This window comes from Acinetobacter sp. V91_7, assembly GCF_031799075.1.
Lineage (GTDB): Bacteria > Pseudomonadota > Gammaproteobacteria > Pseudomonadales > Moraxellaceae > Acinetobacter > Acinetobacter calcoaceticus.
Genome location: NZ_JAVQNT010000034.1, coordinates 1 through 57,671 on the forward strand (window position 1 = coordinate 1; position 57,671 = coordinate 57,671).

Annotated in this window: 54 protein-coding genes and 1 pseudogene (1 of these 55 running past the window's edge); 29 read left to right on the forward strand and 26 right to left on the reverse strand. The window is 37.9% G+C overall.

Annotated elements, in window-relative coordinates:
* Positions 1 to 197: 197 nt before the first annotated feature.
* Complete coding sequence (locus tag RMB03_RS09950) at positions 198 to 509, forward strand: ankyrin repeat domain-containing protein (RefSeq protein WP_309953604.1); 312 nt, start codon at positions 198 to 200, stop codon at positions 507 to 509.
* A 46-nt stretch (positions 510 to 555) separates the two neighbouring features.
* Here the strand turns inward: RMB03_RS09950 and RMB03_RS09955 are convergent, their stop codons facing one another.
* The 5 genes from RMB03_RS09955 to ribF form a co-directional block, all read right to left on the reverse strand.
* Positions 556 to 1,098, reverse strand: coding sequence for an NAD(P)H-dependent oxidoreductase (locus RMB03_RS09955; protein ID WP_311075764.1), 543 nt, complete (start codon positions 1,096 to 1,098; stop codon positions 556 to 558).
* 138 nt (positions 1,099 to 1,236) lie between these two features.
* Positions 1,237 to 1,719, reverse strand: coding sequence for a peptidylprolyl isomerase (locus RMB03_RS09960; RefSeq protein WP_004640310.1), 483 nt, complete (start codon positions 1,717 to 1,719; stop codon positions 1,237 to 1,239).
* A gap of 1 nt (position 1,720) precedes the next feature.
* On the reverse strand, positions 1,721 to 2,251 hold the full coding sequence (gene lspA, locus RMB03_RS09965) for a signal peptidase II (RefSeq protein ID WP_311075767.1): 531 nt from the start codon (positions 2,249 to 2,251) through the stop codon (positions 1,721 to 1,723).
* Positions 2,244 to 5,081 carry an isoleucine--tRNA ligase gene (gene ileS, locus RMB03_RS09970; protein ID WP_311075769.1) on the reverse strand — a complete coding sequence of 946 codons (2,838 nt, stop codon included), beginning with the start codon at positions 5,079 to 5,081 and terminating at the stop codon, positions 2,244 to 2,246. The genes lspA and ileS overlap by 8 nt, the downstream gene beginning before the upstream one ends.
* 61 nt (positions 5,082 to 5,142) lie before the next feature.
* Entirely contained in the window at positions 5,143 to 6,144 is a 1,002-nt protein-coding gene (ribF, locus tag RMB03_RS09975) for a bifunctional riboflavin kinase/FAD synthetase (RefSeq protein WP_311075771.1), read from the reverse strand.
* Positions 6,145 to 6,352: 208 nt separating this feature from the next.
* On the opposite strand from ribF, the gene RMB03_RS09980 reads away from it, so the two are divergent.
* Positions 6,353 to 7,486, forward strand: a complete 1,134-nt coding sequence (locus RMB03_RS09980) for a TDT family transporter (RefSeq protein ID WP_311075773.1) — start codon at positions 6,353 to 6,355, stop codon at positions 7,484 to 7,486.
* 81 nt (positions 7,487 to 7,567) lie between these two features.
* Entirely contained in the window at positions 7,568 to 8,134 is a 567-nt protein-coding gene (locus RMB03_RS09985; protein ID WP_004640319.1) for a hypothetical protein, read from the forward strand.
* Between the two features lie 36 nt (positions 8,135 to 8,170).
* On the opposite strand, the gene RMB03_RS09990 is transcribed toward RMB03_RS09985, so the two are convergent.
* The 12 genes from RMB03_RS09990 to ubiG all read right to left on the reverse strand — a co-directional run bounded on the left by RMB03_RS09990 (position 8,171) and on the right by ubiG (position 19,125).
* Positions 8,171 to 8,791 (reverse strand): TetR family transcriptional regulator C-terminal domain-containing protein, encoded by a 621-nt coding sequence (locus RMB03_RS09990; protein ID WP_003655809.1) that lies wholly within the window; start codon positions 8,789 to 8,791, stop codon positions 8,171 to 8,173.
* 259 nt (positions 8,792 to 9,050) lie between these two features.
* The gene (locus RMB03_RS09995; protein WP_003655806.1) at positions 9,051 to 9,851 is read right to left on the reverse strand and encodes an ABC transporter ATP-binding protein; all 801 of its coding nucleotides are present in this window, start codon (positions 9,849 to 9,851) and stop codon (positions 9,051 to 9,053) included.
* Positions 9,852 to 9,864: 13 nt separating this feature from the next.
* Positions 9,865 to 10,662, reverse strand: a complete 798-nt coding sequence (ssuC, locus tag RMB03_RS10000) for an aliphatic sulfonate ABC transporter permease SsuC (protein WP_003655804.1) — start codon at positions 10,660 to 10,662, stop codon at positions 9,865 to 9,867.
* Positions 10,659 to 11,834, reverse strand: a complete 1,176-nt coding sequence (gene ssuD / locus RMB03_RS10005) for an FMNH2-dependent alkanesulfonate monooxygenase (RefSeq protein ID WP_198078007.1) — start codon at positions 11,832 to 11,834, stop codon at positions 10,659 to 10,661. Before ssuD ends, ssuC begins: the two co-directional genes overlap by 4 nt.
* A gap of 26 nt (positions 11,835 to 11,860) precedes the next feature.
* A complete protein-coding gene (locus tag RMB03_RS10010) occupies positions 11,861 to 12,844 on the reverse strand; it encodes a sulfonate ABC transporter substrate-binding protein (protein WP_056484185.1) in 984 nt (327 codons plus the stop codon).
* Between the two features lie 72 nt (positions 12,845 to 12,916).
* Positions 12,917 to 13,885, reverse strand: a complete 969-nt coding sequence (locus RMB03_RS10015; RefSeq protein WP_311075779.1) for a sulfonate ABC transporter substrate-binding protein — start codon at positions 13,883 to 13,885, stop codon at positions 12,917 to 12,919.
* Between the two features lie 333 nt (positions 13,886 to 14,218).
* The gene (gene argA / locus RMB03_RS10020) at positions 14,219 to 15,574 is read right to left on the reverse strand and encodes an amino-acid N-acetyltransferase (protein WP_311075781.1); all 1,356 of its coding nucleotides are present in this window, start codon (positions 15,572 to 15,574) and stop codon (positions 14,219 to 14,221) included.
* A gap of 121 nt (positions 15,575 to 15,695) precedes the next feature.
* Positions 15,696 to 16,025: an RcnB family protein gene (locus RMB03_RS10025; protein WP_004640333.1), complete on the reverse strand. Its 330-nt coding sequence runs from the start codon at positions 16,023 to 16,025 to the stop codon at positions 15,696 to 15,698.
* Positions 16,026 to 16,267: 242 nt separating this feature from the next.
* Positions 16,268 to 16,681, reverse strand: coding sequence for an RcnB family protein (locus RMB03_RS10030; protein ID WP_005037684.1), 414 nt, complete (start codon positions 16,679 to 16,681; stop codon positions 16,268 to 16,270).
* A gap of 217 nt (positions 16,682 to 16,898) precedes the next feature.
* The gene (locus RMB03_RS10035; protein ID WP_005037682.1) at positions 16,899 to 17,645 is read right to left on the reverse strand and encodes a YciK family oxidoreductase; all 747 of its coding nucleotides are present in this window, start codon (positions 17,643 to 17,645) and stop codon (positions 16,899 to 16,901) included.
* A gap of 68 nt (positions 17,646 to 17,713) precedes the next feature.
* A complete protein-coding gene (locus RMB03_RS10040; RefSeq protein WP_080758634.1) occupies positions 17,714 to 18,415 on the reverse strand; it encodes an HAD family hydrolase in 702 nt (233 codons plus the stop codon).
* Entirely contained in the window at positions 18,412 to 19,125 is a 714-nt protein-coding gene (gene ubiG, locus RMB03_RS10045; protein WP_003655787.1) for a bifunctional 2-polyprenyl-6-hydroxyphenol methylase/3-demethylubiquinol 3-O-methyltransferase UbiG, read from the reverse strand. Before ubiG ends, RMB03_RS10040 begins: the two co-directional genes overlap by 4 nt.
* 180 nt (positions 19,126 to 19,305) lie before the next feature.
* On the opposite strand from ubiG, the gene RMB03_RS10050 reads away from it, so the two are divergent.
* Positions 19,306 to 19,923: a thiol:disulfide interchange protein DsbA/DsbL gene (locus RMB03_RS10050; RefSeq protein ID WP_002120747.1), complete on the forward strand. Its 618-nt coding sequence runs from the start codon at positions 19,306 to 19,308 to the stop codon at positions 19,921 to 19,923.
* Between the two features lie 108 nt (positions 19,924 to 20,031).
* On the opposite strand, the gene RMB03_RS10055 is transcribed toward RMB03_RS10050, so the two are convergent.
* Both RMB03_RS10055 and RMB03_RS10060 read right to left on the reverse strand, forming a co-directional pair.
* Positions 20,032 to 20,679, reverse strand: a complete 648-nt coding sequence (locus RMB03_RS10055) for a TetR/AcrR family transcriptional regulator (protein ID WP_005037677.1) — start codon at positions 20,677 to 20,679, stop codon at positions 20,032 to 20,034.
* A 137-nt stretch (positions 20,680 to 20,816) separates the two neighbouring features.
* Positions 20,817 to 21,455 (reverse strand): TetR family transcriptional regulator, encoded by a 639-nt coding sequence (locus tag RMB03_RS10060; RefSeq protein WP_003655781.1) that lies wholly within the window; start codon positions 21,453 to 21,455, stop codon positions 20,817 to 20,819.
* Positions 21,456 to 21,628: 173 nt separating this feature from the next.
* Here RMB03_RS10060 and RMB03_RS10065 point away from each other — a divergent pair, with 173 nt between their 5' ends.
* The 5 genes and pseudogenes from RMB03_RS10065 (at position 21,629) to RMB03_RS10085 (ending at position 27,833) form a co-directional block, all read left to right on the forward strand.
* Positions 21,629 to 22,654 carry a ferredoxin reductase gene (locus tag RMB03_RS10065; protein WP_311075789.1) on the forward strand — a complete coding sequence of 342 codons (1,026 nt, stop codon included), beginning with the start codon at positions 21,629 to 21,631 and terminating at the stop codon, positions 22,652 to 22,654.
* A 33-nt stretch (positions 22,655 to 22,687) separates the two neighbouring features.
* Complete coding sequence (locus tag RMB03_RS10070) at positions 22,688 to 23,851, forward strand: acyl-CoA desaturase (RefSeq protein ID WP_209832052.1); 1,164 nt, start codon at positions 22,688 to 22,690, stop codon at positions 23,849 to 23,851.
* Positions 23,852 to 24,025: 174 nt separating this feature from the next.
* Positions 24,026 to 24,742, forward strand: coding sequence for a ribonuclease PH (gene rph / locus RMB03_RS10075; RefSeq protein WP_005037670.1), 717 nt, complete (start codon positions 24,026 to 24,028; stop codon positions 24,740 to 24,742).
* Between the two features lie 290 nt (positions 24,743 to 25,032).
* Positions 25,033 to 27,201 carry a phosphocholine-specific phospholipase C gene (locus RMB03_RS10080; protein WP_311075792.1) on the forward strand — a complete coding sequence of 723 codons (2,169 nt, stop codon included), beginning with the start codon at positions 25,033 to 25,035 and terminating at the stop codon, positions 27,199 to 27,201.
* A gap of 465 nt (positions 27,202 to 27,666) precedes the next feature.
* A pseudogene (locus RMB03_RS10085) lies at positions 27,667 to 27,833 on the forward strand (hypothetical protein).
* Here RMB03_RS10085 and nadC read toward each other — a convergent pair.
* Entirely contained in the window at positions 27,830 to 28,675 is an 846-nt protein-coding gene (gene nadC / locus RMB03_RS10090) for a carboxylating nicotinate-nucleotide diphosphorylase (RefSeq protein ID WP_311075794.1), read from the reverse strand. The pseudogene RMB03_RS10085 and the gene nadC sit on opposite strands and share 4 nt — an antisense overlap.
* A gap of 171 nt (positions 28,676 to 28,846) precedes the next feature.
* On the opposite strand from nadC, the gene ampD reads away from it, so the two are divergent.
* Together ampD and murJ are read left to right on the forward strand one after the other, a co-directional pair.
* Positions 28,847 to 29,416 carry a 1,6-anhydro-N-acetylmuramyl-L-alanine amidase AmpD gene (gene ampD / locus RMB03_RS10095; protein ID WP_005037662.1) on the forward strand — a complete coding sequence of 190 codons (570 nt, stop codon included), beginning with the start codon at positions 28,847 to 28,849 and terminating at the stop codon, positions 29,414 to 29,416.
* A 72-nt stretch (positions 29,417 to 29,488) separates the two neighbouring features.
* On the forward strand, positions 29,489 to 31,039 hold the full coding sequence (gene murJ / locus RMB03_RS10100; RefSeq protein WP_281834233.1) for a murein biosynthesis integral membrane protein MurJ: 1,551 nt from the start codon (positions 29,489 to 29,491) through the stop codon (positions 31,037 to 31,039).
* A gap of 47 nt (positions 31,040 to 31,086) precedes the next feature.
* Here the strand turns inward: murJ and RMB03_RS10105 are convergent, their stop codons facing one another.
* The 5 genes from RMB03_RS10105 to RMB03_RS10125 form a co-directional block, all read right to left on the reverse strand.
* Positions 31,087 to 31,782 carry an FKBP-type peptidyl-prolyl cis-trans isomerase gene (locus RMB03_RS10105; RefSeq protein ID WP_311075797.1) on the reverse strand — a complete coding sequence of 232 codons (696 nt, stop codon included), beginning with the start codon at positions 31,780 to 31,782 and terminating at the stop codon, positions 31,087 to 31,089.
* Between the two features lie 49 nt (positions 31,783 to 31,831).
* Complete coding sequence (locus tag RMB03_RS10110; protein ID WP_311075799.1) at positions 31,832 to 32,557, reverse strand: FKBP-type peptidyl-prolyl cis-trans isomerase; 726 nt, start codon at positions 32,555 to 32,557, stop codon at positions 31,832 to 31,834.
* A 189-nt stretch (positions 32,558 to 32,746) separates the two neighbouring features.
* Positions 32,747 to 34,930 (reverse strand): polysaccharide biosynthesis tyrosine autokinase, encoded by a 2,184-nt coding sequence (locus tag RMB03_RS10115; protein WP_311075801.1) that lies wholly within the window; start codon positions 34,928 to 34,930, stop codon positions 32,747 to 32,749.
* An 18-nt stretch (positions 34,931 to 34,948) separates the two neighbouring features.
* A complete protein-coding gene (locus tag RMB03_RS10120; RefSeq protein ID WP_311075803.1) occupies positions 34,949 to 35,377 on the reverse strand; it encodes a low molecular weight protein-tyrosine-phosphatase in 429 nt (142 codons plus the stop codon).
* A gap of 4 nt (positions 35,378 to 35,381) precedes the next feature.
* On the reverse strand, positions 35,382 to 36,482 hold the full coding sequence (locus RMB03_RS10125; protein ID WP_311075805.1) for a polysaccharide biosynthesis/export family protein: 1,101 nt from the start codon (positions 36,480 to 36,482) through the stop codon (positions 35,382 to 35,384).
* A 369-nt stretch (positions 36,483 to 36,851) separates the two neighbouring features.
* On the opposite strand from RMB03_RS10125, the gene tviB reads away from it, so the two are divergent.
* From tviB to RMB03_RS10210, 17 genes are all read left to right on the forward strand, one after another.
* Complete coding sequence (gene tviB / locus RMB03_RS10130) at positions 36,852 to 38,147, forward strand: Vi polysaccharide biosynthesis UDP-N-acetylglucosamine C-6 dehydrogenase TviB (RefSeq protein ID WP_311075807.1); 1,296 nt, start codon at positions 36,852 to 36,854, stop codon at positions 38,145 to 38,147.
* A gap of 29 nt (positions 38,148 to 38,176) precedes the next feature.
* Positions 38,177 to 39,127: a Gfo/Idh/MocA family protein gene (locus RMB03_RS10135; RefSeq protein WP_017389257.1), complete on the forward strand. Its 951-nt coding sequence runs from the start codon at positions 38,177 to 38,179 to the stop codon at positions 39,125 to 39,127.
* Entirely contained in the window at positions 39,124 to 39,702 is a 579-nt protein-coding gene (gene wbpD, locus RMB03_RS10140) for a UDP-2-acetamido-3-amino-2,3-dideoxy-D-glucuronate N-acetyltransferase (RefSeq protein ID WP_311075809.1), read from the forward strand. Before RMB03_RS10135 ends, wbpD begins: the two co-directional genes overlap by 4 nt.
* A 1-nt stretch (position 39,703) precedes the next feature.
* Complete coding sequence (locus RMB03_RS10145; RefSeq protein WP_311075811.1) at positions 39,704 to 40,783, forward strand: DegT/DnrJ/EryC1/StrS family aminotransferase; 1,080 nt, start codon at positions 39,704 to 39,706, stop codon at positions 40,781 to 40,783.
* 7 nt (positions 40,784 to 40,790) lie between these two features.
* Positions 40,791 to 42,170 (forward strand): oligosaccharide flippase family protein, encoded by a 1,380-nt coding sequence (locus RMB03_RS10150; protein WP_311075813.1) that lies wholly within the window; start codon positions 40,791 to 40,793, stop codon positions 42,168 to 42,170.
* Positions 42,167 to 42,733: an acyltransferase gene (locus tag RMB03_RS10155; RefSeq protein WP_311075815.1), complete on the forward strand. Its 567-nt coding sequence runs from the start codon at positions 42,167 to 42,169 to the stop codon at positions 42,731 to 42,733. The genes RMB03_RS10150 and RMB03_RS10155 overlap by 4 nt, the downstream gene beginning before the upstream one ends.
* Positions 42,733 to 43,794, forward strand: a complete 1,062-nt coding sequence (gene wecB / locus RMB03_RS10160; protein WP_311075817.1) for a non-hydrolyzing UDP-N-acetylglucosamine 2-epimerase — start codon at positions 42,733 to 42,735, stop codon at positions 43,792 to 43,794. The genes RMB03_RS10155 and wecB overlap by 1 nt, the downstream gene beginning before the upstream one ends.
* The gene (locus RMB03_RS10165; protein WP_311075819.1) at positions 43,791 to 44,960 is read left to right on the forward strand and encodes a glycosyltransferase; all 1,170 of its coding nucleotides are present in this window, start codon (positions 43,791 to 43,793) and stop codon (positions 44,958 to 44,960) included. The genes wecB and RMB03_RS10165 overlap by 4 nt, the downstream gene beginning before the upstream one ends.
* Before the next feature lie 13 nt (positions 44,961 to 44,973).
* Entirely contained in the window at positions 44,974 to 46,113 is a 1,140-nt protein-coding gene (locus RMB03_RS10170) for an O-antigen polymerase (protein WP_311075821.1), read from the forward strand.
* 4 nt (positions 46,114 to 46,117) lie between these two features.
* Complete coding sequence (locus RMB03_RS10175; RefSeq protein ID WP_311075823.1) at positions 46,118 to 47,158, forward strand: glycosyltransferase family 4 protein; 1,041 nt, start codon at positions 46,118 to 46,120, stop codon at positions 47,156 to 47,158.
* Between the two features lie 4 nt (positions 47,159 to 47,162).
* Entirely contained in the window at positions 47,163 to 47,990 is an 828-nt protein-coding gene (locus tag RMB03_RS10180; RefSeq protein WP_311075826.1) for a glycosyltransferase, read from the forward strand.
* Positions 47,991 to 48,002: 12 nt separating this feature from the next.
* On the forward strand, positions 48,003 to 48,623 hold the full coding sequence (locus RMB03_RS10185; RefSeq protein WP_311075829.1) for a sugar transferase: 621 nt from the start codon (positions 48,003 to 48,005) through the stop codon (positions 48,621 to 48,623).
* 24 nt (positions 48,624 to 48,647) lie between these two features.
* Positions 48,648 to 49,523 carry a UTP--glucose-1-phosphate uridylyltransferase GalU gene (galU, locus tag RMB03_RS10190; RefSeq protein ID WP_311075831.1) on the forward strand — a complete coding sequence of 292 codons (876 nt, stop codon included), beginning with the start codon at positions 48,648 to 48,650 and terminating at the stop codon, positions 49,521 to 49,523.
* Positions 49,524 to 49,640: 117 nt separating this feature from the next.
* The gene (locus tag RMB03_RS10195; RefSeq protein ID WP_311075832.1) at positions 49,641 to 50,903 is read left to right on the forward strand and encodes a nucleotide sugar dehydrogenase; all 1,263 of its coding nucleotides are present in this window, start codon (positions 49,641 to 49,643) and stop codon (positions 50,901 to 50,903) included.
* A complete protein-coding gene (gene pgi, locus RMB03_RS10200; RefSeq protein ID WP_311075834.1) occupies positions 50,900 to 52,570 on the forward strand; it encodes a glucose-6-phosphate isomerase in 1,671 nt (556 codons plus the stop codon). The genes RMB03_RS10195 and pgi overlap by 4 nt, the downstream gene beginning before the upstream one ends.
* Complete coding sequence (gene galE, locus RMB03_RS10205; RefSeq protein ID WP_311075836.1) at positions 52,563 to 53,588, forward strand: UDP-glucose 4-epimerase GalE; 1,026 nt, start codon at positions 52,563 to 52,565, stop codon at positions 53,586 to 53,588. The genes pgi and galE overlap by 8 nt, the downstream gene beginning before the upstream one ends.
* A gap of 174 nt (positions 53,589 to 53,762) precedes the next feature.
* Entirely contained in the window at positions 53,763 to 54,806 is a 1,044-nt protein-coding gene (locus tag RMB03_RS10210) for an acyltransferase (RefSeq protein WP_311075839.1), read from the forward strand.
* A 131-nt stretch (positions 54,807 to 54,937) separates the two neighbouring features.
* On the opposite strand, the gene RMB03_RS10215 is transcribed toward RMB03_RS10210, so the two are convergent.
* A complete protein-coding gene (locus tag RMB03_RS10215; protein WP_311075841.1) occupies positions 54,938 to 56,308 on the reverse strand; it encodes a phosphomannomutase CpsG in 1,371 nt (456 codons plus the stop codon).
* A gap of 375 nt (positions 56,309 to 56,683) precedes the next feature.
* On the opposite strand from RMB03_RS10215, the gene lldP reads away from it, so the two are divergent.
* Positions 56,684 to 57,671, forward strand: the 5' portion of a protein-coding gene (lldP, locus tag RMB03_RS10220) for an L-lactate permease (RefSeq protein ID WP_171066162.1). Its footprint extends 680 nt past the window's final position; the window shows 988 of its 1,668 coding nt (coding positions 1-988); it begins with the start codon at positions 56,684 to 56,686; the stop codon falls past the right edge of the window.

A 57,671-nucleotide genomic window follows, 5' to 3' on the forward strand; every position in this document is an offset into this window, starting at 1 on the left:
ATCGCCAGCTCATTATTCTAAACACCCTCAACTTTACAGTTGAGGGTGTTTTTTTATGTCTGAATTAAATGACGAAAATAAAGCTTTAGGAATTAAAGGAAAAGTAGAATAAAAATACTGATTCAAAATCAGATTTGTATACTAGCTGTGTTCTATGAATATAATAACGATGAAGTTTCTTATATTTAGGTGTTTACGTGAAAATTAATTCCTTCTCTTCAATACCTGAAGACGATGAAGAACTCTCTCTCCCCGAATTGGTCTATTGGGCTTCTTTAGGCGATCTAGATGAAGTAGAGCAATTACTTTTAGAAGGACAAGATCCTAATCAGACAGATGATGACGGCTATAGTGCTCTACAAGCAGCTGCCGAGAATGATCATCTAGAGGTGGTTAAACTATTAGTCGAAAAGGGAGCTCTTGTCGATTATAAGAGTGAATACACAGCACTACAGCTTGCAGAAATGGCTAGTAATATAGATATAGTGAATTACTTAAAGAGTTTATGAAACTATAAATAAAGGCCTCTTTTATTTAATTAGAGGCCTTTTGTTTTTAAGCTAAATGATATTTCTGTAGTTTTTCAACAATTGATTGAAGTCCTTTTACTTCAAATTCATTAGCTTCGAATTTTTCATCTTTATTACGTTTAAATATATCTCGTATCTCTATCACAGCATTCGGGTCAACAATACTTAAACTTGAGGTGACTTGACGTATTTGGCTAATAGAGCGAGAGCCATTAGTTGAACCATAACCAATAAATGCAGCAGGTTTATCGCTCCATTCTTTACCAACATAGTCGAGAGCATTTTTTAAGGCTGGACTGTAACCATGGTTGTATTCTGGGCTAATAAAGATAAAAGCATCTGCTTGAGCAATTTTGTTTGCCCATTCTTGTTGTTTAGGTTGATCATAAATTCCAGTGGCGGGTGGGTGAGAGCCTGAAAAAAGAGGTAAATCCCATTCTTTTAAATCGACGACTTCAGTTTGGAAATCGTTTAGATCCAATGTTGGAATTGTGGTTTCTAGCCAATCGGCAACTTTAATTGCTGTACGTCCTTCACGAACACTTCCTACGATAATATAGACCAGCATGTATGTTTCCCAAGGATTTTTATACTTATAACTTAATTCATTATATAGGTGGGAGAGAATATAGAATTTGTAAGGATTCTTATGTCATCAATAAAAAATTGAATAATAAAAAAGCCCTCATTTAGAGGGCTTTTTTATTTACATGAGTTTAATACCTTGTTGGCCTTCGGGCGTTACCTTGAATATTTCTACTTCAAAGGTAATGTTTTTCCCTGCTAACGGGTGATTAAAATCAATTTCTGTAATGTCGTCATTAACCGACTTCACTACACCGAATAAGGTTGTTTTTGCCTTATCTTCAAACTCAATCATATGGCCAGGAATAGGGCGTTGTTCAAACTTAACCGTATCGAAAGTTTGAATGTTTTCTGGATTCCATGGGCCAAATGCATCTTCTGGCGGAAGATGTACCGTACGACGATCACCTGCACGTAAACCAAATAATGCTTTTTCAAAACCTGGTAAAAGATTTCCGTCACCAATAGTAAGAGTAACTGGTTCTTCACGGTTACGTGTATTATCGATTTCTACACCATTTTCAATAGCAACAGAAAAGTGTAGATCGACTTTAGAGCCGTCTGTAATACGAATTTCTTCGTTAGGTTGGATAATTTCGGTCATATTATGCATCCGAATTTTGGTTACGTTGCTTCTCAAGGAAGAATGTATCGATGAGTAGCAAGATGGTACCTAGGGTAATGGCACTGTCCGCAATATTAAAAGCTGGAAAGTGATGATTTTGGTAATAGACATGAATGAAATCGACCACATAGCCCAAAGTAATACGATCAATTAAATTGCCTAATGCTCCACCTAAAATTAAAGCGATGGCTACAGGGAGCACCACCATTTTTTTAGGCATACGAAGCAACCAAAATACAAAAAGAACTGAAACTAAGCCTGCTAAAGATGTGAAGAAATAGCGTTGCCATCCTCCTGCATCAGATAAAAAGCTAAAAGCTGCACCATAGTTATGTAATAGTGTCCAGTTTAAAAATGGAAGCACAGGTAATGGATCCGCGTAGTTCAGATGTGTACTTGCAATCCATTTTGTCCATTGATCCAACACAATGGCAAGGACAGAAAGTCCAAGCCAAATTAGGTTGTGTGGATAAAACAGGAATAAGCCTTTTTTAGCTTGTGAATTAGGCATATTTTCTCACTTCGCCACGACCAGTGACGTTCACAATACAACGACCACATAAACCAGGATGATCGGCATGTGTATTTACATCTGGAAGGACATGCCAGCAACGTGCGCATTTTTCACCTTCAGCTGCAGATATTTGTACACGTAAGCCTTCCATTTCAGTTGCTTCACCTTGTTCAGCAAATGGATGTACTACTACTTCCGAAGTAATAAGAACAAAACGGAGTTCATCAGCCAGTTGGTTTAAAACTGTTTGTAATGATTCATTTGCCCAAAGTTCAACTTTGGCTGAAAGATTACTGCCGACAAGTTTAGCGTTACGCGCTGCTTCAATCTGTTTATTTACTGCAGATTTTACGCTAATCAATGTTTGCCAATCTTCTTCAGAAAGCAAGTTTGCTTTTGATGGAACCGGCAAGTCGTACCATTCTGAAGTAAATACATACTTTTCAGTTTGTTCTGGAATGAGTGGCCAAGCTTCTTGAGCGGTGAAGCTTAAGATTGGGCTCATCCAACGGATAAATGCTTGGACAATATGGTAAAGCGCTGTTTGTGCAGAACGACGTGCCTGAGAATCTGCTTTAGTGGTGTACTGACGATCTTTGATAATGTCTAGGTAGAAACCACCTAAGTCATTAATACAGAAGCTTGTTAACGCACTACACACCACATGGAAGTTCATTTCTTCATAGGCAGTGATAATCGTTTGTTGTACTTCATTCGCACGCTGCAAGATGTATTGGTCGAGAGCGATGAGGTCATCTACTGCCAAAGCATCTGTGCTTGGTTTGAAACCATTTAAGTTAGCAAGCAAGAAACGTAATGTATTACGAATACGACGGTAGCTATCACTTACACGGCTAAAGATTTCTTTAGATGCCGCGATTTCATAGCGATAGTCACTAGAAGCTACATATAAGCGTAAACCATCAGCACCAAGCTGTTTGATGATTTCTTCAAGCGGAATATAGTTGCCTAAAGATTTCGATAACTTACGACCATTTTCATCAACCGTAAAGCCATGTGTTAACAATGCTTTGTATGGTGCACGATTGTGAATTGCCATAGAAGTTAATAAAGAAGACTGGAACCAACCACGGTGTTGGTCTGAACCTTCTAAATATAAATCGGCAGGACTTTCTAGATCTTCACGTTGTTCAAGTACAGCGTAATGCGTTGTACCAGAATCGAACCATACATCGAGGGTATCGCGAATAGCATTATATTGTTCAGCATCTTCACCAATGAAGTCTTTCGCATCACGTTTGAACCATGCTTCGATACCTTCTTGTTCGATAAGTTTAGCAACTTCTTCGATTAATTCAGGTGTACGAGGGTGTAATTCGTTCGTATCTTTATGCACGAAGAATGGAATTGGCACACCCCAAGTACGTTGACGTGAGATACACCAATCTGGACGTCCTTCAATCATTGATTCGATACGGTTTTTACCCCAGTTCGGTACAAACTCGATATCGTTTTCAATTGCATTAATGGCACCTTCACGTAAACCCTTTTGATCCATGCTAATAAACCATTGAGGGGTTGCACGGAAAATAATAGGGGTTTTATGACGCCAGCAGTGCGGGTAACTGTGTTTGATTGGTTGATGTGCCCATAAACGGCCTACAGCACCCAAAGCTTCGATAATCTTTGGATTGGCTTTATAGATGTGCTCACCAGCATAGATTGGAGCAGTTGGTAAATAAACACCATTACCACCCACTGGATTATCTACTGTAAGGTTATATTGAAGACCTACTTTATAGTCGTCTGCACCATGGCCAGGAGCGGTATGTACTGCACCTGTACCACTTGTTGCAATAACGTGTTCACCTAAAATCACCGGAACTTGACGATCGGTAAGTAAAGGATGTTGTAATGTAAGGTTTTCAAGTTTGCTACCAGTAAAGTCTGCTAAAACTACTGGATTTTCAAGTTTATAGCGTTCAATTGCTGAAGCAACAAGGTCTTTAGCAAGAATGAAGTTTTGCTTACCACGCTCAGTAGTCACTTGTACCAATTGATATTCAATTTCGGCGTGCAAAGCAACGGCTTGGTTCGCAGGCAATGTCCATGGTGTAGTGGTCCAGATCACAATATCAGTTGGATCTTGAACGTCTACATTTAAACGAGTACTTAAGTCTTTTAGATCGACAACACCAAAACCAACATCAATTGCGTCAGATTTTTTATCTTCGTATTCAACTTCAGCTTCAGCAAGCGCCGAACCACAGTCCATACACCAGTTCACTGGCTTTAAGCCCGGCTGGATATGACCATTTTTTTGAATTAAACCTAAAGCACGAACGATATCGGCTTCTTGTTTATAGTTCATGGTGAGATAAGGATTATCCCAGTCACCTAAAATACCTAGACGTTTAAAGTCATTACGCTGTAAATCAATTTGTTTTAGTGCGTATTCACGGCAAAGTTTACGAAAAGTAGCCGCGTCAACTTTTTCGCCAACTTTACCTACTTTTTCTTCAACTTTTAGTTCGATTGGCAAACCATGACAGTCCCAGCCCGGTACATAAGGCGCATCGAAACCTGACAGAGTACGGCTTTTTACAATAACGTCTTTGAGTACTTTGTTGACCGCATGGCCTAAGTGAATTGTACCGTTCGCATATGGAGGGCCATCATGCAAAATATATTTTTTCTTGCCAATACGCGATGCACGAATCTGCTGATAAATGTTGTCGGTATACCACTCTTCTAACCATTTCACTTCACGTACTGCCAAATTTGCTTTCATTGCAAATTGAGTATCTGGCAGGTTTAGCGTGGCTTTGTAGTCCACTGCATTCTCAGGAGTTTGCTTATCGCTCATGCAAGTTTTCATCCAGTTTAATCAGCTTGGGAGCCGACATGTTTTACAATCAAAATTCGAATTAAAAAGGAAATTGTGTCGTGTCGTTACGATATTGTCGTAACTGATGCACGTCATTATCAATTCCTGCCTTAAGTGCTTCAAGCGAAGGGTAGTTCAATTCACCATGAAGATAGTGAAGAAAAGTCACCCGCATAAATAAGCCATACAGATTAGCAGAAACATCAGGGAAATGTACCTCTAATCTCCACTCTGGATGTTCTTGCTGAATAGCTGGACGTGTACCAACATGACCCGCGCCATATAGGCTGTTTTCATGATATCCGGCAATTCCTGGTTTTTCAGGTGCGTCCTGAAGTACTTTTTGAGTTAACGAAGTTGTTTCGCAAATGACTTCAACCCCATAAATGCCATTTAAACAAGGTTTATGGCGGTTGAGGCGAACGTTAATGGTTGGAAAATCGAGAGTTCGTCCAATCTGGTCACCATATTGAACACGTCCAGTAATACTGTATGGACGGCCTAATAATTTAGCGGCTAAGGCAAGATTTCCTACCTGAAGTACCTGACGAATACGAGTTGAACTTACACGTTCACCTTCGAGTTCAATGGTATGTAAGTTGGTGACCCCAAATCCGTAATCTTTTAAAAATTCGCTATTGCCTTGACGGTCTTTGCCGAAATGGAAATCATCACCTAAAACCAAAGCTTGTGCGTTTAATTTGTCTTTTAATAAATCGGCAAATTCAGTAGCACTCATGCTTCGAAAGTGTTGATCAAATTTAGCAACCGCAATGTAATCTACTCCAAGTTCGGCTAGATATTCGACTTTTTCCCGTAATGAATTAATACGAGGAGGAGCATCGTAGCCTTGAAAGAACTCAAGAGGTTGTGGCTCAAAAATCATGACCAATGTTTTTAAGCCTTGTGCTGCAGCAATTTTTTTGAGTTGAGCAATCATCGCTTGGTGACCTAAATGGACACCATCAAAATTACCAATAGTTACCGCTGTTGGTGGTAACTGAAAATTGGGCGATAACGCATTAAGACGAAGCAGTTTCATGAACTTAAAATATGGCTATTTTTGCAAGGGCTATATATTGCCATAATCTCACAGATTCGTCTTGTTGTTGTGTTTTTACTCAGTTATTTTTCAATATGAATATTCTTTATATTTAAAATATTGATGAATTAAATAAAAATAAATCAGTTTTTCTTATTGATTATTTGCTCTACTATATTTTCATCCACTCTTTGATTAGAGAATTAAGATGAAAAAACCCTTTTACCAATTAAATCAAAGCAAAGATGTTATACGACATTTTACCCCAAATTGGTTTACAGCGACTATGGGTACTGGTGTGGTAAGTATGATTTTAATTCAGCTTCCTTTTGCTCAATCATTTTTATTCATGCTAGCAACCTGGTTATGGCAATTTAATATTGTCCTATTTAGTGTTTTTTCAGGTCTCTATTTATTACGGTGGTTGCTTTTCCCTCATGAAGCGAAGCAAATATTTAAGCATCCAAATATGAGCTTGTTTTTAGGTGCTATTCCGATGGGGTTAGCTACTATACTAAATGGTTTCTTAAGCTTTGGTATTGGGCTTTACGGTGAAGTGGCAATCCATATTGCCCAAGCTTTATGGTACATCGATGTATTTTTAGCTCTAGCAATTGCGTGGATTGTGCCGTTTTGCATGTTTAGCCGTCAGAACCATCAGTTACATACTATGACTGCAATCTGGCTTTTACCTGTGGTTGCCTGTGAGGTGGCTGCAAGCTCTGCGGGAATGTTAGTAGCTCATTTACCAGCAGATTTGCATAGCTTTCATTTATTACTGGCTGGTTATGTACTCTGGGGAATTTCTGTTTTACCGGCATTCGCTATTTTGACAATTTTAATGTTGCGTATGGCTTTACATCAGTTACCTGAAAAAGAAGTCGCTATTTCTAGCTGGCTCTCTTTAGGTCCGATTGGTACAGGTGCTTTAGGATTATTGTTGCTAGGGCAACAGGCACAAAGAGTGGCGCCAAATGTAGGATTTGACCAATTCGCGAATGTCTTTCAAGCTTTAGGAATCGTGGGCAGTCTGGTGCTTTTAGGTTTCGGGTTATGGTGGCTTGGTCTAGCAATCTTAACAACGCTTCGTCATGCAAAGACAGGTATTCCATTCAACTTAGGTTGGTGGGGCTTAACCTTTCCATTAGGTGTATTTATTCTGGCGCTATTTAATTTAGGACATCAGGTTGAAATTGTATTTTTACAATACGTTGCTGTGGCATTGAGTATTCTATTATTGACGATGTGGGGCGTTGTAATGAAGAAAACGCTAGCAGGAGCATATAGTGGTCAACTGTTCTTTTCTCCATGCTTAATCGCTTTACAACAAAAAATGCAGTGATTATGAAAAGGTGCAAAAAGCTTTTGCACCTGATTTATACTTATTTTCTAATTTTATTTAATTTTGATTTGAGCTTTTTGAATGAACACTGATATTGCTTTAATTATGGCACTTCCTAATGAATCTAAAGGTTTATTTGAACAGGCAGGTGTTGAAGTCCATTACAGTGGTATTGGCAAGATTAATGCTGCTTTTAAAGCATTTGAGGTTATTCAAAAAACAGGGTGTAAAACTTTAATTAATTTGGGTACAGCAGGAAGCTCTGCTTTTAATCGACATGATTTGGTCGAGGTGAAGACTTTTGTACAACGTGATATGGATGTTTCACCGTTAGGGTTTGAAGTAGGTGTAACGCCGTTAGATGATCACTTGCCAGCTGAAATTCACCTTCAACCACATTTTGCTGATTTGCCAAAGGGGATTTGTGGTACTGGCGATTCATTTGAAACAGGCCAGCCAAAAGTAGCTTGTGATGTGGTGGATATGGAAGGGTATGCCTTAGCCAAAGTCTGCCATAAGCTAGGAGTTCGCTTGATTTCGGTGAAGTATATTACTGATGGAGCAGATGACACTGCACATCTAGATTGGGAAGAAAATTTATTATTAGGTGCCCAAAAACTTTTGGCCCTTTATCAAAATCATTTCTAAAAAAAGATCGGCAAGTTTGCCGATCTTTTTTGGGTTTTAACGAGGCAATACGCCGTAGAGCATCAGGTGTACTGTGTGCTCAATTGAGCGTTGGAACATGCTTCGGTTACGAAGAGTTTTTCCGGTCACCATTTCCATTTGGGTTGCAAAATCTGCATAGTTTTGCGTAAGGCCCCAAATGTTTAAAATTAATAATTCTGGATCGATATCTGGTGAAATCTTTCCTTCTTCTTGCCAAGTCTGAATGACTTTAGCTTTACGCTTAAATAGTTTTTTTAATGGTCCTTTGAGAATAGGTAAAATATGCGGAGCGCCTTGAATTATTTCTAATGCAAACAATCTAGATGCTTTCGGTTGGCTACGAGACAGTTCGATTTTTTGTATTAAATAGTGAGATAAGGCTTCGGCTGGTTCTAATTCAGATTCTAATGTTTGTAAGGGAGCCAACCATTTTTGTAAAACAGTTGTGAGCACTTCTACATATAAAGACTCTTTATTTTCGTAGTAATAGAAAATATTCGACTTATGCATGTCGGCGAGTTGGGCAATTTCATCCAGACTTGCGCCAGTGAACCCATAGACCGAAAATACGTCAAGGGCGGCAGCAAGAAGCTGATTGCGCTTTTGGGTACTCTTTTTTTGTTCCATCTGCTGCATAATTAAAAAAATAATATTCCCATTGTAAGGGAAATTGTTTGATTTGTGCACAGGTGTCTTGCTTTTTTAATCAAAAAACGGCTAGTTATTTGCGTAATAGATATACTATTGTGCAAAAAATAAAGAATTTAACTAGTTTATTGTTATTCTTAAAAATATTTTTAAAATTTCGCCCTAAAAAAGAGCAATAAAACAGCAGCTTTATTGCTCGTAAATTGGGCATTTTTCGGTTGAACGGTTCTTATTACTCATTGCAAACCTAAGTTGCCAAAACAGCATCGAGTACTTGTTGCTCAAGTTGGGCAAAACTAATGCTCTTTTTGCGTGGGCGTGGCAAATTAACTTGGAAACTTTGAGCAATCTGACCTTTATCTAATAAGATAATACGGTCAGCTAATTGCACTGCTTCACTTACATCATGTGTCACTAAAATGGCAGTAAAACCTTGCTCTTTCCACAAGCGCTCAATCAAGCTTTGCATCTCAAGACGGGTTAGGGCATCTAATGCACCCAAAGGCTCATCTAACAACAAAATGCGTGGCGTATGTGACAGTGCGCGTGCTAAAGCTGTACGTTGTCGCTGGCCACCAGAGAGTTGTGAAGGCCATTGTCCTGATTTTTCTTTTAAACCAACTTTTTCTAGTAACTCTTCAGCTAAAGCATGTTGCGATTTTGGTAGTCCAAGTTGAACATTTTGAAGAATATTTCTCCAAGGAAGTAAACGAGGATCTTGGAACATAACTCGAATATCATCATTGGTAATGCCTTCACGCAAATGGCGAGCAGACTTAAATTTAATTTCTCCAAAACTGGCTTTTTCAAGTTGGGCAATTAAACGTAGTAAGGTGCTTTTACCACAGCCACTTCGACCAACAATTGCTAAAAATTCACCAGGTTGGATGTGTAAGTCAAGATCTTCAAGAACCTTAACCTCACCATAAAATTTATACAGCTGCTCAATCAGAATCTCTGCGCCTAACGTAGGCTCTTGTGATTCTGTTGGCTCTTCAGGAATGAGCTGCACGTCATTCTGATTAATATTTAAATTCAGATTTGTCATGTTTTAAGCTCCCTTATTTCTGATATCCAGAGTGCCAACGTAGTAAATAGCGCTCTAAAATCTGTGCTAAGACATCTGCCAGTTTGCCTAGTAAGGCGTAAAGAAGAATACCGACCAGTACCACATCTGTTTGTAAAAACTCACGTGCATTCATGGTCATATAACCAATACCTGCTTGAGCAGAAATGGTTTCAGCAACAATCAGCAATACCCAAACCAGACCCAAAGCAAAGCGTAAACCGACTAAAATAGAAGGCATCGCACCTGGAAGAATAATTTCTTTGTAAAGTTGCCAGCGAGAAAGTCCGTAGCTTTTACCCATCTCAATCAATTGAGGGTCAACTGACCGGATACCGTGATAGGTGTTGATATAAATTGGGAAAAAAACACCTACTGCAACTAAAAATAATTTTGCTGTTTCATCAATACCGAACCACAAGATAACGAGTGGAATAAGTGCTAATGCTGGGATGTTACGAATCATTTGCAAGGTTGTATCGAGTAGGGTAGATGCAAATCGAGAAGAGCCATTAAGTAAACCCAATAGCAAACCCAATCCGCCCCCAATTAAAAGCCCAAGCAAAGCGCGACCTGCACTGACCTTAACGTGATGCCATAATTCTCCGCTAACGAGTAAGTGCCAAAAAGCGGAAATGACTGCCGTGGGTGCCGGCAAAATACGGCTTTCTAAAAGACCAGAACTCGATGCAATTTGCCAGACAATCAATAGGATGATCGGGAAAATCCAAGGCAGCAAATGCTGCCCGATTTGTTTTGTTCCACGTGAAACAATACTTTCATCTTTACTCATGCAGGCTCCTTGACGGAACTATTTTGCTTCTTCTCGTCGGGAACATAGTTGTTGGCAATAATCTCACCGAAGGGACCAGTTAGATTTGGCTGAGCAAGTTTCGCTCGGGTTTCGATTGGTAGTAGAGGGAATACTAACTCTGCAAAACGGATTGACTCTTCAAGGTGCGGGTAGCCCGAGAAAATAAAGGTATCAATACCTAAGTCAGCATATTCCTGAATACGGGCAGCGACTGTTTCAGGGTCACCTACAAGTGCTGTACCCGCACCGCCACGGACTAAGCCAATACCTGCCCAGAGATTTGGAGATACTTCAAGCTTGTCGCGGTTACCGCCGTGAAGAGCTGCCATACGTTGTTGACCGACAGAGTCCATTTGTGCAAATTTTTTCTGTGCGGCAGCAATGGTCGCATCATCAAGATATTGGATAAGTTCGTTAGCTGCTGCCCATGCTTGTTCATTGGTTTCGCGAACAATGACATGTAAGCGAATACCATAAGTTAATTTACGGCCTTTAGCCTCAGCTTTGGCACGGACATGTTCGATCTTTTGTTTGACTGCTTCTGGTGGCTCACCCCACGTGAGGTACGTATCGACTTGCTCAGCGGCCAAGTCGACAGCGACGTCTGAAGAACCGCCAAACCAAAGTGGTGGATAAGGCTTTTGAACAGGTGGGTAAAGCAGTTTTGCATCATCAACTTGTAAACGTTCGCCGTGAAAGGTAAATGCTTCACCCGTATGTGAACGCGTCAAAATTTCACGCCAGATTTTTACATATTCATTGGCTGTTTGATAACGTGTTGAGTGATCTTCATATAATCCATCACCGCGAAGTTCAGCTTCATCACCACCAGTCACTAGGTTGAGTAACACGCGACCATTCGATAAACGGTCGAATGTTGCAGCCATACGTGCTGCCAAAGCTGGTGTGGTTACACCCGGACGTAACGCAACTAAAAACTTAAGGTGTTGAGTTGCGTCAATGAGGCTAGCCGCTACAATCCATGGGTCTTCACATGAACGACCCGTTGGAATAAGTACGCCTTCATAACCTAAATTATCTACTGCCACAGCAATTTGCTTCATATAGGCATGGTCAACCTGACGAGCGCCTTTACTTGTACCTAAATAGCGACTATCACCGTGGGTAGGAATAAACCAGAAAATTTTCATGTGCATTACCTATATGTCTATTGAAATTACTTGGCAATCCAAACAGCTTGTTTGATGCTGATTGGTTTTGGAATGATGCCTTGTTGGGTAAAAATGTCTGCGAGCTGCTGTTGCTCAGCAATAACTTTGCTGTTGAGTGGCGCTGCCGATGATGGGCGTGGACGACGTTTAATGAATAAGTCACTGGTCGCAGGCTTAAGGCCTGTACTTTGACCAATAGCACTTGCCGTTTCTGCTTGATGGCTTTGAACCCATTTGTCAGCTTGATTGATTTGTTTGATGAGTCCGGAAACCGCTTTCGGATGTTGTTTAACAAAATCTGGAGCTGCTAAGTAAAAGGTATAATTCGGGCTTAAGCCTTTACCTGATGCAAGAACACGGGCTTGGTCTTCTAGTTGTGCTGAAGCGAAGTAAGGGTCCCAAATTGCCCATGCATCAACGGCACCTTTTTGGAATGCAGCGCGAGCATCGGCAGGAGTAAGCCAAATTGGAGTAATGTCGCTCCAGTTTAGGCCTGCTTTACGTACGGCTTGTACAAGTAAATAGTGTGAACTGGAACCTTTTTGCAGCGCAATACGTTTGCCTTTAAGGTCTTTAAGCTGTTTCAGTTGTGAGTTTTTAGGAACTAAAATTGCCGATGCCAGCGGTTTAGCCGCTTCATAAGCAATGTAATATAAAGGCTTGCCAGCTGCTTGTGCGTAGACTGGTGGGGTATCTCCAGTGACTCCAACATCAAGTGAACCGACAGCTAAAGCTTCTAAAATTTGTGGGCCAGCAGGGAACTCATTCCAAGTAACTTTGGCATTTGGAAATTCTTGTTCAAATAATTTTTGCTGTTTGGCAATCGCAAAATTAATAGAGCTTTTTTGAAAACCAATACGAAGTTCTTTCACAGTTGGATCAATTGCCCAAGCTGGCGCTGCAATTGTTAAACCTAGTACAGTGACTGCGCTAATTCGTTTAGCTAACTGGACCCACTGACTTTTATTGAAAAATGACTGATGTTGCATATTGATATCCTTGTTCCCCTTGAGGTCAGGCACAGCATTTATATGATTATTTAAGCTGTGCCCAAGCTGGGTTTATTTCAGTTTTAAAATGGCATCTTGAATGGTGAGCTTGTTAGGAATGAGCTTTTGCGCATAAAAGGCATCAGCTACTTGTTGTTGTTCTTGTGCCACCTTGTCAGAGATTGGCTGAACTCCAAAACCCATACGTGAAATGGAGGTTTTGAGTACATCAAACTCAAGTGCTGTAGGTTTTTCGAGTAGCTTGGCAGCTTCATCTTGATGTGTGCTGACCCATTCAGTTGTCTGATTAAGTGTCTGTACAACTGTGTTGAGAACTTTCGGATTGTTTTCTGCAAACTTACGGTCAGCTAAATAGAACTGATGATTGCTTACTAAATTTTCACCTGTTGCTAAAACTCGAGCTTGAATTTGATGTTCAGCTGCTGCAAAGAACGGATCCCAAATGACCCATGCATCTACTGCACCCTTTTCAAATGCAGCACGTGCGTCTGATGGCGGTAAATAAACTGGTTGAATATCACTTAAGCTTAAGTTGTTGGCCTCTAGAACTTTTAATAATAGGTAATGAACATTCGAACCTTTATTAAGAGCAACACGTTTGCCTTTTAAATCTTTAATAGAGTGGATTGGAGAGTCTTTTTGTACCAATAGTGCTTCTGCTTTTGGGGCAGCGGGTTGGTTTGCGACATAGACTAAATTTGGATTGGCAGCTTGAGCAAAGATGGGTGGTGCTTCACCTGCTTCACCAAGTGAAACACTCCCTACATTTAGACCTTCAAGCAATTGAGGGCCAGCAGGAAACTCAACCCATTTTACTTGCACGCCTTGATCTTTTAGTACTTTTTCTAGGTCACCACGGGCCTTTAAAATAGGAAGGATGCCATATTTTTGATAGCCAATATTTAAAGTTGTGGTGGCTTGTTCCTCTTTTTTGGCACAACCACTTAGCATCATCACTCCTGTAAGGCTGGCTGCGATGACTGAATATTTTGCCCATGAAGTGGTGTTGAAAAGTGCCATGAGATTTCGTGCTCCCCGAAAGAGAAAAAGAAAAAATAATTGGATGAGCAGATACCCTAAAGGGATTTTTATTTCAGAAAAAATAAGTATTCGGTCTTTATTTATGCAAAAAAAAGCTAAAAACAATAGGCTATAAACTTATGCAAAAAAGTGATTTATCTAAAGGAAATATATTTAATGAATTGTGAGTAAGTTGATGTAAATAAAATAAAAAATATTAAAACATTAAAAATAGAGATTTAAAAAAAGTACAACCATAAATTAATAGCATTTATGGTTGTACTTTTTTAACTAAGCTTATCTGAAATAAGAATATCTTAAAAAGAGCAAAGGCTAAGGGAGCAGCTTTTTAAACACTAAAGAATTCCTTTGATAGTTATAAAGTGCCTGACGGGCATTTGGTAACTCATCAACACTGACTTGATGGAAACCATGTTCTAAAAACCAGTGAGCGGTACGCGTTGTTAAAACGAATAATTGACGAATACCTTGTTCTCTGGCTTTTTCTTCAAGGAATTGCAGAATTTGGCTACCACGGTTTGATTTACGATAACTTGGATGTACGGCAACACAGGCAATTTCTGCAGAACGAGTTTCGTTAAATTCAGTCGGAATTGGATAAAGTGCAGCACACGCTAGAATCATACCGTCGCGTTCAATGACAGCAAACTGGCTGATTTCTTGCTCCAGACGTTCACGTGAACGATAAACCAAGATGCCTTCTTCTTCTAAAGGGCGTAATAAATTCATTAAACCACCCACATCTTGGATATGGGCTGTACGAACCTCTTCATAATGTGCATCGGTAATCATGGTCCCTATACCATCTCGAGTAAATAACTCTTGAAGAAGAGCGCCATCATAGGCATATGAAATAAGATGTACGCGATGTACGCCAGATAAAGACGCTTTTTTGGCTTGTTGCAAATGTAAAGTGAGTGTCGGACTAATAGTTTGGTATTGTTGAATATAGTAGTCGAGTTGATGTGGGCTTAACTCACGTAATATTTGTTCATCCTCATTAAGAAGCCCTTGTTGTTCCCCAAGAAAAATGAGTTTATCTGCTTTTAAATAAGTTGCAGTTTTGGTCGCAACTTCTTCTGCTCTTAAGTTAAATACTTCGCCTGTAGTGGAATAACCTGTTGGTCCCAGTAGCACAATATTATGATTATCGAGGTGTCGATCAATCGCATCGGTATCAATAGAGCGAACTTCACCTGTGAGCTGGAAATCCATTCCATCACGAATGCCATAAGGTTTAGCAGTCACAAAATTACCCGATATCACATCTATTCGAGCGCCGTACATTGGAGAGTTCGCTAAGCCCATAGAAAGCAATGCTTCAATTTCTAGGCGAATGGAACCTACGGCACTCATGACACAGCCTAAAGATTCACGTGTAGTAATGCGGCAGTTGTCATAAAAAGGGGTTTCAATTCCTTTTTCTTTAAGATTTTGATTAATTTGCGGACGTGCGCCGTGCACGAGAATTAAACGGATACCAAGAGAGTGTAATAAAGCAATATCGTGAATGATATGTTCGAAATTAGGATGACGGACTGCTTCACCACCAAACATCAATACGAATGTTTTATCGCGGTGAGCATTAATGTAGGGCGCTGAGTGTCGAAACCAGTGTACATAATGCTGGGTGTTATTATGCGACTTTTCTAAAGACTTGCTTGGCATACCGATCTCGAATCAACAGCAAAAAGATATAGAGATGATTCTAAACAAAAAAGATTAAAGCCGCATGTTTTAGATAAAAAAACACCCAAATCAGAGTTTGGGTGTTTAAAGAATTTTAGAATTAGTGAACAACTCTAATGATTTTGTGGCTTTGTTCATTTACCAGCACATAATTTCCGTTCACTTTGTACCATTTCTGGTAGCGACCCGGTTTAGTTAATTTCTGATGTTGACGATAGTCAATCACGTAACGTGAGTGTTGATATTCACGGGGTACAACCTGACCTGCTCGCCATACATTGCGATGGTCATCTTTTTTAATCACTTTAACTGTTTTTACTTCATGGTTTTGGTAATTGCCATGGTGATTATGATCGTTAGGTGCTGCCATTGCTGTTGTTGCAACTAAACCACTGAGTGAAAGAACAATTGCTGTTGTTAGTTTTTTCATCGTAAACCTCAAATAAGGAATTAAATTTCAATAACTAAAGATTAGTGAACAATTACAGATAAATCGTGGAGGCTACGAAGAATAAATGTGAAAACTAACGATGAAATAAGAAGAAATTAAGAAAATACGAAGTGTAAGACTATAAAAAATCTTTTTATTTTTAAAATATATAAGTAATAAAAAAAGGATAAAACCCAGAGGCTTTATCCTTTTTTATTCAGCGATAGCGAGGATCTATCGTTTTAAAAACCACGAATACTAACAATACTATTAGAATCAGTGTCGACTAAAATATAGTCATTATTGATTTTGTACCATTGTTGACTGCGGCCTGGTTTCGGCAAGTTACTGTCTTTATAGTCGACTTTGTAGCCATTACCACGATAGTGCTGTGGCATGACATAGCCAGGCTGCCAGCGATGCTGTTTAAGCCGTTCAAAACCACGTTCCTCGCGCATACGGCGTTCGTCACGGACACGATCTTCATCATGATCACGTCCAAATCCTGGCCCACGATCGTTCCATTCACCGCGTGGTCCTCCACCTTTAGGACCTTTGTGGCCATGGCCTCGGTCAAAAGGAGGATCAGCAAAGCTCGCCATACTTGTAGTGAGTACGGCTATGGAAAGGGTTAAGATTGTGAACAACTTTTTCATGATGCACCCTCGTTTACATCTGATGTCTCTCATGTTGAATACTCTACGCGCAAAATGCAGAGAAACTGTGAAGATCATTTAATGGTTCAATTAAAATTACGGATAGATCAAGAGTTTTTATCAATAATAAAAAAGGCTTGTATATATCTTTTCAGGTATAGGCAAGCCAGATTTGATGATCGGCTGTAATTTTCTTTAGCTTTTCATCTTTAACTTTTTAATCCTGTGCATCGATACTTTGACCATTGAGCGCCAAGCTGTCTTCACCCATTAAATAGAGATAAGCAGGCAAGATCGACTCTGGTGTAGGTAGTGTTTTCGGATCTTCTTGTGGATAGGCTTTAGCACGCATTGCAGTACGTGTCGCGCCTGGATTAATGCAGTTAAAGCGGATATTTGGATAAGTATTCTCCGCTGCAAAAATTTTGCTGACCGCTTCAATTGCAATTTTTGAGACAGAATATGCACCCCATAAAGCACGTGCTTCACGGCCTACGCCAGAGCTGGTAAATACGACAGAGGCATTTTCTGATTTCTGCAAAAGTGGTAATAGCGCTTGAGTTAATGCAAAAGGGGCGCGTAAGTTAACTGCCATGACATCATCCCATACTTCCGATGGATAATGTGCCAGCTCAACGCGTTCACCTAAAATACCTGCATTATGCAAAATACCGTCAAGACGCCCAAACTGTTTCTCAAGGGTATCGACTAAAAAATCATAATCACGGTCAGAAGCGCTCGAAAGCTGTAATGGTAAAATTGCTGGTTGCGGTGCACCTAGACTTTCAATTTCATCATAAATAACTTCTAGTTTATTTAATGTTCTACCATGCAGTACAACGGTTGCGCCATGTAGGGCATAAGTCAGAGCTGCAGCTCGGCCAATTCCATCGCCAGCACCGGTAATTAAAATAATTCGATCTTTGAGTAGATCCGGACGAGGTTGGTATTCTGAATATTTCATTGGTAAACCTCCTTCTTTTTATATTGATAAAACGAATAACTGTTAAAAAAGCCTATAAAACTCTTATGTTAACTTATCATACGCTGATTTTCCTGTAGAGCAGGAAGCTTTTGACGTAACATATCGTGTAATTCTGTCACCGTATTTACAATCGAATCGGCCTGCCATGCAGCGAGATCATCACGATGTTCGATTGGTAAATAGCCATATGCAGCCAAAATAGTATACATATTGGCATATCGCCCAGCATCAATATCACGTGGGTGGTCGCCCACATAAATAATTTCATTTGCTGGGATATTTAACTGTTTAGCCGCCAAATACATTGGTTCAGGGTCCGGTTTAGTTTTACTGACATCTTCAGGACATACCAAAACCGCACAGCGTTCGGTCAGATTTAACTTCTCTAAGAGAGACTCGCTTAAACCACGAGGTTTATTAGTCACAATACCCCACGGAATTTCTTTAGCTTCTAACGCTTCTAGAAGCGGATACATGCCTTCAAACAGGTCTGTATCGACCACAATGTTATTGCCGTAAATGTCTAAAAAGTTTTGGCGATGTGCCAAGAAAATCGGATTGGTCACATCCAGCTCTGGATAGACCAATTTAACCATCGCACGTGCACCCTCAGAAACCTGAGTGCGAATGAGGTCGGCATCAACAACCGGACGTCTTTCATCACGGCACATTTGCTGAATAATACGAATGAAGTCGGCAGCTGTATCAATAAGAGTACCGTCTAAATCAAATAAAACAGCTTTCATCATGCACCTGTATTTATCGTGTGAACCATATAGTTAACGTCAACATTTGGCGCTAACCAGTAATGCTTGGTAAGCGGGTTGTAGTGCAGTCCAGTCATTTCTTTTAAAGTAAGGCCTGCATTACGAATGTCATGTGCCATTTCAGATGGGCGAATAAATTTATGATAATCATGTGTACCTTTTGGCAACATGCGTAGTACGTATTCTGCACCAATAATGGCAAATAAATAAGATTTTGGGTTACGGTTAATGGTTGAAAAGAACACATGGCCGCCCGGTTTAACCAAAGCCTGACAAGCTCTTACAATAGATGCAGGATCTGGAACGTGTTCCATCATTTCCATGCAAGTCACCACATCGTATTGACCTGCTTGTTCTTGTGCTAATTCTTCTACAGGAATTTGGCGATATTCAATATTTTGAACATTGTCTTGTTGAGCATGCAAACGGCCTACAGCTAGCGGTGCTTCACCCATATCAATACCGAGTACATCTGCGCCACGACGTGCCATGCTCTCGGCCAAAATACCACCACCACAGCCGACATCAAGTACTTTTTTTCCAGCAAGACCGCCTACACGTTCATCAATCCAGTTTAAACGTAGTGGATTAATTTGATGAAGTGGGCGAAATTCAGAATGTTGATCCCACCATTTGGCAGCAAGTGCTTCAAACTTTGCGATTTCTTGTAAATCAACATTCAATTGCGACATGGTGCTACCTCTAAACTTGAGTTATCTTTTTGGATGTAGTTCGCCGTTAGTGTAGCGATTATTGGGAAAAAAGCGATAAACCCAATAAAAAACTTCACAGAAGCAAAACGAATTTAGCATATTTGTTTTATATTTAGGGCATAAGCTAATGCATAACAACTTAGAGGAAAAGCTGTAGCAATGAAAAAATTGGTTTTGGGTGGTTTGAGTGCAGCAATTATGGCCGTATCGGGTAGTGCAATGGCAGCAGATTTTGTTGCTGGTAAAGACTACACCGTGATTGCCAATCCTGGCAAAGTGGAAGTCCCTGGGAAAATCGAAGTTCGAGAGTTCTTTTGGTATGGATGTCCACACTGTTTTAAACTTGAACCGCATATGCAAACGTGGTTAAAACAGATTCCTAAAGATGTGCGTTTTGTACGTACACCAGCTGCAATGAATAAAATGTGGGAACAAGGGGCACGTACATATTATACATCTGAAGCATTAGGTGTACGTAAGCGCACGCATTTACCATTGTTCCATGCGATTCAGGTGAACGGTCAACAAATTTTTGATCAGGCTTCTGCGGCTAAGTTCTTTACTCGTTATGGCGTGCCTGAACAGAAATTTAATAGTACTTACAACTCATTTGCTGTGACTGCAAAAGTTGCTGAGTCAAATAAACTTGCTCAACAGTACCAATTAACAGGTGTTCCTGCGGTTGTAGTTAATGGTAAATATGTCGTGCAGGGTGAAGATGGTAAAGTCACTCAAGTTCTTAATTATTTAATTGAGAAAGAACGTAAAGCAAAATAAGTTGTTTAGGCTTTACTTCAAAAATGGGCTTCATCTGAAGCCCATTTTTATTCAATTAAAATTTATATCGATGTTCAAATTTTTGTTAATTATCACGAAATATTTCAATTAATTTTTTGGGTTTTCATCTTCAATTTGAAAATTTAAAACATCAAAATTAACTGTTTGGGTTGGTAGCGATAAGGCTTGATTAATATATAAATTAATTAATTTTTGGCGAGAACCAATAGAACGCTGGTAATACGTAGAATTTAAAAGCAATGATGCGCCATAAGTCAGTGACCAGATATAAGATAAATAATCACGAATCGACATATCATAATTTAATGATTTTAAATAATTTTCCGTAATATCTTTAATAGCTAAAATGCGCTGTTGGCGGATTTCATAAAGTTCTTCGAAAAGATGCTTCAACTTAGACTCTGTCATCGTCAGATTTTCTTCAAGTTGATGCAATAGAATCGTTTTTCCAGGCGTAAGCAAATGGTGAAGCATGTAATGAGGAGCATACTCTTTGAAATCTGTATTATATTTTTTAGAAATTTCTAAAATTTGCTTTTCATTTTGAATAATTAACTCAAGTAGAAGCTCATTTTTGCTTCTAAAATGCTTATAAAGTGTGCCTTTAGCAATATCCAGCTCGGCCACTAACTCATCTAGAGTAATTTCCTGATTGTTTTCTAGTAACAATTTTTCTGCCACGCTCAGAATTTTTTCTTTACGCATCAAAAACTGTGTATGACGATCAAGATTCATAGGTATTCCCACACCAGTTTGGCCTAACTAATAATTTACTTCCTGTAAAAAGAAAAAGACTTTTCTCGAAATTTTTAGCCTTTTTCTTTCTCTCTTTACGTATTACCACATAACCTGTTTTTTGTCATTTGCCGCTTTTACCGTTCCCAGTTTGCAATCCCTCTAAAGAGTAAGCGAACTTGTGTAGAGGCATTTTCGATAAAGGCGGTTTGTTGCTGTTTGAGCTGCTCGTCTTGATATTGTTTAGATAGGTTGAGCCACGTCATTGCCCACGTAAATGACATGTTGGTCAAAATAGTAGACAAGACATTTAAGTCTTGAGGTTGTTGAATATGTTTGAAATTTTCGAGTTTGGTAAGATCGGTTGTTAAATCTTCAATCAGAAATTCGATTTCTCGGGCAATTGCTGCACGAACCGTTTCTGAACCTCCCCAACGTTCGGAAATCATAAATTGCCACTGCTTAGGGCTATGATTTACCGCCTGAACAAATAGCTCAATGCTGGTCTGAGTTTTCGTAGATTTATGTTGTAAATAACTTTGACCCAATTGATGTAAAACACTTTTTAAGTGTAGTGCGACTTGATCAACCAGTTCTTTACCAAGTTCATCCATGTCTTGAAAATGACGATAGAACGCTGTCGGTACCAAACCAACTTCACGTGCAACTTCACGCAAACTGATACTACTGAACGAACGCCCAGACGTGCTCAGATGCAAGGCTGCATCAAGGAGTGCCTGACGACTTTGCTGTTTTCGTTCATCCCGTATCGACATTAAAAGAACCTATTTAAACCGTGAGCCAGAGTCTAACAAAAAAGAGCAAACTTTCATAAAAAAAATAGTGAACAAGTGTTGACTGAGTGAACAGTTATAAATATAGTGTACATATGTTCACTATACGAACATGTGTTCACTCAAATAAATAGCCAGATACAAAAGAGGAACGTATGAACGCAACACTTAGTTATCAGCCACATTTGGTTCGAGAAGATTTCGTTGATTTTGTTTTGCAAAAAATTAACGTGACTTGGGCTTGGAAACGCGTACTTGCGGAAGTTACCGCAGTTCAGTCTCTTCATACCGATATGGTGCTTATCAAGCTAAAACCGAATCGTAATTTTAAATTCGATCAGGTATGTGCTGGACAAAGTATTTTATTGACCCTACTTATAGATGGGGTTTACCACCAGCGTAGTTATTCAATTATTGAAGTAACGAATGAAGGTGAAATCTCTTTAGGTATTAAAGTACAGGGCTTAGTGTCTAGTGCAGCTCAACTATTACATGTTGGAGAGTGCATTGAGATTTCACAGCCACAAGGTGATTTTACTTTGCACCAAGGCCAGCAACCTGCGATTTTAATTGCGTCAGGTAGTGGCATTACTGCAATTTATTCATTATTGCAGCAAGCGTTGAAACAGCAGCTTGAACAGATTCATGTCATTTACTTTAATCGCGCAGAAATTTTTCATGCTGAATTAAAAGCGTTGGCAGAAAAGCATCCAGAGCTTCAATATCATTTTTTTAATACCACTGAGCAAAAGCAGCATTTAGATGCGAAATTGTTGACGAAACTGGTCCCGAACTTTAAAGACCTACAAATGTATGCATGTGGTCATCACGGCATGATGCGTCAGGCACAAGATATTTATAAGCAACATGATGTGTTGGAAAACTTCCATCAAGAGTTTTTCATGCCTGTTCAAATCGAACAGTCTAATGAAGCACAACCAATCATATTCCGTCGTTCGCAACAAAACTTTCTTGCCACGACAACGTTATTAAGCAGTGCAGAGCAAGCTGGTTTACGTCCACAGCATGGTTGCCGTATGGGTGTATGCAACCAATGTACGTGTACCAAAGTCAGTGGTGTCACCCAGAATATCTTAACAGGTGAAATTGACGATCAACCAAATCGTGCAATTAAGTTATGCGTGAACCAAGCCCTTAGCCCAGTCACGATTGATCTATAAAAACAAACATAAAAGAGATTTGAGGATACCATTATGAATATGGCAGTAGAACTTAAAGCAACATCAAAATCGGCACATTTAACCCCAGAGCAAACAGAAGCTTTTGGTCGCCGTATTGAAGAAATTCGTCTTGAAGTGATGAAAGATCTCGGTGAAAAAGATTCAAAATATATTTACAAAGTACGTAATTTTGTACGCTACACCGAAATTGCATCACGTGGCATGTTGATGTTTGGTGGTTGGATTCCACCAGTATGGTTGTTGGGTACGGCTATGCTAGGCGTATCTAAAATCGTTGAAAACATGGAACTCGGTCATAATGTGATGCATGGTCAGTTTGACTGGTTAAATGATCCAACGCTTAACGGTGCAACCTATGACTGGGATACAGTGTGTACGGGTGAAGACTGGAAATATACCCATAACTATAAGCATCATACCTATACCAATGTGTTTGGCATGGATCATGATATTAGCGGTTATGGTGTAATGCGCATGAGCCGTGAGCAAAAGTGGGAACCTCGTTTTTTATTCAACGTGCCAATGGGTTTTGTATTGTCAACGGGTTTTGAATGGCTACTGGCTTTGCAACGTCTAGAGATGGAAAAAGTGTTGTTTGATGGCACCAAAACTTGGAAAGAAGTGTATGTAGAATCTAAAAATCTACGTAAAAAAATGGTACGTCAGTTTGGTAAAGATTATGTGCTATTCCCACTAATTGCAGGACCAATGTTCTTGCCAGTATTGGCTGGTAACTTTTTTGCTAACTTGATTCGGAACTACTGGGCATCGACCGTGATTTATTGTGGTCATTTCACAGAAGACTCTGAAATTATCACTGACAATATTGATAATGAAACTAAAGCAGAGTGGTACTTGCGTCAGATTCGTGGTTCAGCAAACTTTACTGGCGGTAAAATCATGCATTTCTTGAGTGGTAACTTGAGTCATCAAATCGAACATCACTTGTTTCCTGATGTACCTGCCAACCGCTATCAAGAGATGGCACCTAAAGTACGTGAAGTTTGTGCAGAGTTCGGTCAACAGTACAATACCGCGCCCTTTGGATCTCAAATTTTGAGTGTGTATAAACGTCTGGCTGTTCACTCTTTGCCTGACAATGTGGTTGATCGTTTAGTGGCGACCAAGCGGACCTTTGTTGAGGCGGTAAAAGGCATGTTTGGCAAAACTGCTTAATAAAGATAGAGCATTGTTTAAGGTATTCCAAATAGCTCCTTTTAAGGGGCTATTTTTATTTTTGAGTCATTAAAAGTGCAGACTTACATTTGAAAGTAGGGAATAAACTCAACCTGTCAAAATCCTTTGCTATACTATGCCCAGATTTGTATTTAAGAGAAGTTAGGAAGGATTATGCGTATTGACCAACGTGAATTAGACCAGTTACGTGAAGTAAAAATCACACGTAACTATACCCGTTACGCAGAAGGTTCAGTTCTGGTTGAGTTTGGTCACACCAAAGTCCTTTGTACTGCAAGTATCGATAATTCGGTTCCACGGTTTTTAAAAGGAAAAGGACAGGGCTGGGTCACTGCTGAATATGGCATGTTACCGCGCTCAACACACTCACGTTGTGACCGTGAAGCAGCGCGTGGTAAACAGTCGGGCCGGACACAGGAAATCCAACGTCTGATTGGTCGTAGCTTACGTGCTATGGTCGATTTGAAAAAGCTTGGCGAAAACACGATTACCATCGACTGTGATGTGATTCAGGCAGATGGTGGTACACGTACTGCATCAATTACTGGCGCGGCTGTAGCATTGGTTGATGCTATGAATGTTTTATTGTCTCAAAAGAAAATTAAGCATGATCCGCTTAAAGGATTAGTTGCTGCAATTTCTGTGGGTATGTATCAAGACGAAGTATTGCTTGATCTTTGCTATGAAGAAGATTCGAACTGTCAAACTGACTTAAATGTAGTAATGACACAAGCAGGTGAATTCATTGAAATTCAAGGTACTGCTGAAGACAAACCGTTTACTCGCGCACAAAGCAATGCCATGTTAGAAATGGCTGAAAAAGGAATTGCCGAGCTAGTTAAAAAGCAACAAGAAGCTTTAGGCTGGTAATTTTAAACTTCCTAAAAAAACGCATCTTCGGATGCGTTTTTTTATGCCTTCATCAAATCGACATAAAAACATCACGTGCCTGTCACTTTTACGCTTTATTAGTAGTTCGCATTTAAAACGTTTGGAAAAAAATGATGCGAAAATTTTCACTTCTATTAATTACATCTTTAGCACTTATGCTCAGTGCTTGTAACGATGATAACGACTCAGACAATTCATCGCCAACAACACCGCCGACCAGTAATTGCAAAATGCACTGTGCACCATAATAAGAACTCAGGATAGAACTAATGAATCGTCGCGAATTTCTTTTAAATTCTACAAAAACCATGTTTGGGACAGCTGCTTTAGCGAGTTTCCCGCTTAGTATCCAAAAAGCGCTGGCAATTGATGCCAAAGTTGAAAGTGGAACTATTCAAGATGTTAAACACATCGTGATTTTGACTCAGGAAAACCGTTCTTTCGATAATTATTTTGGAACACTAAAAGGCGTGCGTGGTTTTGGAGACCGCTTTACCATTCCAATGACCGAAGGCCGAAAGGTTTGGGAACAATATGATGCTAAGAAAAATAAAATATTGCCTTACCATTTGGATAGCCGCTTAGGAAATGCACAGCGCGTTTCAGGTACGCCTCATTCATGGTCGGATGGTCAAGCCGCTTGGGACAATGGTCGTATGAGTGATTGGGTAGCGCATAAAAAGCCGCAGTCGATGGGGTACTACAAAAAACAGGAAGTGGAATATCAGTTTGCATTAGCCAATGCTTTTACCATTTGTGATGCTTACCACTGTGCGATGCATGCCGGTACCAATCCAAACCGTAAATTTATCTGGACTGGAACGAATGGTCCTACAGGTGCAGGTGTTGCCAGTGTTGTAAATGAGTTTGATGGTATTGGTCCTTCAAATGAGGGTTATGAATGGACGACTTATCCTGAGCGCTTACAACAGGCTGGTGTCACATGGAAAATCTACCAGAATATGCCGGATAACTTTACCGACAATCCTCTAGCCGGTTTCAAACAGTATCGCCGTGCGAATGAGCAGTCGGGGCAACCTGTAAGTAACGATGCTCTCGTTTGCCCTGCATACGATGAAAAAATCGATGCAACACAGCCGCTTTATAAGGGTATTGCTAACACCATGCCGGACGGTGGTTTTTTAGGAACTTTTAAAACAGATATCGCTCAAGGTAAATTACCGCAAGTAAGCTGGTTGGTTGCTCCTGCGACCTACAGTGAACATCCAGGGCCATCTAGTCCTGTACAGGGTGCTTGGTATATTCAGGAAGTATTAAATGCTTTAACTGAAAACCCTCAAGTTTGGAGTCAGACGGTTTTATTAGTGAACTTTGATGAGAATGATGGTTTCTTTGACCATACTCCTTCACCAAGTGCCCCTTCTAAAGATGAAAAAGGTGTAGTTCAGGGGAAAACGACTTTAAGTGATCAACAAGTATCTTATGAGTACTTTACCCATCCAGCAGTCGCTACAGCAAAATCTCAACCCGCAACAGATGGACGTGTTTATGGACCGGGTGTACGCGTTCCAATGTATGTGATTTCACCGTGGAGTCGTGGGGGATGGGTGAATTCACAAGTCTTTGACCATACTTCTATTTTACAGTTCTTAGAAAAGCGTTTTGGTGTGCAAGAACCAAATATTAGTCCATACCGTCGTGCCGTGTGTGGCGATTTAACTACAGCTTTTGATTTTAAAACCCCGAACCTTTTGCCTGTAAATGAGTTAGTAGGTAAGAAAACAAAAGCAGAAGCCGATGCTATTCGTGTTGCTCAAGCTTTATTGCCACAAGTTCCGGTTCCAAGCCAGCAACAATTTGCACAGCAGGAAATGGGCATTAGACCTTCACGTGCTTTGCCTTATATTTTGCATACCAGTGCTAAAGTTGATGCAGCACAAAAGACAGTCAAGCTGATGTTTTCAAATACAGGTAAACAGGCAGCGGTTTTCCATGTGTATAACCGATTAGATCTTACAGCGATTCCACGCCGTTATATGGTTGAAGCGGGTAAACAGTTAGATGATGTCTGGAATGCTACAAATGGGCAGTACGATTTATGGGTACTTGGGCCAAATGGTTTCCATCGTGCGTTTAAAGGTAATTTGAGTCAAGTTAATCAGACTCAAGCATTGCCGGAAATTAGAGTGTGTGTGGAAGAATGTGATGCGAATTTATATTTAAAAGTGCGTCATGATGGTAATAAGTCAGCCAAGCTCACAGTCAAGGCAAATGCTTATCTTCCAAATAAGACATGGACTATAGAAACGGATCATTCTGAAAAAGAACTGGTTTGGGATATGTCTGAATTTGGTGGTTGGTACGACTTTACAGTGACCTTAGCTGATGATGCTACTTTTACCCGTCGCTTTGCTGGCCGTATTGAAACCCAAGAAGATTCAATTTCTGATCCATATATGGGTTATTTAGAGTCTTAAGTTGGTAAGTTATTTTCCTTAATGGGGGTATTGGAATTTATTCCTCATTAGCTGGTGCCAAAAGTCATCTGCAACCTGTCTATAATCTATAAGGATCTTATTTTTGCAACAAAATAGGATAGAGGATGAAAGTGGGCAGGTTTTGCAGATGACAATGCCTTTGGTCTTGCATGGCTTTAGTCGCCATTCAGGGCAAAACCAAAGTAACAGAATTAGCTGTTGGCAAAAAATTCTAGACGGTAAGACTCCGTCGCGTAGGTTGGTAGAGAAAAACAAGATATCCCTGTCACAATAGTAAATACAGGGTTTAGGCTGTTGATATAAAATTGTATTTGGGGGGAGAGACTGTTGTACAGATGAATAATAAAAATAAAGACTTACCTTTTGTAACAGAATCTCCTAAGCCTCGTCATATTTATCTTTTACCTTGAAACCCTGATTTTTTAAAAGTAATGGGGAAAATTTATGCTACAAGGTTTTATTGTATTATTAGCAGTAGTTACATTTGTTTTAATGGCTGCTGACCCACGTGATAGTGGGGCACAAGCGACTCAGTCAGCATGGCAGAAAACACAAGCAGCAGACATGACCAAGTCGCAAAAAATATGAATAACGATGTGGACTTTATTTAAGCATTAAAACGCATTGATAGATCAACGGCTCTAACGTCTTTAGTCAGTACACCCATAGAAATGTAGTCAACACCTGTGGTGGCAACTTTGCGTAAGTTTTCAATGGTGATATTGCCTGATGCCTCTAACTTACAACGGCCTGCAACATGTTTTACAGCATCAATCATTTGCTGTTGACTAAAGTTGTCTAGCATAACAATGTCTGCACCAGCTTCAAGCGCTTGATTTAGCTCATCCCAAGTTTCAACTTCGACTTCAACAGGTTTACCCGGAGCAATTTGATGGGCTTTGGTAATTGCCTGAGCAATACCACCAGCCGCCATAATATGGTTTTCTTTAATTAAAAACGCATCAAATAAACCTAGACGATGGTTTTGACCACCACCGATAGCTACAGCATATTTTTGTGCAATACGTAAGCCTGGCAAGGTTTTGCGTGTATCGAGGAGTTTTGTATTTAAACCTTCGAGCTGTTGAACATATTCAGCTGTTTTTGTCGCAACCGCAGATAAAGTTTGAATAAAGTTTAAAGCAGGGCGCTCTACAGTGAGTAAGCTACGTGCAGAACCAGCAAGTTTTAAAAATGCTTCGTTTGCAGCAACACGCTCGCCTTCTTGTTTTAACCAAGTCACCTGAACGGTATTGTCATAAGCTGAGATGAGTGCATTTACCCAAGGTTGGCCAGCTAAGACCATATCTTCACGGCTAATAATAGTCGCAGTGGCTTGCTCATCTTCGGGTGTGAGCATAGCGGTAATATCACCGTCCCCAATATCTTCTTGTAATGCTTGTTGAATATTGATTTGAATTGATTGTTCAAGCAAAGACTGAGGTATGCTCATACGGTTTCCATTTTGTCGATGACCCTAAAACTTGCGATATATTAGCACCGTCGACTTTAAAAATAAGCTGTTTTATGAGATTAATCGCGATAAACAATCGCATTTACTACTTTGAAAAGTAGATAACTGTTTTAAACTAAAACAATTGGCAAGCAATTTATTGGCATCTCAATGAAGCAAATTACACCGTATGAAGTTATAGATGGACAATTAAAAGGGGCGAGACAAATCCCTTCTCCAAATTTTAACCAGCGTCCGACTGGTACCGAAATTCAAATGATTGTGGTTCATAATATTAGTTTGCCGCCATCTCAATTTGGAGGTGGATATATTGAGCAGTTTTTTCAAAACAAGTTAGATTGGTCAGTTCATCCTTATTTCCAGACCATTGAAGGGATGCAGGTTTCTACGCATTTGCTGATTTTACGTAGTGGGGAAGTACTACAGTTCGTTAATTTTAATGATCGGGCATGGCATGCAGGGCGTTCGAGTTATTTAGCCAAAGTAGAATGCAATGATTATTCAATTGGGATAGAGCTTGAAGGAAGTGATGATTTGCCCTTTGAAGAAGTACAATACAATGTATTAACCGACGTCGTTACAGCCATTCGTCAGGCTTATCCTGAAATTAAAAACCATATTGCAGGACATTCAGATGTTGCACCCGGCCGAAAAACTGATCCGGGACCTTATTTTAAATGGCAGCACTTTAGACAATTGTTGGGTCAGAAAAAAACTTGAGTTTGTTCATCATTTCACAACGAAAAGATTTTCTAGTTTCATTACAATAGCGTCTTTCGAATATAGCTGTAGGTGAGTACGATGGCATTATGGCGATCGACTTTTATTGTCAGTGCAATGACGATGTTGTCACGAGTGTTAGGATTAGTGCGTGATGTTGTATTGCTCAATGTGTTTGGTGCGGGTAAAGATTTCGATACCTTCGTCGTCGCTTTTCGTATTCCCAATTTCTTTCGACGATTATTTGCCGAAGGTGCCTTTTCTCAGGCCTTTATTCCAGTATTAACTGAATATAAAACAGGCCGAGCACACGCTGAAGTGCAGATCTTAATTAGTCGGGTATTTGGCTGTTTGCTGACAATCATGACCCTACTCACTTTTGTTGCTATGGTTCTAGCCCCCGCAATCATTTATATGTATGCCCCGGGTTTCCATAGCGATCCTGAAAAGTTCGATTTAGCAGTCAGCATGTTTCGTCTGACCATCCCTTATTTATTGTTTATGTCGCTGACAGCTTTTGCCAGCAGTATTTTAAATAGTTATGGTTCGTTTGCTTCACCAGCTTTTTCACCAGTTTTGCTGAATGTCGCGATGATTGCCGGGGCATGGTGGCTTACGCCGTATATGGCTGAACCGATCAAAGCATTAGGCTGGTCAGTTGTTGTGGCGGGTGTTTTGCAGTTAGCGATACAAATTCCAGAGCTATGGCGTAAAAATCTGCTGATCCCACCTAAAGTTGATTTTAAACATGAAGGTGTAGAACGCATTTTAAAGTTAATGCTGCCAGCATTATTTGGGGTATCTGTTACCCAGATTAACTTGTTATTAAATACGATTTGGGCCTCTTTCATGCAAGATGGTTCAGTATCTTGGCTCTACAGTGCAGAGCGTATGACTGAATTGCCGTTAGGTTTAATTGGTGTTGCAATTGGTACAGTGATTTTACCTTCACTTTCTGCCCGTCATGCAGAACAAGATCAAGCAAAGTTCCGCGGTATGATCGACTGGGCTGCAAAAATTATTGTATTAGTTGGCTTACCAGCAAGTATTGCCTTATTTATGCTTTCTACACCGATTATTCAGGCATTATTTCAGCGTGGCGAGTTTGACCTACGTGATACACAAATGACAGCTCTAGCACTGCAATGTATGAGTGCGGGCGTGATTTCGTTTATGCTGATTAAAGTCTTTGCACCTGGTTTTTATGCACAGCAAGATACCAAAACACCAGTACGTGTTGGTTTAATGTCAGTCGCAGCAAATGCTATTTTAAACGTTATATTTATTGGTTTCTTTAAGCTGATTGATTGGCATGCAGAGCATATGGCACTTGCTTTGGCATCTTCAGGCTCGGCTTTGGTGAATGCAGGTTTACTCTACTTCTATTTGCATAAGCGTAATATTTTCCGGTTTGGTTCACATTGGAAAAAGCTGTTTCTTCAATATGGTTTAGCGAACCTTGCCATGATTGCAGCACTTTGGTTTGCGTTAAATTGGTATAACGGTGAACTTTCACAGTGGTTACGTGTTGCCGAAGTGGTTGGATTGTGTGTAGTCGGCGTAGTCGCTTATCTGGTTGCTCTCGTCGTTACAGGTTTTCGTCCTAGAGACTTAAAACACTAAAAATAAAAAAGCGATCTTAACTGATCGCTTTTTTATATCTAATGAATTTATTTTGGTAAAACTTGTAGTAATTCAATATCAAAAATTAAAGTACTGTTTGGGCCAATACTATCACCAGCACCGACCTCACCGTAAGCAAGATTAGCTGGAATAAAGAAGCGAGTCTTTCCGCCTTCTTTCATGGTTTGCAGACCCTCTGTCCAACCAGTAATTACTTGACTGAGCTGAAACTCAACTGGATGATTACGGGCAATAGAACTATCAAATACGGTCCCGTCGAGTGAACGACCTTCATAATTTACTTTAACACGAGATGTGGCTTTCGGCTTTTGACCATTACCTTCTTTTAATACTTGGTATTGAAGACCAGATTTAGTCGTGATTACACCTGATTTTTTTGCATTGTCAGCAAGAAATGCTGTACCTGCTTGGGCATTCTGTTGACCTGTTTTTTGAAATTCGACGAGTTGTTTGGCTTCTAAGGTTTTCTTATAGTCATTAATCGCTTTTGCCATTTCTTCATCAGTTAGGCGTGCTGTTTTACTTTGTGCGCCTTCTTGAAGACCTTGGTAAAAAGTATCAAGATTTAGATCTGTTAATGCATCAGTATTATTACGACCCATCAAATAGCCATAACTATAGCTAAATTGTTCTTTTGCTGGGCTTTTATTCGTTATAGGAGTTGCAGCAAAAACAGATAAACTCATTGTTGATGCTGCAATAATTAGACCAATTTTTTTCATGCCGTTTTCCAAAAAAAAGGAGAGTAATGTTCTACTCTCCTGAATGTTTTTATTTCACTGAAATGAGTTCTACATCAAAAATCAGTGTACTGTTTGCTGGAATGCCAGGAACTTCCTGAGGGCCATAGGCAAGATTTGATGGAATGAAGAACGTCGCTTTACCGCCTTCTTTCATCAATTGAAGTCCTTCAGTCCAGCCTGGAATAACCTGATTGAGTGGAAACTCAACTGGCTCACCGCGTTTATAAGAACTATCAAAAACTTGACCATTAATTAAACGGCCTTCGTAATGTACTTTAACGATAGACTGCGCAGTGGGTTGTTTACCTGTGCCTTCTTTAGTAATGATATATTGCAAGCCAGACGCCGTAGTTTTTACGCCAGCTTTTGTTTTATTTTCTGCAAGGAATTGAGCATCGGCAGACTCAGGAGCAGCACCAGCAGCTTGTTCTGGTTTATTCTGTTGCTGCATTTTTTGCTGTAATTCTTTTTCATAAGCGGTTACAGCAGCTTTTAACTCTTCTTGAGTATAAGCACTTGGCTGCTTGCTGCGAGCATCATGAATCCCTTTCACAAATGATTTTGTATCTAGTTCAGGTGGAGTTTGCTGAGCAACTTCATACCCAAGAACATAGCTGATTTTTTCAATTGGAGAGGCATTTTTATTTGCCTTGCTTCCGACTTCTGTGGTCGGATGTTGGCTTGCATAATATACTGGTACAAGTGCAGCACCGCCTAAAACTACAGCGACAGCAATGGGTAAGGCTTTACTCATAAAAGGTTCCAAAAATAATCATTTGAGTCTAAAAAGGCTGCTTTTGATCTTAGCATGCTTAAGCATAGAATGTTTAAGAAAAAAAACGAGTGGTTTTTTATATATTTTAGTTAGTTTTAATGTGCTTAAGCTTAAAAAAATCAATAAAAAACCGGATCATTTGATCCGGTTTTAATTCTCACTTTACGCTTAATCTTCTTTTTGTGCTTTATATGCGTAAGCGTAGTTATAGCCGTAACCGTAACCCGCGCTAGCACGTTGAATATCATTGAGAATAAAGCCGTTGATCTTAACACCTGCTTGCTCAAAGCGGTTAATCGTGAGCTCAAGCTCTTTCATTTGTGACTTAGCATAACGAGCAACAATTAAGTTCACACCTGTATATTGCGAAATAATAATACCATCGGTTACTGCAAGTACTGGTGGAGTATCAATAATGATGTGGTCATATTGACTTTGAACCGTTTCCAATAAGTCTTTAAATTGCGTCGAACTCAATATTTCTGAAGGATTTGTTGGACTCTTACCACGGGTAATCACATCAAGGTTAGCGACTTGAGTTTTGTGCAATACTTTTTGTAGGTCAGCTTGTCCACTTAGTAGCTCAGAAAGCCCCGGTTTTACGTCGACATCAAAATATTTGTGCATATAACCACGACGCATATCAGCATCAATCAATAAGACGCGTTTGTCACCTTGTGCAAAAATCGTTGCTAGATTCGTCGAAATAAATGACTTACCGACTTCCGGGGAAGGACCAGCAATCATAATAATATTATTTTTTGCATTTGCTAATGCAAAGTGAATCGCAGTACGGATGCTACGTAAGCTCTCAATTGCAATATCATCACTATTTTTAACTGCAAGAATAGGAATACTCTTCTTCTTCTTTAAAATCTTAATACGACTTTCTTGAATTGGTGAACGTGGTACAGTTGCATAGACTGGCAAATCCAACTCATTTTCAATTTGACTTGAGTCTTTCACACCTGTACGTAACATATTACGTAGTAAAGCAATGAGGGCCCCAATAAAGCCACCAACAAAAATAGATAAAATTAGAACAAGCAGTTTCTTCGGCTTAATTGGCTCAACTGGTTCGACTGCCGTATCAACGATACGGACATTGCCAATTTCACCAGCTTTCGCGATACGAAGTTGTTGGTAAGAGTTTAAAAGTGCTGTGTAGAGCTGAGTTTTTACCTCTACTTCACGATACAATTGTAAATATTGACGTTGTACATCTGGTAGTTGTTTTAAGGTACTATTTAACTGACCAATTTGCTTATTAATGGCTGCTAGCTGTCCATTAATTTCACGCATTGCAGGGTGCTCAGCAGTATATTTTGCTACCATTTCAGCTTGCTTTTGTTCAAGCTCTGCTTTTTTAGTTTCTAAAGTAATACTCTGAGTTAAATATAGTTCAGACTCTTTAGTGACATCAACCGTGTTGTATTGCTGACGGAATTTATTAAATTGACGCTCTGCATCGTCTAGTTGTTTTTTGAGGTCTGGTAGCTGTTCATCCAAAAACTTTAATGTTTGTGCAGATTCAGCTGAGCGACGTTCAATATTTTGTGCGCTATAAGTCGCCAAAATTGCATTTAAAACTTTAGTAATATGCTCTTTATCTTGACCTTGATAGTTAAGACCTAAAACCCCAGTAAGTTTACCGCGTTCTGCAACTGAGTAGTTTGCACTAATGGCATTTACTGCAATTGGTAAAGATAAGTTAGCTATATTATAGGTTGTATCGAGTTGATCCCTAGTAAAGATGGCAACCTTCCACAAACCATGTGGCCCAGTAATGTGGTTAGCGTGGTTTAACGGAACATTTAATATCACTTGTTCAGTTTCTGGGTCGGTTAAGCGCAAGGATTGCTTATCAAAATTAAGTAGTAAGTTTTTATCTAAATAAAACGCTGGTACTTCAAACTGTCGGATTTCAAAACTTTTTAGGCCATCTTTAAATAGAACTGAATTTTTGGTGTATTCAGCCTTATAGTCGGTATCACTTAATAAACGATGGGTAAATGTATTTTCTGTGCTGGAAACTTGTATATTCAGATGTAAGTCTTTAATCACTGAACCCAAAACCAAACGCGATTTTAAAATTTCGATTTCTGCTTGAGCTGGTGATTTTTGCTCAATCATATTAGACAAATCACCTAAAAGTGCTGCAGAAGCACCTTTACTGTCTTCAACCTGAACCAAAGCATCAACCGAATAGGTGTCTGGTGTTACACGTAAATAGAGCAGCGCACAGACAAGGCTCAAAATAATGCACAGTGCGATTAACTTCCACTGAGCGATCAGTGAAAAAAACAATTCTTTTAAATCAATTGTATCTTCGGTATTGGTATTTTGGTTCATAAGTTTAAAATCTTGGCGTTAAATATAAGGTTTCCAGTCAGCAATGCACTGTTGAATGAGTTGGCAGGTTTCATCAAAAACAGCTTGATCGTGCTGATATGGATCTGGCACGTTTTTGTTTTGCCAATGGCCTAAACGATAAGTTTTACCTTTTGCAAAGGGCCAAGTCTGTTCAATATGCTTTTGCTGGTTGTGACTCATGACCAAAATAAGGTCAGCTTTTTTAATATGTTCAGCGCTAAGCTTACGTGCCACATGGGGTTGCATATCAATGCCTAAGCGTTGCATACACAGTTGCGCTTTATTATCTGCCTGATGGCCTACAAGCCCTGAAATACCAGCAGACTCAACATTTAACTCGGGATATTGCTGTTTTAAGAAATATTCTGCCATAGGGCTACGGCAGATATTTCCGATGCAAACCACTAAAATGTTTTTAATTTTCATAATATTATTGTCCCAAACGATCTATGTTATATAAAGCATTTGAGAATGGAATAATCTGATTAATCACACGCTGCCAGCGAGTCAAGCCAGTCGCATCAACATAGACAATATCATTACTACGTAGTCTAAATTGATTGGCTAAGCCAAAGTCGCCGATACTGAGTAGATTTAAATGATATATCTCGGTAGTACGATCATTTGGATTAGTACGTACTACATAAATCTTGCTTGCACTGGCAGAAGCTGGATTAATACCTAAACTTTCGCCTAAAGCATCACTTAACGTCATACCTTGATCACGCATTGGTAAAGCTTGGCTTTTTCCAGCTTCACCCATGACATAAATTTTTTGGTTTTCGCGAGTGCTGACATAAATTGTGTCATTGGGTTGAACCAATAGCTTATGTAATGAATATCCGGCTTTTTCTAAATCGATCGTATTTAAGTTGTAGGTTCGACCATTTCGAATGAGTTGAATATAAGTATTATCGCCCATTGTGGTGACGCCGCCAGCCATACCTAGAGCTGAGTATACACTTACTGGTTGATCACTTAGGTAGAATTGCCCACCTTTAGTAACACTCCCTTGTACAGAGAAGCGTTGGCCCTCATAGGAGAGTACGCGAACTATCACATCAGGGTTTTTTAAGAAGCGGGAAAGTTGGCTACGAAGTTCGCGATTGACTTGAGCAAGTGACTTACCAGCAGCCTTATAACGACCAACTAGAGGAAATTGAATGTATCCGCTCTGGTCAATAGGGTAACCATTGGCTTGAATTGATTGCTCGTTACTAATGCCATTAACAGGTGGCGTAATTTCAGGGTAAGCCCAAAGCTGAATAGAGAGAGTATCTCCGGGACTTAAGCGGTAAATAGGTTGTTGATTTTTAAATAAGCTTACATAGTCGCGTTGATAGTCAATTTGAGCAGGTTGAATTGCTGGTATTGTTTCTTGAGAGATTTTAACGACGTTAACCGTAGTACCGAGATCTGTTTTATAAACCCCTTCACTTGGAATATCGTAAGTTTGTAAGCCGGAAGTAACCGCACAGCTGGCAGCACTTAAACTTAAGGTAAGAATAGAGAAAAACTGGCAATACTTCACACGCGACCCTTTGTGTATTTATCTTTAATTGATATCGTCCACTGCATAGTAACAAGTGTCTATTTAAACTAAACGCAGGATGGACAGATTCTAGCTGAAAAGAAATGAAAAAACACCGAAAAATAGTAGAGCTTTGTATGTTTAGTTTATCTACGCCAGCTAAGTTGGTTATAGGAAATTAATAGAAATGTTAAAAGATATTATTTTTAACAGGATTGTTTAACTGGAGATACTTGCATTGTAAACACTTTTATACAATTGCAATACGGAGAGTAGAAAAAAACTGATATAGTTACGCTCGGCGATATTCAGTTAACATGCAACATATATTTAATAGATACAATCTTGTAAGGAAAAAGGCTAACTTTTATGCAACTTGCCGATTTAAGAATAGCGATTATAGGTTTAGGGTATGTAGGCTTGCCATTGGCAGTTGAGTTTGGAAAAAAAGGGCCAGTAATAGGGTTTGATATTAACAAAAACCGTATTAATGAATTAAAAAATGGTCAAGACCATACTTTAGAAGTTTCGCCAGAAGAGCTTCTAAAAGCAGAACAATTAAGTTTTAGTTCAAATTTAGATGATTTAAAAACAAGTAATTTTTTTATTGTAACTGTTCCTACACCTGTAGATCAGGTGAATCGTCCTGATTTAACTCCCTTGAAAAAAGCAAGTGAGACTGTAGGGCAAGCTTTAAAGAAAGGCGATATTGTTGTATATGAATCTACAGTATATCCAGGCGCAACAGAAGAAGTATGTATTCCAATATTAGAAAAGATATCTGGTCTTAAATTTAACCAAGATTTCTTTGCTGGTTATAGTCCTGAACGCATTAATCCAGGCGATAAAGTTAATACACTAACTAAAATTAAGAAGATTACGAGTGGTAGTACTCCTGAAGTGGCAGATACTGTAGATGCAGTGTACGCAAGTATTATTACTGCAGGTACTCATAAAGCTACTAGTATTAAAGTTGCAGAAGCAGCAAAAGTTATTGAAAACACGCAGCGTGATTTAAATATTGCTTTAGTGAATGAGCTATCTGTGATTTTTGATCGCATCGGTATCGATACTTTAGATGTGTTGGAAGCAGCAGGCAGTAAATGGAACTTCTTACCGTTCCGTCCAGGTTTGGTAGGTGGGCACTGTATTGGTGTCGATCCATATTATTTGACTCATAAAGCAGAAGAAGTTGGCTATCATCCCCAAGTGATTCTTGCAGGTCGTCGTATCAACGACAATATGGCCCGTTACGTTGCTCGTAACACGATTAAGCTTATGCTTCAAAATGGTATTGATGTACCTCGTGCAAAAGTTGGTGTGCTTGGTGTAACTTTTAAAGAAAACTGTCCTGATATTCGTAATAGTAAAGTAGCAGATCTTATTAAAGAATTAGAGTTCTGGGGTGCACAAGTTGTAGTGGCAGACCCATGGGCAGATGCAGCCGAAGTTAGACATGAATATGGTATTGAGCTTGGGAAAGTTGATGCTCAAAACCCTGTGGATAGTATCATTCTTGCGGTAGGCCACAATGAATTCCGTTCACTTTCAGCAAGTGAATTGCGCAGTTATATGAAATGTGAAAAGCCAGTGTTGGCTGATGTGAAGAGCCTCTTTGACCGTACAGAAATGTCAAATGCAGGCTTTACCGTATTCCGTCTCTAATTTTATCTTATTAAATTGAAGTTTTGATCATGAAAAAATTTGCATTAATTGGTGCTGCTGGTTATATCGCACCGCGTCACTTAAAAGCAATTAAAGAAACTGGTAACACCTTAGCTGTAGCAATGGATGTGAATGACTCGGTTGGGATTATGGATAGTCATTTTCCAGAAGCTGAGTTTTTTACTGAGTTTGAAGAATTCGAAGCATATGTAGAAGACCAAAAACTAAAAGGTGAAAAGCTGGATTATGTAGCGATTTGCTCACCAAACTATCTACACGCGCCGCATATGAAATATGCTTTGAAAAATGGCATTGAGGTCATTTGTGAAAAACCGTTGGTGCTGAATTCAGAAGACTTAAATATGTTATCTGAATATGAAAAGCAATACGGGTCTAAGGTAAACTCAATTTTACAATTGCGTTTGCACCCATCTATTATCGCACTGCGTGACAAGGTTCAAGCTGCGCCGGCTGATAAAGTATTTGACGTTGACCTTACTTATTTAACTTCTCGTGGTAAATGGTATCTAAAATCATGGAAAGGGGTAGACAATAAATCAGGTGGAGTTGCAACTAATATTGGTGTGCATTTTTACGACATGTTGCATTTTATTTTTGGCAAAATCGTTAAAAATGAAGTGCATTTCCGTGATGAGAAAACTGCTTCGGGTTATTTGGAATACGAACGTGCGCGCGTGCGTTGGTTCTTGTCAATTGATGCAAATAACCTCCCAGAAAATGCGGTACAAGGTGAGAAGCTGACCTATCGAAGTATTACCATTGAAAATGAAGAGTTAGAGTTTTCAGGTGGCTTTACCGATTTGCATACACAAAGCTATCAACGTGTATTAGAAGGTAAAGGTTACGGTGTCGAAGAGAACCGTGCAGCAATTGAAACAGTTGAAGTAATTCGTGTTTCGCCTATTGTTGAAAACCCAGAAAATCCACATCCATTATTGGCAAAGGTGAAAAAAGCATGAGCTTTTATCAACATGAAACTGCCATAGTCGATAATGGCGCACAAATTGGTGAAGATTCACGTGTTTGGCATTTTGTTCATGTCTGTAGTGGTGCCAAAATTGGTAAAGGTGTGTCTTTAGGCCAAAACGTTTTTGTTGGTAACCGAGTTGTGATTGGCGACCACTGTAAAGTCCAAAACAATGTGTCAGTTTACGATAATGTAATTTTGGAAGAAGGCGTATTTTGTGGCCCAAGCATGGTGTTTACTAACGTCTATAACCCTCGTTCTTTAATTGAGCGTAAAGATCAATATCGAGACACTCTGGTGAAAAAGGGTGCGACACTAGGGGCAAACTGTACGATTGTCTGTGGGGTTACTATTGGAGCTTATGCTTTTGTTGGTGCTGGTGCTGTAGTCAATAAAGATGTGCCAGCTTATGCGCTGATGGTGGGTGTACCTGCTAAACAAATTGGCTGGATGAGTGAGTTTGGTGAGCAACTCGATTTGCCTTTGCAGGGACAAGCCCAAGCTATCTGCTCTCATACTGGAGCAGTTTATCAACTCGATGGAACGACACTTACAAAGCAGGGTTAATATGATTGACTTTATTGATTTAAAAGCACAGCAAAATCGAATTAAAGATAAAATTGATGCTGGTATTCAGAATGTATTGACGCATGGTCAATATATCTTAGGGCCAGAAGTAATTGAACTAGAAGAAAAACTTGCTGCTTATGTTGGAGCTAAGCATTGTATTACTTGTGCCAATGGGACAGATGCATTACAGATTGCACAAATGGCATTTGGAATCGGGCCAGGTGATGAGGTGATTACTCCGGGCTTTACTTATATTGCAACCGCTGAAACGGTTGCATTGTTAGGCGCAAAACCTGTCTATGTCGATGTAAATCCAAAAACTTATAATTTAGATGTTGAAAAATTAGAGGCGGCGATTACACCTCGAACTAAGGCTATTATCCCTGTAAGTTTATATGGTCAATGTGCAGACTTTGATGCAATCAATGCGATTGCTGTAAAGTATGGTATCCCTGTAATTGAAGATGCTGCACAAAGTTTTGGTGCGACTTATAAAGGTCGTAAAAGCTGTAACCTAAGTACAGTTGCTTGTACTAGTTTCTTTCCAAGTAAACCATTAGGGTGCTATGGAGATGGTGGCGCTATTTTTACTAATGATGATGAGCTGGCAAAAGTTATTCGTCAAATTGCACGTCATGGTCAAGATAAGCGTTATCACCATATTCGTGTAGGCGTGAATAGTCGTTTAGATACAATTCAGGCAGCAATTTTATTACCAAAATTAGAAATTTTGGATGATGAAATGCAAGCACGTCAAAAAGTAGCTGAAGTTTATAATCAACTATTTAATAAAGCTGGTATTAATACTACTCCATTTGTAGAGTCATATAATACGAGTGCTTGGGCACAATATACGATTCAGGTTGATAATCGTGCTGAGGTGCAAGAGAAATTAAAAGCACAAGGTATTCCAACTGCGGTGCATTACCCAATTCCTCTGAATAAACAACCTGCTGTAGCGGATAGTGAGGTTCATCTTCCTGTTGGGGATGCTATTGCGGAAAAAGTAATGAGCTTACCTATGCATCCTTACTTGACTGTTGAAGCTCAAGAGAAAATTGTTCAAGCTTTAGGTTGATTTAACAGTGAAAAGCCTTCTTGTAAAGATTAATAATAAGTTAAATGCTCAAGGAGGCTTTTTAAAAGCAGTATCAGTCCTTGTTGGGGGTACGGCTTTTGCTCAAGGTCTAGCTGTTCTTGCTCTACCTTTGTTAACAAGATTATATAGTCCCGCAGGGTTCTCTATATTTGCAGTTTATACTTCTATACTAGGTATCCTTACAGTTGCCAGCTGTTTGCGTTTTGAAATTGCCATACCAATACCTATTGATGATAAAGAAGCAGTGGCTTTAACTGTATTGGCACTAATAAGTAATTTTTTTATATCTATTTTAATAGGGTTAATAATTTGGTTTTTTCATGCAGATATTATAAATTTATTGAATAAACCAGAGTTTGAACAACTAATTTGGTTGATACCCATAGGAGTTTTTTTTTCCGGGATGTACACTGCTCTTCAGTATTGGGCCACTCGAAAAAAAAGCTTTACCTTAATAGCGAAAACACGGGTAGTACAATCTGTAAGTGGTACTTCTACACAGCTTATTATGGGAACAATGGGGTATTCAGCTATAGGCTTAGTAATTGGACAAATTATAAAAATCTCAGCTGGGATTCGAAAGTTAGGTATAAACTTTTGGAATGAAACAATCATTTTATTAAAGAGTTTAGATACTAAATATTTATGTTTAGTATTCAAAAAGAATGATCAATTTCCAAAGTATTCTACACTTGACTCTTTAGCCAATTCTGCTGGTATTCAGCTGCCTATATTAATTATTGCAACACTTACTTTAGGGTCGGAAGTAGGGTATTTAATGATTGCAATGCAGGTAATGGCTATTCCTATCCAACTTATCAGTGGAGCAGTTTCACAAGTTTATTTAGCAGATGCACCTATAGCATATGAAAATAAAACAATAAAAAAATATACCCAAATAATATTAGAAAGTTTAATTAAATATGGTGTAAGTGGATTAATTTTTATTGGTATTTTAAGCCCTATATTTTCAAAATACATATTTGGGATGGAATGGGCAAAAGTAGGATTTATTATTAGTTGGATGGTGCCTTGGTTCGCTTTTCAATTATTAGCATCACCAATTTCTATGATAATGCATATTGCTGGAAAACAAAAGCAAATGCTTTTATTAACTATTTTTGGTTTTTGTTTGCGTATAGGTATGCTTTATGGGCAGTTTTATATAAATCCCTCTTATTTAATAGAAACATATGCTATTTCTGGCGGAATATTTTATTTTATTTGCTATATTATTTTTTCTGGTACAGCTGGGCTTGTAATTAAAGATCATCTTTTTTTATTAAAAAGATCATTTTTATTCATATTTTTAATAACTTTTATAAGTTTGATATTTGCTGTTTTATTAAGAGAGGTAGGATTGTGAAAGCTTTATTAAAGCAAATTATATTTGCTTTTTTACCTTGTATACATTTTTTCTTGTGTATCTTTTTTGATAAAAAATATTTAAGAGGAAAGCATTTTGATAAGAATCTTAATGGATATATTTTTTCTCTTAAATCGCTGTGGGTAAAAAACATACTTCGCTTGAACAAGCCCATGCCCTTTCCTACAGGTTTAACATGCTTGATTTCTAATCCATTAAATATTCATTTTCACCCTGATGATTTGAATAATTTTCAATCACCAGGAACTTATTTCCAAAATTTTAATGCGCAGATATATATAGGAAAGGGTTCTTATATTGCTCCAAATGTAGGAATAATTACTGCTAATCATGATTTAGCAGACTTAGATGCTCATATGGATGGTTCTGATGTAATCATTGGTGAAAAATGTTGGATTGGAATGAATAGTGTAATTTTACCTGGTGTAGAACTTGGTAATAGAACAATCGTGGCAGCTGGTACGGTAGTAACAAAAAGTTTTAAACAAGGTAATATTGTGCTTGGTGGTGTACCTGCTAAGATTATTAAGGAAATTAACTGATGAAAATTTTAACTGTTTTAGGCGCAAGACCACAGTTTATTAAAGCTGCTGCTTTTTCAAGAGAAGTACAAAGATATTCTAATATTGAAGAAATAATTGTGCATACTGGACAGCACTATGATGCAAATATGTCTGATATTTTTTTTCTGGAAATGGGAATACCAAAGCCAAAGTATATGCTGCAAACAGGCGGAAAAACTCATGGTGCGATGACGGGGCAACAATTAGAAAAGATTGAAGAGATATTACTAAATGAAAAGCCAGATTTAGTTTTAGTATATGGAGATACTAACTCAACTTTAGCAGGAGCTTTAGCGGCAGTTAAATTACATATTCCAATTGCTCATGTTGAGGCAGGGTTACGTTCCTTTAATCGCCAAATGCCAGAAGAAATTAACCGTATATTAACAGATCAGATTAGCGACTATTTGTTTGTGCCAAGTTTAGGAGCAAAGCAAAACTTACTCAATGAAGGTTTAAGTGAAAACAAAATTTTCATAGTTGGTGATATTATGTATGATGTTGCATTATATTATAAAGAGAAAATGGTCAAGCCATATTGGTTTGATACACTGAATTTAGAAAGTTTTGTTTTATGTACTATTCATCGAGCAGAAAATACAGATGATATTAGTAAATTGCAGAATATACTTAAAGGTTTAGAATTGTCAAATAAAAATATTATTTTACCATTACATCCAAGAACAGTGAAGAAAATTAAAGAGTACAACTTATCTCTATCAAAAAATATTTATATTGTTGAACCAGTTGGTTATTTAGAAATGGTTTGGTTGGAGGTAAATAGCCAATTAATTGTCACTGATTCTGGTGGTGTTCAGAAAGAAGCCTATTTCCATAATAAGTATTGTATAACTTTGAGGGAAGAAACGGAATGGGTGGAATTAGTTAGTAATGGCTATAATGTTTTAGCGGGTTCTAACCCAGATTTAATTAGTTCAACATTAGCTAACAAGACGAATAGTGAAATATTAAATAAAGATATTTATGGTAATGGAGATACATCACAGAAGATATTAAATATAATTGGAGAGTCTAAGTGAGAGTATTCCTAATAGCAGAATTTTTTCCTCCTATGAATATGATTGGGGCCGTTAGGCCTTATCAATTAGCTAAATTTTTAGTAGAAAAAGGTTATGAAGTAACAGTCTTTACCTCTTATGAAGATAATCATTCATCAAAAGATTATCTTGTCGATTTTAATGGAATAGAGGTTATTAGTGTTGCTCCAAGTAAAATGGTATCTATTCTTGACTATGAGAACCCCCAAGCTAATAAACTAAAAATATTAAAGCAAATATCTAGAAATATATTATACCCTGATCATTTTATAGTTAAGAAAAATAATTACTTAAAAGAAATTAATCAATATATTGAGAAGAATGGTATTCCTGAAATAATGTTTTCAATGGGGTTGCCATTTTCCTTACATTGTGTGGCAAGTAGTATAAAGATTAAGTTTCCTGAAATTAAATGGATAGCAGATAATAGAGACCTATGGGCAACAACTACTTATAGACGTATGCCAATGTTTTTAAGATCATTTGATAAAAAGTATGAAATAAAAACTTTTCAAAAAGCTGATTTAGTATTAGTTGTGACTAATCATATGAAAAGTGCAATGGAACAATATCTTAAAAATAAAATAAGTGTAGTGCGTAATGGTTTTTTAGAAGATTCGGTAAATTCTTCTACTACTATTGGTAAAAATTTTGTATATACAGGCGGTTTATATGGTGGATTAAGAGATCTTACCCCTTTATTAGAAGCTTTATGTGAAATTCAATCTACTCAAACTTTAGAGTTTTATGGTAGTGATAAAAATGTAGTGGAAGATTATATACAGAGTTATCCTCAGCTTAGAATAAATAATAATAGTAAACTACCTAGAGATAAAATCTTAGAGATCCAAAATAATGCTGAATATCTGATTATAGCTTTAGGTAAAAGTGCTTTTGAAAAAGGGGTGTTAACGGGTAAGTTCTATGAATATATTCGTGCTAGAAGACCGATTATTGCTTTATGTGATGAGGACGGTGAGCTTGCATATTTAATTAATAAATATAATCTAGGAGTGGCAACCCGAGATTCTAAAAAAATAGCAAAATTTATATTAAATAACCAACAACAGTATACTAGTGTGCCTCATGAGCTCACTTCAAATTATCAATTTGAGAATTTGCTCACAATTCTGAATGAATCCGACTAATATCAGGTTGCTTATGTTATATAAAGTTTCATCTTCATCTGCGACTGGTTTTAAGGCTAGTACATGCTACTTTTTGCTTCTATTTTGTTCTTTTTTTAGCATAAATTCTCTACCAATTAACCCAGTTTACTGTTTAGGTATCCCTCTAGTACTTTTATCATTTCTCTTTTTAAAAACAAATATAGATAAGTTTCAATTTGGATTTTATATATATTTTTTAATTTCCTGTATAATGTTTACAATTGGTAGCTATTATTTTTCTTCTATAAATAGAGAGGTGGCTACTTTTTCAACTATACTTTATTTGTATTGTATCTTATTAGGAGCCCAAGTTGTAGGAGTAGGGTTGTCTATAAGTATACATAAAAGAAAAAAAATATATAATTTAGTATTTAATTTTTTAATAATTTTTATGTTATTAGAGTTAATACTTCGGTTTTTATACGCGGGTCATTCTGGTTCTTTCTATGATTATAAAGCCAGTTTTTTCTTTTCAGATTCAAATTTCACCTCTTTTGTTATTTTATTTTTTCTTATGTTTTCTATGTTTCTAAAGGATAGAGGAATATGGGATTTAGGTAAGATAAAATTTTTAATCTTATTGCTTTTACTTGTTATGACTTTTTCAAGAGCTAGTATTATTTCTTTTTTTATTAGCTATATCTTTTCTAAGTCTAGTAGTAAGTTCAGAACTCCTGTTTTTGTTATATTTCTTATTATTTATTTTTACTCTTCTTATTTGTTGGTTAATAAATATATTGCAGGAAATAGCTATGTCGATATTGATGGAAGTTTTAATAGTAAGTTTTATATAATTTCAGTTGCTATCGATAATTATTCTTTAATGCCATATTATAATAAACTGTTTGGTATCGGTTTAAGTAATTTTACATACTATGCAGATGGTCGTTTTGCTCATAATATGCTTGTTACGTTAGTTTATGAATTTGGAATATTAGGTTCTTTAAGTTTTATCATTTTTCTATTCTATGCTTATAAAAAAATTGGTAAAGATTTTACTTATATTTTGGTGCCCTTGCTTGTGGCAGGTTTTTCTTTATTTTCTGCATATATGCCTTTTTTCTTTGTATTAATTAGCTGTATATATGTCGAGTTAAAAGATCAGCGATCTAATCAATATTTTACTGGATAATATTATGAAAGTTCTATTTGTTATTAATTCGCTAAAATCAAGATCTGGTACTGAGCGTGTAGCAATTGATTTAGCTAATTATTTGGCATTATCTCCGGCTAATAAAATATTTATTGCTAATAGAGATACTGATAAGTCTAATGCAGCTTATCTGATAAATAAGGAGGTTGATATTATTCCGTGTGAAGGGAATTATTTGAATTTTTTTCTAAAACTTAAAAAAAATATTGAATTAAATGAATATGATATTTTGATAGTTCATAATATGGGAAGGTTAACACTTCTTTGTCTTTGGCTCTCTAATATTATAAAAATAATTTCTTTAGAACATTCTTCTTTTGTTAGTAGATCTAAACTTGTACGTACTCTTAGTAAGATTTTCTATAAAAAGGTTAATAAAGTGGTAACTTTAACCTCTCATGAATGTTTAAATTTTTCTAAGATTCATAAAAATGTATTACAAATACCGAATTTTTCCTCTTATTTTGACTCTTCTAGAACTATTAGTTTTCCAAAGAAAAATATTGCGATTTCAGTAGGCCGTTTAGATGAAAATAAAAATAATATTCATATACTGAAAGCTTGGCATAAGCAAATTGATTCATTGCAAGATTGGGAATTGCATATTTATGGTGATGGTGATCAAAAAGAGAGTCTAGTTAACTTTGTAAAAGACAATAATTTGAAAAATGTTTTTTTTAAAGGTGTGACTCAACAACCAAATCGTGTCTATGAAGAAGCGAGTTTTTTTATAATGTCTTCTAAATTTGAGGGTTTGCCAATGGTTTTGGTTGAAGCTCAGTGTTTTGGTCTTCCTATTATTTCTTACGATTGTCCTTATGGGCCTAGCGATGTTATCCAAGATCAAATTAATGGTTTTTTAGTGGAGAATCAAAATATTGATGCATTAGGCGAGGCAATTTTGCAATTAACTTCTTCTGAAAACTTATTAAGAGTTTTTTCGGAAAAAGCTTTAGTAAGTGCAAAAAAATATCAACCAGAGAAAATTATCGAAATTTGGAACAGTAAAGTTTTAAAAGGATAAAAATATGTTTTCTGTCTTAAGTTCTATCTATTCCAAAGAACAACCAGCATTTTTGAATGCTTGTTTAGAAAGTATCTGGGATAATCAAAATTTAAAACCTAATGAAATTATTTTAGTTTTGGATGGTCCAATAGGGGAGGAACTTACCGCTTGTGTACAAAAATGGCAAGTAAAAATTGGTAATTTACTGAATGTGGTGGCTTTACCCCAGAATGTGGGCTTAGGTAAAGCACTAAACGAAGGTTTAAAACATTGTCAATATGACTGGGTCTTTCGTATGGATACGGATGATATTTGTACTCCAGATCGTTTTGAAAAGCAGGTTGCTTTTATACAACAGAATCCTGAAGTTGTTCTATTTAGTGGACAAGTAATGGAGTTTGATAAAAATATTTCTGATGCAAATGTTCTTAAGGCTGTACCAGTAGCACATGAAGAAATAAAAAAATTTGCTCAAAAGCGTTGCCCTTTTAATCATATGACTGTGGCCTATAAGCGAGATGTAATTTTAGGATTAGGTGGTTATCAGCACCATTTATTTATGGAAGACTACAATTTGTGGTTACGTGTGATTGGTAATGGCTACCAAGTTGCAAATCTTCCAGATGTACTTTTATATGCTCGTGTTGGTAATGGCATGCACGCACGTCGTAAAGGTTTCCAATATATTAAAAGTGAAAAACAGTTACTAGATTTAAAAAAACAACTAAAGTTACAAAATCCTCTATATGCTAATATGCTGTTTCTGGTACGGTCTGCATTTAGACTATTGCCAGCAAATTTATTGGGTACAATTTATAATACCTTTCTCCGTAAAGATATTAAAAAATGAGTGAATGAAAATATGAAGCGTTTAGTAGACATAGTCATTTCTTTAATAGCTTTAACTGTTCTGTCGCCAATATTTCTGATTGTTGCTTATAAGGTCCGTAAAAATTTAGGGTCACCAATATTCTTTTATCAAGAAAGACCTGGAAAGAACGGAAAATTATTTAAAATGATTAAGTTCCGTTCCATGAAGGACGCTTTTGATGCTCAAGGAAACGCGTTGCCCGATGAGGCACGCATTACTCCATTTGGTCAAAAATTGCGCTCCACGAGCCTAGATGAAATGCCGCAATTGATTAATGTGCTTAAAGGTGACATGAGCGTAGTTGGACCCCGTCCAATGCTTAAAGACTTTGTTGCATTATATTCACCAGAACAGGCACGTCGTTTAGAAGTGCGTCCGGGAATGACAGGTTTGGCTCAGGTAAGTGGCCGTAATGAACTCGATTATGAAGAGCGATTTAAGTGTGATGTGTGGTATGTCGATAATCACAGTGTTTGGGTTGACTTTAAAATTATGTTTAAAACAGTCAAAGTGATGACTAGACGTGAAGGCATTAACGCGCCAGGACATGTTGGACCATCTTTATTTAAAGGTAATGATGCGCCAGAAAATGTTGATTCTTCTGTAAAGTAAAATTTATATCTTGAAATCTTTGTTATGATCAAAAAAGCAGTTTTACCAGTAGCCGGTCTAGGCACACGTTTTTTACCGGCAAGCAAGTCAATTCCAAAAGAAATGGTAACAGTCGTTGACCGTCCAGCCATTGAATATGTGGTACGTGAAGCGGTTGAAGCGGGAATAGAGCAAATTATTTTGGTGACTCACTCTTCAAAAGCATCAATTGAAAATTATTTTGACCGTAACTTTGAACTAGAAACCACATTAGAGCAAAAAAAGAAGTTTGATTTGCTTGCAGAAATTACCCAAATTGTTCCACCCCATGTGAGTGTCGTAAGTGTTAGGCAACCTCAGCCTTTAGGCTTAGGGCATGCGGTTTTATGTGCAAAGAGTATTGTGGGGGGCGATGATTTTGCCGTGTTATTACCGGATGTGTTGGTGAAAGACAACTCTGGTCGAAATGATTTAACCCGTATGATTGCACGTTATAATGCAAGACAAGCTGCACAGATTATGGTAGAAGCAGTACCTGATGACCTTGTTGATCAATATGGGATTGTAGATGTAGCGCACAGTCCTAATGAAGGTGAAAGCATTACCATGCAAGGCATTGTTGAAAAACCTGCTGTTGGCTCTGCACCTTCTAATCTTTCTGTGGTTGGTCGCTATATTTTACCTGCAAAGATTATGCAACTTTTGGAAAATACGCCAAAAGGTGCAGGTAATGAAATTCAATTAACAGATGCGATTGCGATGTTACAAGAGACAGATATTGTTGAAGCTTATCGTATGCAAGGGCAAACTTTTGACTGTGGTAGTAAACTTGGCTATTTAAAGGCTGTCTTACATTATGGGCTTGAGCACCCTAAATTAGGTGCAGAATTTAAACAGCTCATTAAAGAACTTAAGTTATAGTATTTTGTAGCTCTGCTTAAGTATTTGTAAAAACTGCTGAATATAATAAAGAGTCAGTATATTCTCTTCCCATGACGGGAAGAGAAATCTATAGAATATTAAAAAATCAGGTGTGCAATGAAAATCGCAGTGTTTGGAATCACCTTACACGCTGGTGTAATGGCAGCATTACTAGCTGAATATGGCAATCAGATTTATTGGTGTACAAGTGTCACCTGCGAAGAAAATGTTTCTGTACTTTCCTATCAAGATCAAGAAGTTAATAATTATTTGAATAAACAAAGAAAAGCGGGTTTTTTAAAAGAAAGTCCTTTTTCTGCCATTCCTCTGGATGTTGAAGTTTATTTATTCTGTTTTAGTCCGACACAAATCCAGCTTGCTTTAAATACGGTTGAAAAGTTAAGTCAACGTCCTATTGTTCATCCTCGGTTAATGGTAAATGGTTCTACGTTTGGTTTACATGGAACTGATCAGTTAAAACAATATTTGCCAAAAGACGAGTGGGTATATTTTCCTGATGTGATTCAAGAAGGAAATGCCATTAACAGTGTATTGAATGTGAAGCATGTCATTGTTGGTGTTGAGTCCAATCATGCGCGGGATACAATGCAAGAGCTGTTACGCCCCTTCTTCCGTTTTAGTTATCAATATTTATTTATGCCGATTTTAGATGCTGAATTTACCAAGCTCAGTATCTCTGGCATGTTAGCGACTCGCATTAGCTATATGAATGATTTAGCCATGGTGGCCGAGAAACTCGGTATTGATATTGCTAATGTGAAACATGGTATTGCTGCTGATACTCGTATTGGAGCAGCTTATTTGTCGGCCGGTGTAGGTTTCGGTGGTGAAAACTTTTCTCATGATATTTTAACGCTTTCTAGTACTGTTTCTGAAACTGGGGCGAAAAGCCGACTTTTAGAGCAAGTTTGGGCCATTAATGAACAACAAAAAGAAATTTTATTCCGTAAATTATGGAATTATTATCATTGTAATTTGAATGGGAAAACCGTAGCCATTTGGGGCGCATCTTTCAAAGAAAACACCTCAAGCATACATAACTCCCCAATTCATATTTTATTGGCTGCATTATGGGCGCAAGGTGTAACTGTACGTTTGCATGATCCACAAGCATTAGATGAAATTGCCACCACATATGGTGAGCGTGAAGATTTAGTACTCTGTACTGATCAATATGAGGCTGTTCAAGGTGCACATGCATTATGTTTAGTTACCGCATGGAAACAGTACTGGAGTCCAGACTTTAAGCGGTTACAACAAATGATGGAGCATCCTTTAATTTTGGATGGGCGTAATATTTATGACCCGGCATATGTAAAGACCAAGGGCTTTGCTTATGAAGGAGTAGGTCGTTTATGAGTAAATCTATCGAGAAATTTCCTAAAGAATTAGTTTCGCCTTTAGTAAAGTTGCAATCTTTAGGTGAGAAAAATTCAAAATTACAGATAAAAGAATTGTTCGCTTCAGAACCAGGTCGCTTTCAAAAATATTCTATAAAATTCGATCAGCTACTTTTTGATTATAGTAAGCATCGTGTGACTCAAGACAGTTTGGAACAATTGATTGCTCTAGCTAAAAGTAAAAAATTAAATCAATGGATTGAACGCCTTTTTTCACAGGATAAAGTAAATTGTACTGAGCAACGGGCAGCCATGCACTGGGCATTGCGTTTACCACCAGACTATTCAAAGTTTCCAGATTTAACAGAGCAAGTCCATAGTCAGTTACAACGCATGTATACCTTAGTGGAAAAAATCCATGCTGGGCAATATCGTGGTGCCACTGGCGAAGTGATTCAGGACGTTGTCAATATTGGAGTAGGTGGATCCGATTTAGGACCACAAATGGTTACTCATGCCTTGTCTGATTTCAAGGTAAAAACGGCTAAGCCTTTAAATGTTCACTTTGTTTCAACGATGGATGGTAGTCAGTTGTCGGAGTTACTCCATCAACTTCGTCCAGAAACAACACTCTTTATTATTTCTTCGAAGTCTTTTGGCACGATTGATACCTTATCGAATGCTCAAACGGTGCGTCAGTGGCTTGAAAAAGCCTTAGGAAAACATGCCAGAGTTTTAAAAAGTCATTTCGTTGGAGTATCAACAAAAGCGGACAAAATGGCTGAATGGGGAATTGCCCCTGAAAACCAATTACTACTTTGGGATTGGGTTGGCGGTCGTTATTCATTATGGTCATGTATTGGTTTACCTATTGCTCTAACGATTGGTGTTGAAGGCTTCCAACAACTATTAGCTGGTGCTCATGCAATAGATGAACATTTCCAAAATACAAGTTTTGAGCAGAATATCCCTGTTTTAATGGGATTGTTGGGTGTTTGGAATAATAATTTTCTCAATATTCAAACCCATGCTGTATTGCCTTATGATGGACGCTTAAAGTATTTTGCTGCGTATTTGCAACAGCTTGAAATGGAATCTAATGGCAAATCGGTGCAACGTAGTGGTCAGAAGGTCGAGTTAGATACTTGTCCAATTGTATGGGGGGAGGTAGGTCCAAATGCTCAACATGCCTTCTATCAATTATTACACCAAGGGACACAAGCTGTAAGTTGTGACTTTATTGCGCCGATTCAACGTTACAATTCTGACCATTTTACCTATGTTGAAAATGCTGAGGCATTGGTAGAACAGCATCATCTTGCATTATCGAATTGTTTGGCACAATCACGATTATTGGCTTTTGGTAATGAGGCGTTAGACTCAACTGAGTTAGAAAAATTACCAATTCATAAACAATATGAAGGCAACCAACCAAGCTCAACAGTATTATTAAAAGAGCTGAATCCGTATAGTTTGGGAATGTTGATTGCTTTATATGAGCATAAAGTTTTTGTGCAGTCTGTAATCTGGAATATTAACCCGTTTGACCAATGGGGTGTCGAAAAAGGCAAACAGATTGCTGATCAGCTATTACCTATTTTAAATGGTGTCCAAAATGATCTTTCATCATTGGATGCCTCAACACGTGGATTAATTAAAATATTATTGGGAAAAGTAGATGGCTAAAATCCTAGTTACTGGTGGCGCTGGCTATATTGGTTCACACACCTGTGTAGAACTTTTAAACGCTGGCCATGAAGTTATTGTTTTTGATAATCTATCAAACAGTTCAGAAGAGTCGTTAACGAGAGTTCAAGATATTACACAAAAGAGCTTAGCTTTTATACAAGGTGATATCCGTAATGCAGATGAGCTTGATCGTGTGTTCCAGGATCATGCACTTGAAGCTGTAATCCACTTCGCAGGTTTAAAAGCAGTGGGTGAAAGTCAGGAAAAGCCGCTGATTTATTTTGATAATAATATTGCGGGCAGTATTCAACTTGTTAAGTCGATGGAAAAGGCAGGTGTCCATACTCTCGTATTTAGTTCTTCTGCGACAGTATATGATGAAGCCAATATTTCTCCATTAAATGAAGATATGCCAACAGGTATGCCGAGTAATAACTATGGCTATACTAAACTCATTGTTGAGCAGTTATTACAGAAATTATCAGAGTCAAATTCTGAATGGTCAATAGCTTTGCTACGTTACTTTAACCCCGTAGGTGCACATACGAGTGGACGTATTGGTGAAGACCCGCAAGGTATTCCAAATAATTTAATGCCATATGTGACGCAAGTTGCTGTTGGTCGCCGTGAGAAATTGTCTATTTATGGTAATGACTATGACACAGTAGATGGTACTGGTGTACGTGACTATATCCATGTGGTTGACTTAGCTAATGCACATTTATGTGCTCTAAATAACCGCTTACAGGCAAAAGGTTGCCGTGCATGGAATATTGGCACGGGTAATGGCTCATCTGTGTTGCAAGTTAAAAATACATTTGAACAGGTTAATGGTATCCCCGTTGCTTTTGAGTTTGCGTCACGTCGAGCAGGTGATGTAGCGACTTCTTTTGCAGATAACGCCCGTGCAGTTGCTGAGTTAGGCTGGCAGCCGCAATATGGTTTAGAGGATATGCTTAAGGATAGCTGGAATTGGCAGAAGCAGAATCCAGAAGGATATAAAAATAGATATTAAATTAATATCTAACTTTATAGATAGAAAGTAATAATATATTTATGTCAAAACATAAGTGATTGTTATGAAGTACTTTTAGATTCTAATATATAATATTTTATTTAAGGCCTATTTATTAAAATAGGCCTTAAATAAATATTATATCATTAAATTTTTCAATTTCTTGGAAAAAAAATGATTAAATCAATTCAGTATTTAAGAGGACTAGCGGCACTTGCAGTTGTATTACATCATGCTAGTGGGGCAATATTAGTACATTATGCTGTAGAGCAAAAAGATTTTTATTCATGGGGAGCTGGAGGAGTAGACTTATTCTTTATTATTTCTGGTTTTATTATGATGTATATTACTTTTGGGAAAGAAATTAACGTAAAAGATTTTTTGTATAAAAGAATAATAAGAATTTATCCAATTTTTTATGTTTACGCTACTATAGCGTTAATGATCTTTCTTATTAGTCCGAACTCTATTAATAGAAGTGCATCACTCCCAACGAAAGTATTACCTTCTTATTTGCTGATTCCATATACCGAATTTGTTAATCTTGTTCAAGTAGCATGGACTTTAGTTTATGAAGTACATTTTTATTTTCTATTTGCCCTATCTTTATTGTTTTTTAATAAGTATAGATATATATTTGCTGGACTTTTTTTATCTTTTTTCTCAATATCTAGTTTATTAAATTATGAATCATTTTATTTAAAATATATATCAGATCCTATTATCTTAGAATTTTTATTAGGAATGATATTGTTTTTTTTAGTTTCTAAGAAAATTACAAAAGATTTGGTGTGTTTAATAATTTTTGCCTTTATAGCTTTCCTGATTTTAAAATTTAATAATGGATTGCCTGAAAGAATAATTTATTATGGTCTTCCATCCTTTGTTTTAATGTATCTACTTTTAAGTTTAGACTATAAAGGGCTTTCTTTAAGTAAGGATAATATAGTATCTAAAGTTCTTTTAAAATTAGGAGACTCTTCTTATTCTCTTTATCTTTCACATTCATTTGTACTTGGAGCTGGAGTTATTGTATTAAATAGAATGCATCTTATAAATAACAATACGGTTCAGGTAATGATTTTTATTCTAAGTATTTGTGCAGTGATTTGGGGGTGGATTTCATACAAATTTATAGAAAAACCATTAATAAATTTTTTTATACAAAAAGATTTTTATAAATTTTTTTTAAAAAATAAAAAGCAAAATTTAACATAATAAGGTTAATTCTAAATAGTGAATATTTTAGTAATATTCACTATTTAAATTTTTAGTTATAATGTAATCAAAATAAAATTTAAAAAAGAAGTAAAAAAATAACTTTTCCCTCTCTTTAAAAGATGAAGCATTTAAGACTGAATCAACCCAGTCAACTCATCTACATAATACTGCATTGGCTGAGCTTGACGGTCTGCACAGCTTTCAATATTGAGACGTAGTAAGGGCTCAGTGTTTGAAGCACGGACGTTAAAGCGCCATGCGCCAAAGTCCAAACTTACACCATCAGTACGGTCAATTTGCGGTTGCTGTTCTGCGTAGTAATCAAAAATCTTTTGAATAGTAGTTTGTGTGTTTTCCACTTTAAAGTTGATTTCACCGCTACAAGGGAACTTGGTAATCATATTTTCAACGAGGGTTGAAAGAGATTGCTCGGTTTCAGAAAGTAGGGCAATGGTGAGTAACCACGGAATCATACCGCTGTCGCAATAAGCAAAGTCACGGAAGTAGTGATGAGCGCTCATCTCTCCACCATATACGGCATTATGTTCACGCATTACATCTTTAATAAAAGCATGACCAGATTTTGACTGTACAGCAACGCCGTTGTATTGATTAACAATATCAAAGGTGTTCCAAACCAACCGTGGGTCATGAACAATTTTTTCGCCAGATTGTTTAATCAAGAAAGCTTGAGCCAATAGACCAACAATGTAGTAGCCTTCAATGAACTGACCCTTTTCATCAAATAGGAAACAGCGGTCAAAGTCGCCATCCCAAGCGATCCCCATATCTGCTTGATGCTCAATTACAGCATTACGGGTACTGTCACGGTTTTCAATTAAAATTGGGTTGGGAATCCCATTTGGGAACGTACCATCTGCTTCATGATGAATTTTGATAAATTCGACAGGAATATTGAGTGTTTTAAATTTTTCTTCAATGGCATCAATGACGTGGCCAGCAGCGCCATTACCTGCGTTTACCACTAACTTTAATGGACGAATCTTTGCTGGATTAATGTAAGTTAATAAATGCTCAATAAATTCTGGCAAAATATTATAGTTTTGAGTTGTTCCTTTCTGGCTAACTTCTTCAAATTGATTTGTTTCTGCTAAAGCTTGAATTTCTTTTAAACCTGTATCGGCACTAATTGGACGAGCATTTTCTCGTACCAGTTTCATACCGTTATAGTCCATTGGGTTATGACTAGCGGTAACTTCAATACCACCTTGTACATCTAAATGGAAAGCGGCGAAGTAAACTTCTTCAGTACCAGTCATGCCCAAATCAAGAACATTCACACCCGCATCATTTAAACCGTGGATGGTCGCTTGTTTTAAAGCCTCACTGCTTAGGCGAATATCGCAACCTACAACCACAGTCTTTGGTTTGTAGATTTGTCCGTAAGCGCGGCCAATTTTATAGGCGATTTCTTCATTCAATTCGGTGCCGAGTTTGCCTCGGATATCATAAGCTTTAAAACACGTTAAAGTAGTCATTATTCAATTCAATACAAGTGGTTTGAGTTGTGTGCACATTATACATAGATCATTAAAAAGGTATGTTTATAGTTTTTATATTCAAGTTTTACGCTTCATTTCTGTAGATTAGATTTAAATTTATAAGAATGTTTTTTTGAGACTTTAGTCTAATAAGAAAATTTATAAATTATAAATAGCTTGATTTTACTTGGCACTATTGGTAATACCAATTTTGATGATTATTTAATGCTTGAACTTGCTAATGCTCGTGTTTATGATGAGATCTGTGGTTTAAGGAATAACATTTGCACGTAAATTTTAATTGGTCATACCAATTGTGCTGAATGTTTAAAATTTTAAGGTACAAAAAATTCGCCCCAGCATTTCAAGGAGATGACAATGCTCAATATGTGGCAACAACTTTATGACCCTTTAAATAATATTTGGCTGTCCAGTGCGGTTGCATTAATCCCGATTATTTTCTTCTTTTTGGCCTTGGCGGTTTTTCGTTTAAAAGGCAGTATTGCGGGTACAGGCACAGTCATTATTGCATTGTTGATCGCTCTCTTTTTCTATCAAATGCCGGGTCAAATGGCCTTTGCATCCATTATTTATGGTTTCTTCTACGGTCTATGGCCAATTTCATGGATCATTATTGGGGCAGTCTTTCTATATAAAATTTCGGTAAAAACAGGCCAGTTTGAGGTGATTCGCTCAAGCATTTTGTCAATTACCGAAGATCAGCGCCTACAAATGTTACTGGTTGGCTTTGCTTTTGGTACGTTCCTTGAAGGGGCTGCCGGTTTTGGTGCCCCTGTCGCAATTACCGCTGCACTACTCGTTGGTTTAGGTTTTAAACCACTTTACGCTGCAGGCTTATGTTTGATTGTGAATACTGCGCCAGTTGCATTTGGTGCGATGGGTATTCCAATTATTGTGGCGGGGCAGGTTTCTGGTGTAGATACCATGGAAATTAGCCAGATGGTTGGACGTCAGTTGCCGTTTTTAACGCTGATTGTGCTGTTCTGGATTATGGCGATTATGGATGGCTGGCGTGGTGTTAAGGAAACTTGGCCTGCGGTGTTAGTTGGTGGAGGTGCTTTTGCGATTGCACAATATCTAACATCTAACTTTATTGGTCCTGAATTACCTGATATTACAGCGGCAATTGCTTCATTGGTCAGCCTGACTGTGTTGTTCCGTTTTTGGAAACCAAAACATATTTTCCGTTTTGAACCTGAAGCTGGTCAAACGCTAACTCAACAACCTACAACAATTCAGCGTTATAGCATTGGAAAAATTGCTAAGGCGTGGTCTCCATTTGCGATCTTAACAGTGATGGTCACCATTTGGAGTGTTAAGCCATTTAAAGCATTATTTG

Coding starts and splice junctions, on each gene's coding strand:
- RMB03_RS09955 (WP_311075764.1), bottom strand. CDS start 1,098: ATGCTGGTCTATATTATCGTAGGAAGTGTTCGTGAAGGACGTACAGCA.
- RMB03_RS09960 (WP_004640310.1), bottom strand. CDS start 1,719: ATGACCGAAATTATCCAACCTAACGAAGAAATTCGTATTACAGACGGC.
- lspA (WP_311075767.1), bottom strand. CDS start 2,251: ATGCCTAATTCACAAGCTAAAAAAGGCTTATTCCTGTTTTATCCACAC.
- ileS (WP_311075769.1), bottom strand. CDS start 5,081: ATGAGCGATAAGCAAACTCCTGAGAATGCAGTGGACTACAAAGCCACG.
- ribF (WP_311075771.1), bottom strand. CDS start 6,144: ATGAAACTGCTTCGTCTTAATGCGTTATCGCCCAATTTTCAGTTACCA.
- RMB03_RS09980 (WP_311075773.1), top strand. CDS start 6,353: ATGAAAAAACCCTTTTACCAATTAAATCAAAGCAAAGATGTTATACGA.
- RMB03_RS09985 (WP_004640319.1), top strand. CDS start 7,568: ATGAACACTGATATTGCTTTAATTATGGCACTTCCTAATGAATCTAAA.
- RMB03_RS09990 (WP_003655809.1), bottom strand. CDS start 8,791: ATGCAGCAGATGGAACAAAAAAAGAGTACCCAAAAGCGCAATCAGCTT.
- RMB03_RS09995 (WP_003655806.1), bottom strand. CDS start 9,851: ATGACAAATCTGAATTTAAATATTAATCAGAATGACGTGCAGCTCATT.
- ssuC (WP_003655804.1), bottom strand. CDS start 10,662: ATGAGTAAAGATGAAAGTATTGTTTCACGTGGAACAAAACAAATCGGG.
- ssuD (WP_198078007.1), bottom strand. CDS start 11,834: ATGAAAATTTTCTGGTTTATTCCTACCCACGGTGATAGTCGCTATTTA.
- RMB03_RS10010 (WP_056484185.1), bottom strand. CDS start 12,844: ATGCAACATCAGTCATTTTTCAATAAAAGTCAGTGGGTCCAGTTAGCT.
- RMB03_RS10015 (WP_311075779.1), bottom strand. CDS start 13,885: ATGGCACTTTTCAACACCACTTCATGGGCAAAATATTCAGTCATCGCA.
- argA (WP_311075781.1), bottom strand. CDS start 15,574: ATGCCAAGCAAGTCTTTAGAAAAGTCGCATAATAACACCCAGCATTAT.
- RMB03_RS10025 (WP_004640333.1), bottom strand. CDS start 16,025: ATGAAAAAACTAACAACAGCAATTGTTCTTTCACTCAGTGGTTTAGTT.
- RMB03_RS10030 (WP_005037684.1), bottom strand. CDS start 16,681: ATGAAAAAGTTGTTCACAATCTTAACCCTTTCCATAGCCGTACTCACT.
- RMB03_RS10035 (WP_005037682.1), bottom strand. CDS start 17,645: ATGAAATATTCAGAATACCAACCTCGTCCGGATCTACTCAAAGATCGA.
- RMB03_RS10040 (WP_080758634.1), bottom strand. CDS start 18,415: ATGATGAAAGCTGTTTTATTTGATTTAGACGGTACTCTTATTGATACA.
- ubiG (WP_003655787.1), bottom strand. CDS start 19,125: ATGTCGCAATTGAATGTTGATTTACAAGAAATCGCAAAGTTTGAAGCA.
- RMB03_RS10050 (WP_002120747.1), top strand. CDS start 19,306: ATGAAAAAATTGGTTTTGGGTGGTTTGAGTGCAGCAATTATGGCCGTA.
- RMB03_RS10055 (WP_005037677.1), bottom strand. CDS start 20,679: ATGAATCTTGATCGTCATACACAGTTTTTGATGCGTAAAGAAAAAATT.
- RMB03_RS10060 (WP_003655781.1), bottom strand. CDS start 21,455: ATGTCGATACGGGATGAACGAAAACAGCAAAGTCGTCAGGCACTCCTT.
- RMB03_RS10065 (WP_311075789.1), top strand. CDS start 21,629: ATGAACGCAACACTTAGTTATCAGCCACATTTGGTTCGAGAAGATTTC.
- RMB03_RS10070 (WP_209832052.1), top strand. CDS start 22,688: ATGAATATGGCAGTAGAACTTAAAGCAACATCAAAATCGGCACATTTA.
- rph (WP_005037670.1), top strand. CDS start 24,026: ATGCGTATTGACCAACGTGAATTAGACCAGTTACGTGAAGTAAAAATC.
- RMB03_RS10080 (WP_311075792.1), top strand. CDS start 25,033: ATGAATCGTCGCGAATTTCTTTTAAATTCTACAAAAACCATGTTTGGG.
- nadC (WP_311075794.1), bottom strand. CDS start 28,675: ATGAGCATACCTCAGTCTTTGCTTGAACAATCAATTCAAATCAATATT.
- ampD (WP_005037662.1), top strand. CDS start 28,847: ATGAAGCAAATTACACCGTATGAAGTTATAGATGGACAATTAAAAGGG.
- RMB03_RS10105 (WP_311075797.1), bottom strand. CDS start 31,782: ATGAAAAAAATTGGTCTAATTATTGCAGCATCAACAATGAGTTTATCT.
- RMB03_RS10110 (WP_311075799.1), bottom strand. CDS start 32,557: ATGAGTAAAGCCTTACCCATTGCTGTCGCTGTAGTTTTAGGCGGTGCT.
- RMB03_RS10115 (WP_311075801.1), bottom strand. CDS start 34,930: ATGAACCAAAATACCAATACCGAAGATACAATTGATTTAAAAGAATTG.
- RMB03_RS10120 (WP_311075803.1), bottom strand. CDS start 35,377: ATGAAAATTAAAAACATTTTAGTGGTTTGCATCGGAAATATCTGCCGT.
- tviB (WP_311075807.1), top strand. CDS start 36,852: ATGCAACTTGCCGATTTAAGAATAGCGATTATAGGTTTAGGGTATGTA.
- RMB03_RS10135 (WP_017389257.1), top strand. CDS start 38,177: ATGAAAAAATTTGCATTAATTGGTGCTGCTGGTTATATCGCACCGCGT.
- wbpD (WP_311075809.1), top strand. CDS start 39,124: ATGAGCTTTTATCAACATGAAACTGCCATAGTCGATAATGGCGCACAA.
- RMB03_RS10145 (WP_311075811.1), top strand. CDS start 39,704: ATGATTGACTTTATTGATTTAAAAGCACAGCAAAATCGAATTAAAGAT.
- wecB (WP_311075817.1), top strand. CDS start 42,733: ATGAAAATTTTAACTGTTTTAGGCGCAAGACCACAGTTTATTAAAGCT.
- RMB03_RS10170 (WP_311075821.1), top strand. CDS start 44,974: ATGTTATATAAAGTTTCATCTTCATCTGCGACTGGTTTTAAGGCTAGT.
- RMB03_RS10175 (WP_311075823.1), top strand. CDS start 46,118: ATGAAAGTTCTATTTGTTATTAATTCGCTAAAATCAAGATCTGGTACT.
- RMB03_RS10180 (WP_311075826.1), top strand. CDS start 47,163: ATGTTTTCTGTCTTAAGTTCTATCTATTCCAAAGAACAACCAGCATTT.
- RMB03_RS10185 (WP_311075829.1), top strand. CDS start 48,003: ATGAAGCGTTTAGTAGACATAGTCATTTCTTTAATAGCTTTAACTGTT.
- galU (WP_311075831.1), top strand. CDS start 48,648: ATGATCAAAAAAGCAGTTTTACCAGTAGCCGGTCTAGGCACACGTTTT.
- RMB03_RS10195 (WP_311075832.1), top strand. CDS start 49,641: ATGAAAATCGCAGTGTTTGGAATCACCTTACACGCTGGTGTAATGGCA.
- pgi (WP_311075834.1), top strand. CDS start 50,900: ATGAGTAAATCTATCGAGAAATTTCCTAAAGAATTAGTTTCGCCTTTA.
- galE (WP_311075836.1), top strand. CDS start 52,563: ATGGCTAAAATCCTAGTTACTGGTGGCGCTGGCTATATTGGTTCACAC.
- RMB03_RS10210 (WP_311075839.1), top strand. CDS start 53,763: ATGATTAAATCAATTCAGTATTTAAGAGGACTAGCGGCACTTGCAGTT.
- RMB03_RS10215 (WP_311075841.1), bottom strand. CDS start 56,308: ATGACTACTTTAACGTGTTTTAAAGCTTATGATATCCGAGGCAAACTC.